Origin of the sequence: Microcoleus sp. w1-18aA5 (assembly GCF_036701705.1) — a bacterium.
GTDB lineage: Bacteria > Cyanobacteriota > Cyanobacteriia > Cyanobacteriales > Microcoleaceae > Microcoleus.
Window position 1 is genome coordinate 1 of record NZ_JAUPTE010000041.1, and the last position, 57,671, is coordinate 57,671.

The 57,671-nt window shown below is 46.4% G+C and carries 39 protein-coding genes and 3 pseudogenes; 18 read left to right on the top strand and 24 right to left on the bottom strand.

Going from position 1 to position 57,671, the window contains the following annotated elements; translation table 11 throughout:
- Nucleotides 1–118: 118 nt before the first annotated feature.
- The 7 genes and pseudogenes from Q5691_RS16190 to Q5691_RS16220 form a co-directional block, all read right to left on the bottom strand.
- Nucleotides 119–313 (bottom strand): annotated as a pseudogene (locus Q5691_RS16190) (IS5/IS1182 family transposase); the annotation flags it as partial.
- A gap of 204 nt (nt 314–517) precedes the next feature.
- Nucleotides 518–2,725, bottom strand: a complete 2,208-nt coding sequence (locus Q5691_RS16195; RefSeq protein ID WP_333215997.1) for a S8 family serine peptidase — start codon at nt 2,723–2,725, stop codon at nt 518–520.
- Nucleotides 2,726–3,507: 782 nt separating this feature from the next.
- Nucleotides 3,508–4,894 (bottom strand): annotated as a pseudogene (locus tag Q5691_RS16200) (IS4 family transposase).
- Between the two features lie 133 nt (nt 4,895–5,027).
- Nucleotides 5,028–6,755, bottom strand: coding sequence for a phosphatase PAP2 family protein (locus tag Q5691_RS16205; RefSeq protein WP_333345618.1), 1,728 nt, complete (start codon nt 6,753–6,755; stop codon nt 5,028–5,030).
- 319 nt (nt 6,756–7,074) lie between these two features.
- Nucleotides 7,075–8,295: an ABC transporter permease gene (locus tag Q5691_RS16210; RefSeq protein ID WP_333215685.1), complete on the bottom strand. Its 1,221-nt coding sequence runs from the start codon at nt 8,293–8,295 to the stop codon at nt 7,075–7,077.
- Nucleotides 8,296–8,410: 115 nt separating this feature from the next.
- Entirely contained in the window at nt 8,411–9,628 is a 1,218-nt protein-coding gene (locus Q5691_RS16215; RefSeq protein WP_333345621.1) for an ABC transporter permease, read from the bottom strand.
- A 361-nt stretch (nt 9,629–9,989) separates the two neighbouring features.
- The gene (locus Q5691_RS16220) at nt 9,990–11,858 is read right to left on the bottom strand and encodes an efflux RND transporter periplasmic adaptor subunit (protein ID WP_333345624.1); all 1,869 of its coding nucleotides are present in this window, start codon (nt 11,856–11,858) and stop codon (nt 9,990–9,992) included.
- A 252-nt stretch (nt 11,859–12,110) separates the two neighbouring features.
- Here Q5691_RS16220 and Q5691_RS16225 point away from each other — a divergent pair, with 252 nt between their 5' ends.
- Nucleotides 12,111–12,260 (top strand): hypothetical protein, encoded by a 150-nt coding sequence (locus Q5691_RS16225; RefSeq protein WP_333215679.1) that lies wholly within the window; start codon nt 12,111–12,113, stop codon nt 12,258–12,260.
- 116 nt (nt 12,261–12,376) lie between these two features.
- On the top strand, nt 12,377–12,787 hold the full coding sequence (locus Q5691_RS16230) for a hypothetical protein (protein ID WP_333215677.1): 411 nt from the start codon (nt 12,377–12,379) through the stop codon (nt 12,785–12,787).
- A gap of 11 nt (nt 12,788–12,798) precedes the next feature.
- On the opposite strand, the gene Q5691_RS16235 is transcribed toward Q5691_RS16230, so the two are convergent.
- The 4 genes from Q5691_RS16235 to Q5691_RS16250 form a co-directional block, all read right to left on the bottom strand.
- The gene (locus Q5691_RS16235; RefSeq protein ID WP_333215675.1) at nt 12,799–13,809 is read right to left on the bottom strand and encodes an ABC transporter permease; all 1,011 of its coding nucleotides are present in this window, start codon (nt 13,807–13,809) and stop codon (nt 12,799–12,801) included.
- Nucleotides 13,810–13,818: 9 nt separating this feature from the next.
- Nucleotides 13,819–14,370, bottom strand: a complete 552-nt coding sequence (locus tag Q5691_RS16240; protein ID WP_333215673.1) for an AAA family ATPase — start codon at nt 14,368–14,370, stop codon at nt 13,819–13,821.
- Nucleotides 14,371–14,435: 65 nt separating this feature from the next.
- Nucleotides 14,436–16,094: an ABC transporter substrate-binding protein gene (locus Q5691_RS16245; RefSeq protein WP_333345628.1), complete on the bottom strand. Its 1,659-nt coding sequence runs from the start codon at nt 16,092–16,094 to the stop codon at nt 14,436–14,438.
- 489 nt (nt 16,095–16,583) lie between these two features.
- Nucleotides 16,584–17,198: a hypothetical protein gene (locus Q5691_RS16250; RefSeq protein ID WP_333215669.1), complete on the bottom strand. Its 615-nt coding sequence runs from the start codon at nt 17,196–17,198 to the stop codon at nt 16,584–16,586.
- An 846-nt stretch (nt 17,199–18,044) separates the two neighbouring features.
- Here Q5691_RS16250 and Q5691_RS16255 point away from each other — a divergent pair.
- From Q5691_RS16255 to Q5691_RS16280, 6 genes are all read left to right on the top strand, one after another.
- Nucleotides 18,045–19,616 (top strand): protein kinase domain-containing protein, encoded by a 1,572-nt coding sequence (locus tag Q5691_RS16255; protein ID WP_333215667.1) that lies wholly within the window; start codon nt 18,045–18,047, stop codon nt 19,614–19,616.
- A 520-nt stretch (nt 19,617–20,136) separates the two neighbouring features.
- Nucleotides 20,137–20,469 carry a DUF6825 family protein gene (locus tag Q5691_RS16260; protein ID WP_333345631.1) on the top strand — a complete coding sequence of 111 codons (333 nt, stop codon included), beginning with the start codon at nt 20,137–20,139 and terminating at the stop codon, nt 20,467–20,469.
- 111 nt (nt 20,470–20,580) lie between these two features.
- Nucleotides 20,581–22,347 carry an AarF/ABC1/UbiB kinase family protein gene (locus Q5691_RS16265; RefSeq protein ID WP_333311833.1) on the top strand — a complete coding sequence of 589 codons (1,767 nt, stop codon included), beginning with the start codon at nt 20,581–20,583 and terminating at the stop codon, nt 22,345–22,347.
- Between the two features lie 415 nt (nt 22,348–22,762).
- Complete coding sequence (locus tag Q5691_RS16270) at nt 22,763–23,494, top strand: PP2C family serine/threonine-protein phosphatase (protein ID WP_333064224.1); 732 nt, start codon at nt 22,763–22,765, stop codon at nt 23,492–23,494.
- A 107-nt stretch (nt 23,495–23,601) separates the two neighbouring features.
- Entirely contained in the window at nt 23,602–24,804 is a 1,203-nt protein-coding gene (locus tag Q5691_RS16275) for an anhydro-N-acetylmuramic acid kinase (protein WP_333215664.1), read from the top strand.
- Between the two features lie 80 nt (nt 24,805–24,884).
- Entirely contained in the window at nt 24,885–25,334 is a 450-nt protein-coding gene (locus Q5691_RS16280) for a hypothetical protein (protein WP_333042233.1), read from the top strand.
- 436 nt (nt 25,335–25,770) lie between these two features.
- Here the strand turns inward: Q5691_RS16280 and Q5691_RS16285 are convergent, their stop codons facing one another.
- The 8 genes from Q5691_RS16285 to grpE all read right to left on the bottom strand — a co-directional run bounded on the left by Q5691_RS16285 (nt 25,771) and on the right by grpE (nt 34,598).
- Complete coding sequence (locus tag Q5691_RS16285; protein WP_006635253.1) at nt 25,771–25,968, bottom strand: NblA/ycf18 family protein; 198 nt, start codon at nt 25,966–25,968, stop codon at nt 25,771–25,773.
- Between the two features lie 557 nt (nt 25,969–26,525).
- Nucleotides 26,526–27,254: a biopolymer transporter ExbD gene (locus Q5691_RS16290; protein WP_333311834.1), complete on the bottom strand. Its 729-nt coding sequence runs from the start codon at nt 27,252–27,254 to the stop codon at nt 26,526–26,528.
- Nucleotides 27,255–27,269: 15 nt separating this feature from the next.
- Nucleotides 27,270–28,055, bottom strand: coding sequence for a MotA/TolQ/ExbB proton channel family protein (locus tag Q5691_RS16295; protein WP_333213869.1), 786 nt, complete (start codon nt 28,053–28,055; stop codon nt 27,270–27,272).
- A 241-nt stretch (nt 28,056–28,296) separates the two neighbouring features.
- Nucleotides 28,297–29,547 carry a ribosome small subunit-dependent GTPase A gene (rsgA, locus tag Q5691_RS16300; protein WP_333311835.1) on the bottom strand — a complete coding sequence of 417 codons (1,251 nt, stop codon included), beginning with the start codon at nt 29,545–29,547 and terminating at the stop codon, nt 28,297–28,299.
- Nucleotides 29,544–29,834, bottom strand: coding sequence for a sulfurtransferase TusA family protein (locus Q5691_RS16305; protein ID WP_333213873.1), 291 nt, complete (start codon nt 29,832–29,834; stop codon nt 29,544–29,546). Before Q5691_RS16305 ends, rsgA begins: the two co-directional genes overlap by 4 nt.
- Before the next feature lie 295 nt (nt 29,835–30,129).
- Nucleotides 30,130–31,257: a molecular chaperone DnaJ gene (gene dnaJ, locus Q5691_RS16310; protein WP_333085115.1), complete on the bottom strand. Its 1,128-nt coding sequence runs from the start codon at nt 31,255–31,257 to the stop codon at nt 30,130–30,132.
- A gap of 132 nt (nt 31,258–31,389) precedes the next feature.
- A complete protein-coding gene (gene dnaK / locus Q5691_RS16315) occupies nt 31,390–33,507 on the bottom strand; it encodes a molecular chaperone DnaK (RefSeq protein ID WP_333213875.1) in 2,118 nt (705 codons plus the stop codon).
- Between the two features lie 296 nt (nt 33,508–33,803).
- A complete protein-coding gene (gene grpE, locus Q5691_RS16320; protein ID WP_333213876.1) occupies nt 33,804–34,598 on the bottom strand; it encodes a nucleotide exchange factor GrpE in 795 nt (264 codons plus the stop codon).
- A 1,294-nt stretch (nt 34,599–35,892) separates the two neighbouring features.
- Here grpE and Q5691_RS16325 point away from each other — a divergent pair.
- From Q5691_RS16325 to Q5691_RS16335, 3 genes are all read left to right on the top strand, one after another.
- On the top strand, nt 35,893–37,899 hold the full coding sequence (locus tag Q5691_RS16325) for a GspE/PulE family protein (RefSeq protein WP_333345634.1): 2,007 nt from the start codon (nt 35,893–35,895) through the stop codon (nt 37,897–37,899).
- Between the two features lie 92 nt (nt 37,900–37,991).
- Complete coding sequence (locus Q5691_RS16330) at nt 37,992–39,089, top strand: type IV pilus twitching motility protein PilT (RefSeq protein WP_333085111.1); 1,098 nt, start codon at nt 37,992–37,994, stop codon at nt 39,087–39,089.
- 210 nt (nt 39,090–39,299) lie between these two features.
- Nucleotides 39,300–40,427 carry a type II secretion system F family protein gene (locus Q5691_RS16335; protein WP_333311836.1) on the top strand — a complete coding sequence of 376 codons (1,128 nt, stop codon included), beginning with the start codon at nt 39,300–39,302 and terminating at the stop codon, nt 40,425–40,427.
- Nucleotides 40,428–41,133: 706 nt separating this feature from the next.
- On the opposite strand, the gene Q5691_RS16340 is transcribed toward Q5691_RS16335, so the two are convergent.
- The gene (locus Q5691_RS16340; protein ID WP_333311837.1) at nt 41,134–41,325 is read right to left on the bottom strand and encodes a hypothetical protein; all 192 of its coding nucleotides are present in this window, start codon (nt 41,323–41,325) and stop codon (nt 41,134–41,136) included.
- Nucleotides 41,326–41,462: 137 nt separating this feature from the next.
- On the opposite strand from Q5691_RS16340, the gene Q5691_RS16345 reads away from it, so the two are divergent.
- Together Q5691_RS16345 and Q5691_RS16350 are read left to right on the top strand one after the other, a co-directional pair.
- The gene (locus tag Q5691_RS16345; RefSeq protein WP_333213882.1) at nt 41,463–42,584 is read left to right on the top strand and encodes a glycosyltransferase family 4 protein; all 1,122 of its coding nucleotides are present in this window, start codon (nt 41,463–41,465) and stop codon (nt 42,582–42,584) included.
- 11 nt (nt 42,585–42,595) lie between these two features.
- Complete coding sequence (locus Q5691_RS16350; RefSeq protein ID WP_333213883.1) at nt 42,596–42,829, top strand: hypothetical protein; 234 nt, start codon at nt 42,596–42,598, stop codon at nt 42,827–42,829.
- A 123-nt stretch (nt 42,830–42,952) separates the two neighbouring features.
- Here Q5691_RS16350 and Q5691_RS16355 read toward each other — a convergent pair whose 3' ends face one another.
- Nucleotides 42,953–43,888, bottom strand: a complete 936-nt coding sequence (locus Q5691_RS16355; RefSeq protein WP_333213885.1) for an exopolyphosphatase — start codon at nt 43,886–43,888, stop codon at nt 42,953–42,955.
- Nucleotides 43,889–43,954: 66 nt separating this feature from the next.
- Here Q5691_RS16355 and bioF point away from each other — a divergent pair, with 66 nt between their 5' ends.
- Together bioF and pirA are read left to right on the top strand one after the other, a co-directional pair.
- Entirely contained in the window at nt 43,955–45,127 is a 1,173-nt protein-coding gene (gene bioF, locus Q5691_RS16360) for an 8-amino-7-oxononanoate synthase (RefSeq protein ID WP_333345638.1), read from the top strand.
- A 284-nt stretch (nt 45,128–45,411) separates the two neighbouring features.
- The gene (gene pirA / locus Q5691_RS16365; protein WP_172185012.1) at nt 45,412–45,561 is read left to right on the top strand and encodes an arginine synthesis PII-interacting regulator PirA; all 150 of its coding nucleotides are present in this window, start codon (nt 45,412–45,414) and stop codon (nt 45,559–45,561) included.
- 193 nt (nt 45,562–45,754) lie between these two features.
- Here pirA and Q5691_RS16370 read toward each other — a convergent pair whose 3' ends face one another.
- Both Q5691_RS16370 and Q5691_RS16375 read right to left on the bottom strand, forming a co-directional pair.
- On the bottom strand, nt 45,755–45,913 hold the full coding sequence (locus Q5691_RS16370; RefSeq protein ID WP_333213888.1) for a hypothetical protein: 159 nt from the start codon (nt 45,911–45,913) through the stop codon (nt 45,755–45,757).
- 554 nt (nt 45,914–46,467) lie between these two features.
- Nucleotides 46,468–47,835, bottom strand: a complete 1,368-nt coding sequence (locus Q5691_RS16375) for a TldD/PmbA family protein (RefSeq protein ID WP_333345641.1) — start codon at nt 47,833–47,835, stop codon at nt 46,468–46,470.
- Between the two features lie 520 nt (nt 47,836–48,355).
- Between Q5691_RS16375 and Q5691_RS16380 the strand changes: the two genes are divergently transcribed.
- From Q5691_RS16380 to Q5691_RS16390, 3 genes are all read left to right on the top strand, one after another.
- Nucleotides 48,356–52,636, top strand: a complete 4,281-nt coding sequence (locus Q5691_RS16380; RefSeq protein ID WP_333345644.1) for a PAS domain S-box protein — start codon at nt 48,356–48,358, stop codon at nt 52,634–52,636.
- A gap of 253 nt (nt 52,637–52,889) precedes the next feature.
- Nucleotides 52,890–53,747 (top strand): DUF1361 domain-containing protein, encoded by an 858-nt coding sequence (locus tag Q5691_RS16385; protein ID WP_333312238.1) that lies wholly within the window; start codon nt 52,890–52,892, stop codon nt 53,745–53,747.
- A 207-nt stretch (nt 53,748–53,954) separates the two neighbouring features.
- Entirely contained in the window at nt 53,955–55,919 is a 1,965-nt protein-coding gene (locus tag Q5691_RS16390; protein WP_333345647.1) for an ABC transporter ATP-binding protein/permease, read from the top strand.
- Between the two features lie 398 nt (nt 55,920–56,317).
- Here Q5691_RS16390 and Q5691_RS16395 read toward each other — a convergent pair.
- A pseudogene (locus tag Q5691_RS16395) lies at nt 56,318–57,428 on the bottom strand (IS630 family transposase).
- Nucleotides 57,429–57,671 lie beyond the last annotated feature (243 nt).

The window sequence follows — 57,671 nt, forward strand, 5'->3', positions numbered from 1 at the left end:
CTTACCTTGATGACTTAGCTTTGAGGCATTATAGAACCGTTAATGACGAGGGGGATCCCTGTGTATTTTGTTTTTTTTGTCAAGTACAATTTATACCAAATTAGATGAGCTTACCCTGCCCCAATGCCATCCTAAAGGATTTAGCAGGGGCCCCCCTTTCTGTGGGGAAGTTTTTAGCATATTCTGTTTCAAATTCTGACCACGGGATTAGTTCGGCCATTTTTACCCAACGGTTAAGGAGTGACAATTTCCCACATGAGGGGAGTTCAAAGTCGGAAGGTGAGGGGTGAGCAAGCTCAGCTTTTTTGTACACGATCGCAGGTGGTGATGCACGGGTTTTGACCTATTTTACCTGTTAATCTTGCACTTTTTTCTCGATCGCGCGATCGAAAACCCAGACCACGCAATATGCGAGCGATTATTCAGCAAACCCTAAGTAGTTGCATAAAAATAATGTACATCTTCAAAACCCCAGTTTCTTGGAGAAACCGGGGTTCAATAAATTACCCAGTAGTTGTTAATTAGTCTCACGAACTTCCGGGGTAATTCCTTCAGGTTTTGCTGTTGTAGTCAGAAATTCCAAAATTTCGTCAGGAGTTAGGTTTGGATTCGCCTGAAGCATTAGAGCAACTACACCTGCAACATAGGGAGCAGCCATAGACGTTCCCGGCAGAAAGCCATAACCTACGTTTCCCAGCGTAATCGGAATTGTAGATAAGACTTCACGGCCCGGAGCAACCACAAAATTTGTTGGTATCGAACCAGCAGGATTGGAAAAAACTGTTACCTGTTTGCCTGGAAAACTTGTTACTGCTCCGACAGCTATTCCCAAATTATCGAAAGCATAAAATGCTGGAAAATTTGGTTCGCTAGGGTTGAACTTGTCCCTGTCATTTCCCGCTGACATCACCACAAAAACTCCTTTTTCCTTAGCATCTTCTAAGGCTTTCCGTAGATTTGGATCGAGGAACTTTGCTCCGGCCAAACTCATATTAATCACATCGGCGCCATTGTTTACCGCATAGCGAATGCCGTCAATAAGATTTGGACCAGATACATCACCTCCAACACTTCCCACCCTAATCGGCATAATCTGAGCATCATAAGCGACCCCATTCATTTCCAGTGTAGGATTGGGAGAATTGATGTCAATTCCATTTCTTTTAGCCCCAATGATTCCTGCTACGTGAGTTCCGTGAAACCCAAGCTGATCGTTTGAATCTGGGGAGACAGTAGCATCGCCATCTACAAAATCCCACCCATTTACATCATCAGTTTTTTCGTTGAGATCGTCATCAATACCATTCCCCGGAATTTCTTTAGGATTCCGCCAGATATTGCTCTGTAAATCGGGATGACTCAAGTCAACGCCACTATCCAGTACCGCAACCACCACACCTTTACCCGTGTATCCTGCTTTCCAGGCTGGGGCAACATTGAGGAGGTTTAAGTCTCCTATGTTATTCAATTTAGCAGCACTGGTGAGCGGGTTAGCAGCATCCAACTGCGGTTTACCAGTGGCAGCCGCAACTGCCGCTGCTGCATCCACCAGTCCGTAGCCAAACAAGCTGTTGAACTTATCTGTTGCCGGTGCAGCTAAGATGCTGAGGTTGTAGGGTGTGCTGCCTACAAAAGGGTTGACGCCGAGATAATAAGTACCTGCTGATAAACCCCTAAAGAAAATTTCCTCTGAATTGTTGCCTTGCTGTTGAGGAACGCCAAGAATTTCACCAAAATCAACCTTGTTGTTATTGTTGACATCTTGAAACAGCATTAAATCCGCATCTGTACCTGTCCACATTCCCCGCAAGTTGACTTGAAGGTTGCTGGGCTGTGGGAGATCAAATTTGTAGAGTTTCGCAGGTTGGTTCTCATCAACAAAGCCATCCCCCGAACCCTTGACTCCGCTGCTGAATGTACCAAGAGAAGTAACTTGATTCAGCAAAACCTGAATTGGCTTGAAAGTTATATTCAGGTTGTAGCTGGTGTTAGCTCCCCGTACACCTTGTCGAACTAAGACAGAGTATGTACTTGGTAAAGAAAACCTACTTATCATTACTTCTGGCTCAATTCCCAAATTCTGGGAGTCATAGATTTCCTCTGGACTCAGGCTACCATCTTGATTAGCATCTCTCGCAAACCGTAAATCAGCGTCCGCACTTAAACCATTGAGTTCTAATGTGATACTACTGGGTGTGTCAGTGGTGAAAGTGTAAATATCTTGGAAGTTGTTTTCACCTACGAAGCCATTCAGCCTAATTGAATTTTTCAGAGTACCCAGGTCTGTTAATCCTACTGCTGCTTTTCGTTCGGTTTGGGGTACAAAAGAGTCATTGCCACTACCACCAATTAGCGTGTCTCCACCCACATTGCTAACCGAACTATCTTGGTCATCAGAACCTGTAAGTATGTCGCTGCCTTGACTACCGTGCAGCGAGTCTGTTCCTTGACCTCCAACGAGGGTATTGTTCCCAAAGTTGCCAGAGATGAAGTCATCAAAGTTCCCGCCCAATAGAGAATCGTTACCGCTACCTCCTAACAGGAAATTCTGACCGCCACCGCCATCGCTCGATTCTGGAGATACCGAACCAATCACAGTATCATTACCTTGTAAAGCCCGCAGTCCTCCGCTGATGGGATTTAAAAGTCCTGGGGTTAGCCTGAAGTAATCAGAATTGGGAGTTAGATCTAAAAAATTACCGTCACTGCTGGAACTACTCATCATCAGATGCTCCTGGTCAGCTCAATAGGTATATCTTATCTATGGAAAAAGTTTCAACCCTGAAATCGCAAAGTTTTTTAATAATACTCAAAGAAAATTCTTAGGACTCAGGCAACAATCCTATAGATAGGTTTAACCCCACATCTTGCACCATTCTCAAGAACAGGCAAGATGCCCGTTCCACAAGGAGTAGATTTTCTTGTAAAACAGGCATCTTGCCTGTTCCTAAAACGCTAATTGAGAATGGTGCAAGATATAAGTTTAACCCCACATTCCGCAGGTCTTAACATTAATTGGGGATTTATTGGTAAGAGATGGCTGTAATTCTTTCTCTACAAGCCGAACGCTGATATGTAGAAATATGAGTTTTTATTAAGGAGTGTTTCTGGTTGCTCCATAGTCATTAATTATCGAGAATATGTTGGGAATTAAGTTACTAGGATGATGTTTGATCGTCAACATATTTTTGACTATGTTAAGAACTGCCGAATGTGGGTTTAACGACGGGTAATTGCCCTACAAAACGCTATATAACGCAAGTTCGAAGCGGACGAGTGCAACGGTCAACATAGAGTGTTTCTGAAGGTGAGTTCGACGGCGGAAATCCGAATTAATTAAAAGTGGAAATAGGAGCCTCTATGTCATACATAGATAACTTTTGAGCTTGGTATGTATACGCAATTAGACTTGCTACTAAATTCACCATAAAATTAGCAACGTTGCGAGGGTAGTAAGGAGTTTTTTCATAAAAAACTAAAAACTATAGTGAGGACTGAAGTCCAATGTCACTGAAAAAGTCTCGCTCGCCTAGCCTGTTTACCTTTTAAGATAGAGCGAGGTTCCTGCATTCGAGGATAGGGCTTCGGTCTGTGTTTCAACACCCTAGGTTCGGAACGATCGGGTCGCATCGTAAGTAAATTAGTTGCCACCTGCTCCAACAGCAATTGATGCCATTGTCGCTGTTGGTGTTTTCCTGTAGTTGCCAACAACGTCAATAACTGATTAAACTGCTGTCGAGTTGATTGGAAGGAGAGTTGAAAAGCTGTATGTTCTGACGAAGATACGGCCTGCCACATAATGGTACGTAATAAAGTGTAAGCCAATAAGTGTGCCCAGATATCCTTTCTGACCATTGCCGGAGTTTTAGCTGTTAACATCTCCATTTTCAAAGTTGTTTTAAGATGCCGGAGACTAACCTCAGCAGCAGACCAGCGCCGTCCATATAACTGAGTTAATTTTTGAACAGTGTAGCGCTGGGCATCCAGTAACGTTGTGACTACAATAATACGCTCAGCTCGAAAGCCACGGCGTTGAATTCGCAAGCAGACTTCCCGAACAATGAAATTAGATGGTAATTCCTCAAATTCCTCATTACTCATGTGTTTGGGACACTGTTGGGGCTTATTCCAGACTACTTGATGGTCACCAATTCCCAACTTCTTACCCCGCCCTTAAGTCGGTCTTACGGAGATGATTTTTCCGAAAAACAGCGTCTGCTCCCTGCTGTTTTACCAAAACTAAATCGACATAATTGCCGTAAGCTCTATCGGCTAATATCACATCGGAGGGAACTAAATTCGCATACAGCAGGCGACTCATCACAATCTCACTCGTCGCCAATGAAGCAATACCAGCCGATACCACTGCACCTGTGAGCAATGAAAAGAGTACTACCATTTTTGCAATCGGAAATCCACACCCAGTTTTTTGATTGCTGTGTTGCGGATACTCGGCTTGATTAGTAGCAGTATCACTCATGAGCACAGTTGTTCCGTCTAGAACCCGTACCGAGCGCCCACACCATTGTTGTTCTGTTGAAACTTGCTTTTCTAATGCCTCTGCCACTATGGGTACTAACTGTTGGACAAATCTTTCAGGTAGTCGTTGACGAGCTTTACTGTATGCCCCCGTGTCTGAAGAAGGAGGCTTGACTCCAGCTACACTCAGCCAGGTACTCATCCGCTTCACCGCTTGACTCAAACTTTTGTCTGGATCTAGTACCTGAGATACCATCGCCCATAAGATGACTATCGGTGTATAGACGCTGTTGTAGTATCTGAGATCCTCCTTCGCCAGAAGCTCTTTGACTTTAGAGTCTGGTAGCAATTCTTTCCAGGGTAAGGCGACGCTCTGTAAAAATTGTTGCTTGAGAATAGACGCACGATTGGGCATACTAGAGAGAGATATTTTGGTTTGTAAGGCAATTATCTACGCAGATAGTGCCTTACAGATTTTTTTTTGCTCACTTTTTCAGTGCCATTGGACTTCAGTCCTCACTACAAAACTATCGGGAACTGCTACTTTCCTACACTAAGAAATTCTGGACAACATAGTTCCCCACATTTCTACCCGCACTCAAGCCATTTACGTTAGCACTCATGAAATGGATGCCTCCGTAAATGCGACTCATGCCCGATTCGTCGGCCGCTTCGCTGAAGTTCTGATAGGTTCGCAAACTGTTGACAGATTGATCTCCCCGATCGGCAAAGCCGTAATCCGAACCAAATATATAACTCATAACGGCATCGGCTGCACCGCTAAAGGTACTGTGACCAGACGTGTACTCAGGGAACGGCGGAGTAGTTATCAGCGGAGTCCATAGGGGGTCGGCTGTCGTGTTGGGATTGTTGTCTGTGTCTGCTTGGCGAATAGCTGTCACCGGCCGCCACAAGTTGTACTCATACTTGGTATCCCAGCAACTAATAGCTGCATCGGCGAGAGCAATATTCAGCATGGCAAACAAGCGGGCGCTATCTTCCAGGGATGTGGCGGTGAGAGTTGCTGTTTCTTCGGCGATTTGATTCCAGTGGCCCGGAGGCGTAAACGTCCCAGCGCCGTTAGCCCAGAATTTGGCGATCGCAGTTTGGTCTGGGGTGCGGGTGAGGCTGTCACTTTTACCGATTTCTTTGACGTAGTTCACTTCCTCTGCGTACTTGGCGCTGTCAAGGGCGGGCGGGCCTGCCGGGCGGAACTGAGAACCGCTAGTCATGGCAAAGGGAGTAACTTCTCCCCACTGTGGCGCCAGCGCGGCGGCAAGGGCAGGGGGAGTCGGCACCCAACTACCGGGGTCGGTTTTGGGGGTGTACTGCACTACTTGCGTGATGCCGTCTGTACTCCGCGAACTGATAATTTGGTCAGCAACTTGCTGTCCGAGGGCAATCCCGTCTTCTTTAGCTTTGCCATCGGTAATTTTAGCTAAAGACGATGCGTATACTTCGTTGAATGTGGCTGCTTGCGCTGGGTAGAGGCTGACTAGGGTGCGGTGGGCTGCGGCTGCTGTGGCGGCTTCTGCTGATGTGCCTGCTGGTGCATCTATGTTGACCTGGTAATGGCTGTATTTTTTGCTGATCGAGTTAACAGCATCGTGAATGGCTGCGTGAACCATTGCCATGTTGCGGGAGGCGAGGGGAGGCGCGGTGTTGCCTGTCCGCACTGCATTCAGCATGACTCCGTTCCACTCAATGACAGGGTTTCCCGATAGCTGACTTGTGAATTGGTCGCGGTTGATTGTGTTGCTGTTGACTCCCGCCAATACTACTAAATACTCGCCCGTGAGTTTGTCTTGAATTATAGTGCTGTTGCTGTTGACGCCGGTGCCTTGCTGGATGTTTAAATCTTCAAAGCTGAGGCCGTCTAGCAATCGAATTTTGTCATTGCCGTTGCCGAAGTCGGCGATGTAGTCGGCGGCAGCTACAGTTGGGCCGCCACTGCCTTTAGCAATGGCAAATATATCATCGCCTGTGCCACCGCTGATGGTATCGCTACCTACGCCTGCGTAGATGATATCGTTGCCGGAATCGCCACCAATTAGGTCGCTGCCTTTGCCTCCCCAGAGGATGTCATTGTCTGCACCAGCAAGAATCGTATCGTTACCTTGGTCGCCGCAGATTTTGTCTTTGCCTACATCGCCTTCTAGATAGTCGTCTCCGTTGTTGGCATAAATTATGTCGTTGCCATCCAATCCGTTAAATCTGTCTGGTTGGGTGGTTCCTTCAAGATAGTCAAATTTAGGACTAGGGGTGAGGGATGCCATGTTTCTTTATTGGATATTTTGATTAAAGCCCAAAGGTTAGTACCGTCTGTAGATGCTTAGGTGTGTTTACCCCTGATTTAATAATATTAAACTTTCTGGTTGATAAGTAAACGCCACAACCAAGCTTTATTTAATATTTAACGGGCTTTTTATGAAGTTGGGCGCTTTGAATTTGCGTAAAAATACAGATATTGAAACTGCATTAGATACTGCAACGTTGTTAATTTTTTATAAAAAAACGTTTTTTTTATCTTTAGAGCAAGATAATTTTTACCAGCATAAAAGGTGCGGATTGTGTAACTGAATAAGTATATGTTGATTAAGCACTTCTCAAAGCTGCGATCGGGTCGAGTTTGGCGGCTTGGCGGGCGGGGACAACGCCGAAGAAGAGGCCAACTGCACCGGATACACTGACCGCAAGGGCGATCGCCACGGGTGATATTCCAGCTTGCAATGGGGTGAAATTACCTACAAGCAAGATACCACCAACACCTACGCAAGTACCGACTATCCCTCCGGCAGCGGATAAAATCACAGCTTCGACAATAAATTGAAATAAGATATCTTGGTGGGAGGCGCCGATCGCCTTTCTGAGCCCGATTTCCTGAGTGCGTTCGCTGACGGACACCAGCATAATGTTCATAATCCCAATGCCACCGACTAATAGGGAAATGCTGGCAACAGCAGTTAACATCAGAGTCAAAGCGCCGGAAATTGCCCCCATTCTTGCCATTAAATCTTTCTGATTTCTGACAGTAAAGTCATCTTCGGTAGTAATTTTGTGCCGCAATCTCAGCAAGTTTTCCACCTGAAATTGCGCCGCGTCCATTTGCAATTCATCTTTAATCGAAATAAATATCGACGTGACAGCTAAACCATAGGGAGATTTGCGCCCGACTATGCGATTGGCCATTGTGGTGATCGGCACAGCGGCGGAATTATCAAAATTCGTACCAAAAGATGTGCCTTTGGGCGCCAATACTCCAATTACTTTGACGCTGACATTTTGGATACGCACCTGTTCGCCCAAGGGATTTGTATTGCCAAAAAGTTTCTCTGCTAATTCTGAACCGAGAACCACAACTTGGTTACTTTGCTTAACATCTAGTTCGCTCAAAAACCGCCCTTTGGCCATTTCAAAGCTTCTGACTTCTAGAAATTCGGGAATCGTGCCAAAAATTAGAGACGAAACATTTTTGTTGCTGTAGCGAACTATTTCGGAACTGTTAAGTTCTGCTGACACGCCTTGAACGGATGGGACTTGAGTTGCGATCGCCTTTGCGTCTGGCAGTACGAGAGTTTGAGGCGCACTTGAGATGGTACTTCGCCTAGCGTTGGGAACTCCCGGCCTCACGATTAATACGTTTGTACCCAGGGATTGAACTTGTCCTGCTACAAATTTTTGAGCTCCTTCTCCAATTCCAATCATGGCAATTACTGAAGCGTTGCCGACAATCATGCCAATCATTGTTAAACTGCTGCGAGTTTTGTTGGCTAGTAGTGTTTGACCGGCCATTTTGACGCTTTCAATAAAATTCATAATTTGGGAATTGGGAATTGGGAATTGGGCATCGGGCATCGGGAATTGGTAATTGAAACCAACAAATAACCAATGACTAATGACTAATGACTAATGACTAATAACTAATGACTTCTTAAGCACTTCTCAATGCCACAATCGGGTCTAATTTAGCAGCTTGTTTTGCAGGTACGATGCCGAAAAATAAGCCGATACTGCCGGAAACACCGACTGCAAGTGCGATCGCCATTGGCGAAACACTAGCTTGCAGGGGAGTAACAGCAGCTACTAAAAGCACGCCACCGATACCGAATCCAGTGCCGATCACCCCGCCTGCTGCTGACAAAATCACAGACTCTATCATAAACTGAATCAGGATATCCTGCTGAGAAGCTCCGATCGCCTTTCTCAATCCAATTTCCTTCGTGCGTTCCGTAACAGAAACCAGCATGATATTCATAATCCCGATGCCGCCGACAAACAGCGAGATTGCCGCCACGAAAGCTAACATCAACGTCAAAGCACCAGTAATACTGCCCAAAGTATTCATTAAATCTTTCTGGTTACGAACAGTAAAATCGTCTTCTTTAGTAATTTTGTGCCGCAATCTGAGCAAGTTTTCTATTTGAAATTGAGCTGCTTGCATCATAGTTTCATCTTTGATAGCAACCGAAATAAATGTTACTTTTGTACCGTAGGGAGACGATCGACCAACAATTCTATTTGCCATTGTTGTCAGCGGCAAATAAACATTCATATCTTGATTGTCTCCAAAACTTGAGCCTTTAGCCTGCATGACACCAATCACTTGAAAACTCGAGTTTTTTATGCGAATGTATTGACCAATTGGCTGTGTATTGCCAAACAATTGTTCGGCAGCTTCCGATCCTAAAGCAACCACATTTTCTTGTCTTTCTAAATCTAATTTGTTTAAAAATCGACCTTGACCAACATCAAAGCTTCTGACTGTCAGAAATTCTGGGGTAGTTCCGACAATGGAAGATGAGACATTTTTGTTGCGGTAGGTAACGAGTTGACTGTCATTGAGAGTGGGTGCGACTTCTTGGACAGAAGGAACTTGAGATGCGATCGCCTCTGCATCCTCCACTACTAAAGTCTGAGGTGGAATCACCGGGCGGCTTTGCGCTTCAGGACTTCCGGGAATAATAAATAGCAAGTTTGAACCCAGAGAGTTAACCTGTCCTTCGATAAATGTTTGAGCTCCTTCTCCGATACCGATCATCGAAATGACAGAAGCATTGCCTATGATAATTCCTAACATCGTCAAGGTGCTGCGAAGCTTGTTTGCCATCAAAGTTGTGACGGCCATTTTGACGCTTTCAACAATATCCATAATTCGATTTTAGATTTTGGATTTTAGATTTTAGATTTGGGAATTGGGATTATTCGATTTTAGATTTTAGATTTGGGATTTGGGATTGGATTATTCGATTTTAGATTTTAGATTTTAGATTTGGGATTTGGGATTTGGGATTGGGATTATTGGTGTCAACTTAATATTTAAACCCATAATAAACTCGCTTGTAGCCGAGTCTATATCCCCCTAAATCCCCCTTATTAAGAGGGACTTCGACTGCTCTTGTCCCCCCCTTGTTAAGGGGGGTTAGGGGGGATCTCCGGGTGGGAAAACACCGTAGAGCGATCGAGATAAATAAGGCCCCATGCCCTATGCCCCATGCCCCATGCCCTATGCCCTATTTCTGATTCTTGATAATATCCTCTAATTTTTTACCTTGAGGAAGTTCCGTAAAAACGCGATCGCCCGCTGCGGCACCCTCTAAAATCTGAATCTTATTGCCAATAGTCGAGCCAACCGTAACAGGCTTAAACTTCGGCTGTTGTTTCTCATCAGGAACTAGCACACCCGTTTGACCTTTATTAGTCACAATTGCTACCGTCGGCACAACTAAAGCATTGCTCAGCTTTTGACCGACAAATCTCAAATCTACATTCATCCCCGATTGCAGCGACTCTTTGCCCGTATCAATGGCAACTCGCACTTGAAATAGGGTCACATCCCGTTCCTTAACAGCTTCCGGTGCAATTAATTTAACGCGACCTTTAAAGACTTTATCTGGATAAGCATCGGCGACTATTTCAACTTCTTGACCCGGTTTAATTTGACTGATATCAGCCTCCGGGACTTTCGCCAAAACTTCCACATCTCTAGCTAGAGCAACAATCGATGTCGAAGTTGCCGAAGTAGCTTCTGATGCCGAAGTTGCCGGAGTTACAAAAGCTCCTTGAATGGCGTATCTTTGGGTAATAATTCCAGCAAAGGGAGCGCGAACTTTCGTATCTTCTAACTGCACTTCTTGAAAGCGGACTTGAGCTTGAGCTTCGGCTAATTCAGCTTGAGCTTGAGCTATTTCTTCCGGGCGAGAACCATTTTCTTGTGCGGCCAATTGGCTTTTTGCTTCAGCAACTGCTGCTTCGGCTTTGGCGATTTCTTCGGGACGGTTGCCGTTCTCTACTTGCGCTAATTTGCTTTTAGCTTCGGCAACTTCTGCTTCAGCTTTGGCAATTTCTTCCCATCGCGTGCCGTTTTGCAATTGGTTCAACGCTTGCTGCTCGACTTGCACAGCAGCTTGCAGTTGCTGAATTTGCGACAGCCGATTTTCTTGTAGTTGTTGCAGGCGTCTTTGAGATTCTATTAATTTAGCTTGGGCTGTACGATTTTCTTTAATTAATTCATCGAGTTTATCTTTAGCTAAAGCACCTTCTTCCACTAACGGCCGATTCCGTTCCACCCGTTGAGCTGTTAGTTCGGCTTGGGCTTTACTCGAGTCAATTTGCGTTTGTGCTTGGGCAATTTCTTGTTTGACACTACCAGTTTGAGCGTCTGCTAAACGAGCTTGAGCTTGGGCTAAACGAGCTCGCCCTTGGCTGACTTCTTCAACGCGGCTGCCGGCTCGCAGTCGCTGTAAGCCAGCTTGAGTTTGCTGCAAGCGGGCTCTGGCTCCTGCAACTTCTTCAACGCGGCTGCCGGCTTGGGCTTGCGCCAGACTGGCTTCGGCTTGATCTAAGCGCGCTCGGGCGCTGGCGATGTCTTCCGATCTATTCCCGGCTTCAATTTTGGCGAGTTTTGCTCGCGCGCTAGCTTCGCGGGCTTTAGCTTGAGCTAGTTGAGCTTCTACATCGCGGCTTTCCATGCGGGCCACGATTTGTCCTGCTTCAACTTTATCGCCCTGTTCGACAAACAATTCTGCGATCCTGCCGGAGCCTTTAGGGCTGAGATTCACGCGCTGTACGGGCTGCACCGTCCCGCTGGATGTGATCCGCACCGTGAGGTTTTGCGCTTCCACCGGCACTGTCATAGTGGCGATCGCATCTACTTTCGGCTGCGATCGACTTTTTGCTATATATATGGTGGTCGGTACAGCTAGCAACCCGGCTGCAACCAACCCAATCGCCCACCGCTGCGGTTTGCGCGCGGGTTTCTTCGGAGACTGCTTTTGGGCGGTTTTGTTATCTGCAATTTTAGTCTCTGCGGCCTTGGTGTCTACAGTCTGAGTATCTTCCACCTTGACCTGAGCAGTTTCCTTTTTAGGGCTAACGATCATACCGACTCACCTAATTTAATCTCAGGATTACCTTAAAGGTAAAATTTTTGCTGATGCTTGGCATCGTCTTTCAGACTCATCCGATCGGGTGATTTATAAAAAGTTCCCCAACCAGCACCTGTAAACAATTATAGCTAATCTTTGCAAGTTATTACAAAATGTTAAGTTTTTTCAGCCAAAAGAGGTGGATCTAAACAAAATCGCTCCTGGATGCTGGCAAATAAAAATATATTTTAATAAATAATATCATTTTTGCTGCTGAGAAGCGCGCTCCTCAGCAGCAAAAAAGGCGGATCGGGCAGCGGGCGATCGACTACAGTAGGTCATTGCGGACTCGTGTTAGCGATCGCAGCGCGATCGGTCAGTGAATCGCTCGTAACGACACAGTATGGACACACTTAATTCTCATAAACCCGGTTTCACGGGTAGCGGTGCGTAAGTCCTGAATACATATCCACCCTGTGCCCACAACAGGTTAAAATATTTTTCAAATCCGTTAAAAATGGGAAATAAAAACAATGAATCGTCCTCAAAGCGTTACAGTTCTGGCAATCTTGCAGCTAATTAGCGGCGTATTCAGCCTCCTTGACGGCTTGTTCATCTTACTTTTTGCTGGCATTTTTGGCGGTATCGGTGCGGCTGTCGGCGGGGCAAAAGTTGGCACTGTAATCGGCGGCTTCATTGCCATTTTTGCTGGAATTAGTTTTATTTTAGGCCTCCTCTCTTTACTCTTAACTTGGGGTTTGTTTCACCTCAAAAATTGGGCTTGGACGGGAACGTTAATTGTCCACATCATCGCCACCCTCGCGCAAATTGCCAAAATGTTGGGCAGCGGCGGTACAGCAGTCAATTTTTTAACTCTGGGTTTTGCAGTGGCGAGCATTTACTACTTGCTGCGACCGGATGTTAAACAAGCATTTCGTGTCTGATTTCCTTTTCATTAACGGTACTGAATTCTCGGATCGAAAAAAGCATAGGAAATATCAACCGCCAAATTAATCAGTACAAAAGTTACAGCCACAAAAATAACTCCTCCTTGGACAATGGGGTAATCCCGCGTCAGAATACCGCTATAAATCCAAGAACCAATTCCCGGCCACGAGAAAATCGTTTCAGTCAGAATAGCGCCGCCTAAAAGAGTGCCGAACTGCAAACCAATAGTTGTGACGATCGGCAAAAACGCATTTTTCAAAGCGTGTTTCAAAATCACCCAATATTCCGGCAAGCCCTTAGCCCTCGCAGTGCGGATGTAATCTTGAGAAAGCACTTCCAGCATCGCAGAACGAGTGATGCGAGCTATAATAGCCAGAGGAATAGTTCCTAAAGTCAAAGCTGGAAGGATTAAATGGGCGATCGCATCCCGCAAAGCCGCCACATCCCATCTCAGCAACGCATCCAAAACATAAATACCCGTAATCGACTTAAAACCAAACCCCAAATCTACACTAATGCGCCCGCTAGGAGGCAGCCATTTCAGATAAACAGCAAACAAATAAATCAAAATCAATCCCAACCAATACACCGGCAAAGATACGCCAATTAACGAACCGCTCATCGCGAGATTGTCCAGCCAGCTATTTTTCCGAACCGCCGCCACAATTCCCGCCGGAATTCCGATAACCAGTGCCACCAACATCGCCACCACAGACAGTTCAAAAGTAGCAGGCCAGCGACTTGTAATTTCATCAATTATGGGAATACCGCTAATAATACTATTTCCCAAATCGAAGCAGATCAAACTCCATAAAAAAGCAAAATATTGCAAAGGCAAAGGCTGATTCAGACCCAACCTTGCTCTCAAAATTTCCACTTGTTCGGGAGTTCCACGTTCTCCCAAAAGCACTGTAGCTGGGTCTCCCGGTATCAAATGCAAAAATATAAATACTAGCAGAGTGATTCCGAAAAGGACTGGCAAGAGTCCCAGCAAACGTTTAACAATATATTGAAACATCAGTTGATCTCATTCACCTTGCAAATTTGCCAAAATCTGATCGACCGTTTCTTCTACCGTTAGATTGGTTGAATCCAGCCAGTAGCCAAGGCGAGGAGTTTCGGTACGGAGAATGCGATCGAAGGCATAAACCATTGTTTCGTTGGCATATCCGGTTTTCGTTCTTGCTGCATCCCGTGCAGCTACAACTTCTGCATTCGGACACAGAACGATCGCGGACAACGGCACATCGTGGAAAGTGGCAAGTACCTCAGCCAGCGCCGAACCAATGATGATGTCTTGATAAACGACCGTAAAACCAGCCTGGAGATAGTGTCGCGCTGCCATTGCTGCCAGGTGATACCGCAGTTGAAGCTGCTGATATGCCTCTGCTGACAAATTTAACGCCATTTCCGCCTGTCCATTGACAATCATGCGACGAAAGATATCGCCGCGAAGGTGGACACTTTTGGGCAACCGTTCGGCAAGGGATTGGGCCACACTTGACTTTCCGGCAGCCATGTTCCCGGTAATCAAAATAATTTGTGGCCGATGATTTGCAGGTTGCTGGTTGCTCTCCATACCGTTTGTTAAGGTAAATTCATGTAAAGTATGATAACCGAGGAGAGGTTTCTCGATCTAAACTCTCAATTTTTGCTCACTTCCTCAAAAGACTCAGACCCCAAAGGACTCGGAACCCAACCTTGAATATTCTTGCGTTTCCCTAAAAGTGGCTGCGAATGTACGATCGGCAAACGCACAGCTTCCCCATGCAAAATCTCGCTAACTTCCGCATAAATTTTCGCCCTAGCTGCTTTATCCCCACTCGCCCTCCCCCGATCCAAAAGTTCCAGAACTTTCGGATTTTTCCAATTTCCCAAATCCGCCGTCGAACCCGGCCCGAAGTGAGGATAATAAAAATTGTCTGGATCGCCATAATCTCCAGTCCAACCCATCATAAAAGCTTGAAAGCCCGGTGGTTTGAGGCGATCGGCTAAATAAGCAGACCAATCCTTTGTCAGCAATTTTACCCGAATCCCGATCGCGCTCAAATCCGCCGCCAAAGCCTCAGCAATCGGCTTCGGCGTGGGAAAATAGGGACGGCTGACAGGCATATACCACAAATCCAAATCAAAACCGTTCGGATAATCGGCTTTCGCGAGCATTGCTTTAGCTTGCTGTGGGTTAAATTCATAATCTTTAACTCGATCGGACGCCGCCCAATTCAGCGCAGGCGGGATAAATTGCGAATCATGTTTTCCGAGTTCTCCCCAGAAAGCTTTGACTATTGCTGGCTTGTTAATTGTTTGGGCGATCGCCTGCCTGACTTCTGGTTTTGACAAAGGTTCGTAAGTCGGATTTAAGGCTAAATAACCGACATTAAAAGAAGGTCGCACAACAGCTTCTAAATTAGGATCTCCCTGAACCTCTTTCAGTTGATCCGGCGTTAAATCCACAGTAAAATCAAGTTGTCCAGCTCGCAACTGAGCCAGTCTCGCCGCCGGGTCGTCAACAAAGCGAAATACCAATTGATTGACTTTTGGCGTGCCAGTTTTCCAATAATTCGGATTTTTCTCCAAAACAATGCGATCGCCCGATCGCCATTCCTGAAACATAAAAGGCCCAGTACCCACCGCTACCGACCCCGGAGTGCCGTATTTAGCACCCGCTTTTTTCACCGCCGCCGGACTCGCCATCCCGAAATAACCCGACCCAATCGCCGAGGGAAAAGCAGCAAAAGGTTGATTTAAAACAAACTTAATCGTAGACTTATCAACAACTGCCACATCTTTTACCAAGGAATTTTTATCTCCCTTGAAACTACCAAAAAAATTCTTCCAAATTGGATAAGTTTTGCCAGATTCTCGAAAACCGTTAGGATTTTTGGCATCCCACCAGCGATCCACATTAAACTTAACAGCTTCCGCGTCAAAATCCGTACCGTCGTGAAACTTTACCCCGGAACGCAACTTAAAAGTCCAAGTTTTGCCATCTTTAGAACTTGACCATTCAGTAGCGAGACTCGGCTCAAGTTCCACAGTTCCCGGTTTGAAATCAGTCAAGCGATTGTAAATTTGGTCGATAACAATCACCGAATTGCCATCAGTAATATTTCCCGGTTCCAGATTAACCGGCGGCCCGCCCGCACCGTAAACTAAAGCCCCAGCCGGAACCGCAGCAGGAGTTGGCCCAGTTGGAGAATTATTGCTAACCGTGTTTGAGGGCGTGCCGCAATTTGATAAAATTACAGCCATCCCAAAAACTATACTTAATAAAACTAAACGCCAAGCTTTTAACAATCTCATTTCAATAGCTCCGGTTTAATAGGAAATTTTACTCATATCAATAAATTCTAATTTGCTCTTTCTCTCCCCTCTGTGGTCTCTGCGTTCTCTGCGGTTCATTTAGTAAATTCTATATTAACAACCCATCTAAATTAACAAACCAAATAGAGCAGCCTGATGATATCATGCTGGATAACAAAATCTCAACCCACACATTTACATTAGGTGACGCAACCAGCATGAAAGCCAACGTTTTCGCCCCAGCTAGAGGGGTCATTCGATTGTAGATTTTAGATTGTAGATTTTAGATTTCCTCCATGAATTTGGGGGGAGCATAAACATTCCTTTTCACACCCAAAATATTTTTGAATATCTGCATATAACAACCCGATTCAGAATTCGCCAACATCAATATTTTTCTCTTTCTCTGCGCCAAGAGCGCCCTCTACGGTTCGTTGAAAAAAATTTACACTTCAAGCAATACGATGGCTATATGCGATCGCACCCACCCTACAAATCCAAACTTTCTTCACCAATAGTTCCCAGTTCCCCGCTACCCAGCAACTCTTCCTCCTCTACCTCCTCACTCCCAGAGTCGAAACTTTCCACCACAAACGGTAAACCAGCCGCCATCAAACCCCGTTGAATCAGTTCCGGCGTTTCCTCAAACAAAACAAATAGCGGATGAACCGCTTCAGCTTCATCACTGTAAATATGCCTGTAGCGGTATGGCATCACCCATTCGTAACCTTTGTCCAGCCAAACCTGAGACTGCCGCCAGCGGCCAAGCAACTCAGAAAACTCTTCGCCCGGACGATGAATGAAAATCAAAATTTCCACTCCAATTTTAACTTTCCATTCAGGATCGCACATCAAAATCGCCAAATCGCAGGGCAAACAAACTGCCTGTCCGGGCGATATGCTAGTGCCGCTGCTTCCGGCATAAGAAACCCCGTCTCGCAAGCGCGCAATGGGCAAAGGAATTGTGATTAAACTCTCATGGGCGCGGCGGATACTCGGAATCATTTCCATGTAAACCCGATATTTTTTCAGCAGGGCGATCGCGGCCGAAGATTCGCTGTACTCTGCTAGTAAAGTCTCGTAATGTGATTGTTTAACAGACATTTTCAAACCAAAGAATAAGTAATTACTAATTGCTGCTAATTGCTAATCGATCGCTTCTCGTTACCAGCAAGACCCCATTTGTGACAACCTAAGCTCAAGTTCCCCAAAGGGGGGAACTTGAGCTTGCCTACAGGCCTTAGTGTGTAACGCGAACAGCGATTTAAGCATTGATTTCTCTGGGCTACCAATGCCTGGAGAATGCTTACAGCCTTTTTATTTACAAGGTTTGAGCCATTGACCGTCTCAAGATTAAGCCCGATACAATGCCTCTTTCTCATTTTATGCCGCTCGCCTGAACTTGATCTGAGCCAAAAAGGTAATCTGGTCTGTAAGGTCTGACTCTGCGAGCAACATGGGAAAACGACGTACTATAAATCCAGATCGTATTCGCCATCGGAATGTACCAGTTCGCCTCAACTGAAGTGATCGCAGCCAGAGTGCAAGAATTGCTGTCAATTCTCCAAGCTCAAGATCGCCACGCAGCAATCTGATAAATCATAAGATTGCTCATAAGTCAACCTAAAACCTAAATTTTTACAAAAATCGGCTAATTTTAAAGACTTGTTAAAGTAATGAGGGGTTGTACCCCCCATAAGTTAGAGTCAGATATTATAGATGCACCCTGATGGCTTTCCCGTTCCACAAGAGCGGGATTTTTATTATTGGAAAGCCGGAGCGTTAAGTTTCACAATACCTACTACAGATAAAATGACGTGGGGATGCCAAGATTAAAGATATAGCAGAGCTAAAGCTCAAACTAGGGAGCCGATCGATCAAACCTCACCCCTAACTCTGCGAAATAACCCAAAGGCGGTAGCATAGTTTGGGAAACGGCATCAACTGAAGATGAACTTAGCGCCAGCAACAGTCCTGCAACAGGGCAAATACACAATTAACGCGACTTTAGGGATAGGAGGGTTCGGCATCACTTACCGAGCTATCCACACCCATTTAAACCAAACCGTCGTACTCAAAACCCTCAACGAAAGTCTGCGCCAACACCCAGAATCTGCCCAATTTCAGCAGCAGTTTATTGCCGAAGCCCAACGCCTGTCGCGGTGTCAGCATTCCAACATAGTCAGGGTAATCGACTTTTTTGAAGAAGCCGGACAGTCTTTTATTGCAATGGACTACATTCCGGGCCAAACTCTCGCCCAAATAGTCGAAACCGATCAGCCGCTGCCAGAAGCCCAGGCCGTGCACTATATTCGGCAAATAGCCTCAGCCGTAAGTACAGTTCATCACAGCGGATTGCTGCACGGAGATATCAAGCCAGAAAATATTATCCGGCGAGCTGATTCTCACGTAGTAATGTTAATAGATTTCGGAATTCCCCGTGGCTTTACCGCCGGCACCAAACAAACCCACACTAACTTGCTCTCCCCCGGATACGCGCCGATCGAACAATACCTCTATGACGGTAAATGTACACCGGCCACTGACATCTACGCGATCGCAGCCACCCTCTACTACTTACTCTCCGGCGTGGCCCCCGTAGCAGCACCCCTGCGCGATCGCATCCCCTTGACTGAGTTACGGCAATTTCAGCCCAACCTCAGCCCAAGAATCGAGCGAGCCATCCTTCAGGGACTCGAAATCGACCCCCACAACCGCCCTCAGACAGTGGAAAATTGGCTCACCATGCTGCAAGAAACAGAGCGAGTATCAGTAAAAAGAAAAGGCAAGCAAAGCCTAAGATTGCCCGCACCTCCCCCGCCACAGTTGACTTTTGTGGCATTTGTCGTAACGGCTGCAATTGCAGGCTGGATGGGTTTTGACCTAGCATCGCACTACAACAGCACCAGTCTCAGTAATAGTCCCAAAATTGAATCCTTCCCATCTCTCGAAGATTTGCTCAAATCCCGCGATTTGTCAGAGCCGATGTTCGGACAGCCGTCTGTCGAAAGCACCCCTCTCTACCCCATCGAACTCAACAAGCGTCCCAAACCCCCCTTAGACAGCAGCAACATTCCCGAACAGATCGACGAACCCTCAGAAACTAGCGCCGAACCTTCTGAGTCCCCAAGCCAGGAAACTGGCGCTCCAGATCCCGAAGCGGAACCTGAGCCATCGCCGACGCCCGATCCCGCAGAGGAGCCTTCTGAGTCTCCCATTCCAGAGCCTCAAACCGAAATCAAGCCATATCCCCAACCAGAAGCCGCACCAGTACCTGAAGTTGCGCCCCTGCCGCCAGAACCGCCCGCCGCACCCGCCCCGCCTGCCCCTGAGAGTGCTAGCGCTGAAACCTTGCCGCCGTCGGAATCCCCGTCGCCAGTAATAGCCTCGCCGATCGAGCGATCGCCTGAGCCTGCGATACCAAGCAGCAGTGACAACAATTCAGATAGTTCGATCGCACCTAATTCACCACCCCCTGTGGCAGATCCCACGATGCCTTTTCCCGAACCTGCGACAAATTAGTATGGTTTTTGTTGGTTAAAAGTGCGGACAAATACTTGGTTTTATGAGTCAGGAAATATCCGCTCAGTAGTTGAGATAATAAGGCCCTACCTAGCCAACGACTATCTTCCAAAAACTTCCGTCGAATCTGAAAATCCCAACAGTCGCCGTCTGAGTTTATCGAATATTTCCTATTCCCTCTGCAATCCAAATGCCCGCAAAAAAATGCAGGACTATGTTCTATTTTGATTTAAATTATGTTAGAATATGTGCGCGGCGCTGAGGTGGTGTGATGTCGCGTATCAATACTGCCCTCGCTGCAAACATTTTGGTACAAAGCAACCCCAACCTCGAATTTGAGCCAGTGTCAGCGAGGCTTTTGGGCTAAGCTGTGGCGCGTTAGACTGTTCTAACTCTCAACAATCCCATCCCCGACAATGGGGTGGGATTGTCAATTCCCCCAAACTTCCTTCCTTTGGGAGCAAGCATCATTGGGGACAAGCAAGTTATAATTTGTTGCGGAAGCGCACAGAGATTTTTTATGAGTAAACCCCCAGTTCATGCTTTTTTTGTAGGCAGAGCACTTGCCGAAGCACTGTACGAGCAATTAGAAAGCGCAGCAACCAACGCTTTCTCTGAACTCGGCAAATTTGACGCAGAACAAAGAGAACGCCTGCGGCAGTTCACAGATCGAGTTGTGGAACGGGCAAATCGTGCTTCGGATGAGGCGATGCAGACCAGAACTGGCACTGCAAGCACCACCACTATTCAAGACATCCATCCTGGAGAGTTGCAAGCGACGATTGACGAGCTGCGCGCCGAAGTGGCTCTGGTGCGATCGGAATTGCAGCGTTACCGCAGCAGTTTGCCCTAGCGCTCGATTCGACCACAACTATTATTTACTACGTGAGCGCATTGCTTTGCGCTCCTGCGCTCCTACTTCCAATCAAAGCAACAACATAAAATAAGCAAGTTGGGAACCCAAGTGTCTGCTCTCCTTGATGACTCTGTTAATCGCCACCGCTCCCCCAAGCACACTGGCGAAGCCGATGAGCCAAAAACTGCTAGTAAATCCTACAAAAGTAAAGCTTATCGCTGGAATCGCGAAAAATACTCCCGGCAGCGGCGCTTCTTCGACATTTGGGCCTTTGTCTTGCTCTGGCTGGCTTCCCTCTGGCTCGACAGCAAAAATTGGAGCTACTGGGGAGGCGTGACTGAAGAAAAGAAAGTTGCCAGACGCCGCTTTCAAGCTATCTGGGTTCGAGAAACACTCTTGGATTTGGGGCCAACTTTCATTAAAGTTGGGCAGTTATTTTCCACCCGCGCCGACTTGTTCCCAGCAGAGTTTGTGGAGGAACTTTCTAAGCTGCAAGATAAAGTCCCTGCTTTCAGCTACGAGCAGTTAGAAGTAATTGTCGAGCAAGATTTAGGCAAGACAGTTCAAGAACTCTACCGCAGCTTTGACCCGGTGCCTTTGGCCGCTGCAAGTCTGGGTCAGGTACACAAAGCTCAACTGCATTCGGGCCCGGAAGTGGTGGTCAAGGTGCAGCGACCGGGACTGCGGAAGCTGTTCGAGATCGATTTGCAAATTCTTAAGGGAATTGCCCGCTACTTTCAAAACCATCCTAAGTGGGGCCGCGGCCGCGATTGGATGGGGATTTATGAAGAATGCTGTCGCATTCTGTGGCTGGAAATTGACTATCTCCATGAAGGTCGCAATGCTGATACTTTTCGTCGCAATTTTAGCAACTGTGACTGGGTGCGGGTGCCGAGGGTTTATTGGCGGTACGCGGCTCCGCGAGTGCTGACTTTGGAATACCTGCCAGGGATTAAAATCAGCCACTACGAAGCTTTGGAAGCGGCCGGTATCGATCGTAAATTAATCGCTCAGTTGGGCGCAAAAGCTTATTTGCGCCAGTTGCTCAACGACGGCTTTTTCCACGCTGACCCACACCCCGGCAACATCGCTGTTAGTGCTGACGGTTGTCTGATTTTCTACGATTTTGGCATGATGGGGCAAATCCAGTCGAACGTCCGCGAAGGACTGATGGAGACGCTCTACGGCATTGCTTCCAAGGATGGACAGCGGATTATGGATTCTCTGATCAATTTGGGAGCGTTGGTGCCTACGGGTGATATGAGTCCGGTGCGCCGCAGCATCCAGTATATGCTGGATAACTTCATGGACAAGCCTTTTGAAAATCAGTCTGTGAGCGCGATTACCGACGACCTTTACGATATTGCCTACAACCAACCTTTTCGGTTCCCAGCTACTTTTACTTTTGTAATGCGAGCTTTTTCCACCATCGAAGGGGTGGGCCGAGGCTTAGATCCCGAGTTCAACTTTATGGAGGTGGCACAACCTTTTGCCATGCAGCTTATGACTAATGGAAATGGCCATGATACAAGTAGCAGCATTTTTAACGAAATCGGCCGTCAGGCGGCTCAGGTGAGTTCGAGTGCTTTGGGTTTGCCTCGCCGGATTGAGGAGACTATTGACAAACTCGAACAGGGAGATTTGCGGATTCGCGTCCGTTCGGCCGAAACAGAGCGCTTGCTCCGCCGCATGAGCAGCGCTCAAATGGGCACGAATTATGCTTTGCTGATGAGTGCTTTTACTTTGTCGGCGACAATTTTGTTTGTCAGCAATCAAGTCTGGCCGGCTGTCGCTGTTGCCGTGCTGGCGGCGGGTGCAGGGTTTGCTATGCTGCGTTTGTTCAAGCGGATCGATCGCTTAGACAGGATGTCATAATGGGGCAATTTGGGATTTGAAATTTCAGGTTTGAGATTTCTCGCCAGCCAAAATTTGACCTCGAATGTTAAGTTTTGGCTGCAATACCACAAATTGCTAAAATTTACAACACTTACGCGCTTTGAGGCTAAAAACCCGGTTGCTGCCTAAGTTTTTCGCCAGATAAACCTCTGATTTTGGGTATAAATCCTGTTTTTTTTGCAGGTGCTGCTTAATTTACTGGGTTTACCGAAATTTTAAGACGGGATTACCATCATATCGATCTACAATATGAGGTCAAGGAACTGCAATTTTTCCAAAACTCGCGATCGCGGGCTGCAGAATTTCAAGTCCGTTCGGGATTTAAGTTTTGGAATAAAAAATTGCACCCCATTAAATCAAGCTTTTAAGTTCGATGAGTCCAATCACCCAATCTATGAAACGCTCTTTCGCAGGTAAGACAGACACAGGGCTAGTTCGTTCCGTAAATCAGGATTCGTACTACATAGACTCTGACGGGCGATTTTTCATAGTGGCCGACGGAATGGGAGGACACGCCGGAGGTCAAGAAGCCAGCCGGATTGCGACTCAGGCGATTCAATCTTATTTGCTCGAACATTGGGAAGGGCCAGAGGATTCTCCGCTGTTGTTGGAAAAGGCTTTTTTAATTGCCAATCAAGCAATTTTGACGGATCAGCTCGACCACCCGGAGCGTGCTGATATGGGTACTACGGCTGTGGTTCTAATGTTTAGGGATGAGGGCCGACCCTGGTGCGCTAATATCGGTGACTCTCGCTTGTATCGGCTACACGGCTCTCGCTTGGAACAGATTACTGAAGACCAGACTTGGGTGGCTCAGGCTGTGAAAAGAAAGGCCCTAACTCCTGACCAGGCTCGCACTCATCCTTGGCGTCACGTTTTGTCCCAGTGTTTGGGCCGCGATGATTTGCGGGAGATAGATATTTTGCCGGTGGACGTGCAGCCTGGGGATCGCTTGCTGCTCTGCAGCGATGGCTTGACTGAAGAACTTTCCGATCCTTTGATTGCTTCGCCTCTGAAGTCGATTCGCGCCTGCGAGGGCGCCGCAAATGCTTTAATTCAAGCTGCTAAGGATAAAGGTGGACGCGATAATATTACTGTGGTGATCGTAACGATCGACCTCAAATAATATTCGATTGCCCGATCGCACCCGACCATCTAAAATCGAAAAATCGAAAAATCGAAAAATCGAAAAATTGAACAATCTAAAATCTAAAATCTAAAATCTAAAATAGAATGACCCGCGTTATCGGTTTGATCAGCGGCACGTCGGTGGATGGCATTGATGCTGCTTTGGTGGATGTGGTCGGTTCTCAAACAGACTTGAAAGTGCAATTGGTGGCCGGCAAGACTTTCCCTTATCCTGCTAATTTGCGATCGCAAATTCTCTCGGTTTGCAGTGGCTCAGCTTTGTCAATGGCTGAACTAGCAGAATTAGATGATGCCATCGCCCAAGAATTTGCGACGGCGGCATTGACAATTCAAGCAGAATATGATAAAGCCGAATTAATCGGCTCTCACGGTCAAACCGTCTACCACCGACCTGCTGGGAAAGCCCAGAAAGACAGCGCCGGTGGGTTAATGGGTTACAGCTTGCAACTCGGGCGGGGCGCGCTAATTGCGGAATTGACAGGAATTACTACTGTCAGTAACTTTCGATCGGCAGACATTGCTGCAGGGGGTCAAGGAGCACCCTTAGTGTCAATAGTTGATGCCTGCCTGCTGGCGGAACCCAACATCAGCCTCTGCATCCAAAATCTGGGGGGGATTGGCAATGTTACCTATCTTCCGGCCAGAGGAAAAGGGGGAAACAATGACGAGTCTGAGATTTTCAGTTTTGGGGATGGCATATCGGGCTGGGATACAGGCCCGGCGAATTCCCTGTTAGATTTGGCAGTACAGCACTTCTCAGGCGGAACTAAGACGATCGACGAAGGTGGAGCTTGGGCGGCATCGGGCACTCCCTGTCAAGCTTTAGTTGAGGAGTGGCTCGCATCAGACTTCTTCCGCCAAGCACCGCCGAAATCAACGGGGCGAGAGCTATTTGGTGTAGACTATTTTGACAGGTGTTTGGTCGAGGCCCAAGGTTACAACCTCAGTCCTGCTGACGTGCTGGCCACTCTGACAGAACTGACTGTTGTCTCGATCGTTCACAGTTACCAAACTTTTTTACCGGCTATGCCCGATCGAGTTTTACTATGCGGGGGCGGCAGCCACAACCTCTACTTAAAACGCCGATTGCAATCTCAATTGCATCCAGTGCAAGTGTTGACTACTTCTGAGGCAGGCTTGAATGTAGATTTTAAAGAGGCGATCGCTTTCGCGGTTTTAGCCGCATGGCGGGTTCGGGGCATTCCCGGCAATCTGCCTCAAGTTACTGGTGCCCGGACATCGGTACTTTTAGGAGAAATTAACTCTTGTTGGCACAGTTGGGCGTGATAGCATAGAGTCTGAGGGACAACGGCTGTGCGTTGTTGCACCAGCATTGTAGCCAGCAGGAAAAGCATAGGAACAGCACTGTGGCTCACACGTTTTTAATGGAATCTGGCCAATGGACGCTCGAAGGAAGCTGGATTGAGCGCAATGGCGTGCCAATTACGGTTAAGGGCAAAACTTTAGTGAGCTGGAACCGAACAGATTGGTTCAGTATGGTGACAAAGCTCGTATTTCCTGGAGGCGATCGCGAAGAGATTATTTTGCAGTACCGAGGACACCTCAACAGCGATGAACGGCAGTATACTTTTGTACTCCAACACAGCGAACTCGCCCGCGTCGAGGGGGAAGGTTGGATTGCTCCCCAGTCGATCGTCCAGCGTTACTGGGTATTGGGAGACGAACGCCAGCGGCGGACGGGTTTTGATACCCTTCACCGGGTTGATGACAACCGCTACTACCAATCTAGCGGCATCATGTCTGGTCATTACTTGACGAGTACAATGGAGGCGACTCTGGAACGTCAGCCGGAATAACTCTTTCTAGAGTCCACAGTTGCCAGTTCTAGGGATTGATGTGAAAACTGAAGGTTTTGCTAGTCGGGGGTCGCGCTCAGATGTCCGACTAGCGCCATTGTTGTCAAACCTCATCCGCTGCAAATAAACACAAATATATTGAATTGTTAAAAATTTTAAGTGGTTAAAAAATTAACACTTACTTATTATTAATAGTTGTCCAATTTTCGAGTTGAGGCGCGATAAATTATCTTTGCACTCTCCAGTGGTGTCGATCGACAAACTGCTTACCTCGACTTCCACATTCAGTGAAATCCACAAAGGAATTGTCAAGTTTTCCTCACGTCTGTACAGATGCTTTCTACCTTGTGCCTTCGAGTGACGCCCCATCACCCCCAACTCCTTTCCGCATGAGGGAACAGAGTAAGAGACGGAGGTCGCCGACTGCGACTCTTGGTTACTCAACGCCTGGGTTAGGTTCTAAACCCCAGTGGTGTTTCAGAAAATGGCGGTACATGGTTTCTCGTAGCATCATTTGCTCGTAAAGCTTGACCAAAAACTCCTGAGCTTGTTCGCGGCTCATGTCACTTACCTGTGTTTTGAAGGAACACAGGCTAAATTGCTGTTCCAAAGACAATTCTGCTGGTTGGCTCATGACTTTGACTCCTCTGTAAGTAAAGGTGACTTAAAAGTGAACACCTGGATTAACCAGATTTGTAAGTTGTTTCAGCGATCGACAGTTGGTTTCGGGATGCCCGATGGCCCATCTGGCTTTAGTCTATATTACAAAAGGTAACAATTATTTGACAAAATTACCATCTGTCCTAGGAAATAACTTACTTAGCGATAGAGATGGCGAGATGTCTGCAAAAGTTCCTTCCGCAGGCATATACAAGTCTATCTACTTGTCAAGAGAAAAAAGGCTCAGTACGAACCAAAAGAATTGAAGCCCTTTATACCAAATTCGGCGGAGATTCTCTCAGCGAGGGGGAGATGGGGAGAGGAGAAGAGGGGGAGATGGAGAGATGGGAAAAGGGGAGATTGAAAGATGAGGAGATGACGAGAGGGGGAGATGAGGAGAGCGGAAGAGCGGGAGATTGGGAAAATTTCTATTTCTCTGTTCTCCCCTCTTCCTTCTCCCTTCTTCCGACGGACATCGGACTGAAATCTTTTACATCCGTTACACAACCCGTTGCCGAACCTTCTTCCTAACTAATTCGAGGACCCGCCATCCTGCGGTGGAGTGGCGACTCCAGGACTGAAATTGGAACCAGCGGGTGCAGGCGAAACAGGAGGAATGCCCTGAGTTGCCCCAGAGTTGCTAGGCTGCCCAGGAGCCGGGAGAGGGGATTGAAACTGATTCGGATTGAACTGCTGCTGCCCAGGAGTGGGGAGAGGGGATTGAAACTGATTGGGGTTGAACTGTTGCTGCCCCGGAGGCACAGGAGACGGCAGGGGTTGACCGGAATTGCCGATCGCAGGTGCTGCAGGAATGCCAGAATTGGGAAGCGAGGTATTGGGCAATGGGGAGGGAGCCGAACTAGGAAGAGTTGCCAGGGCAACTCTATCGCCCCCTACCTCTCTCAATTTGTCTAAAACCTCGACTACTTTGGCATATCTCGCATTTTGAGGAGCGTACAGCACCATCAACCCCGTAGGATTCTGGCTTTGGAAACTCTTTAAAACTCGATCGAGCTGTTGGTAATTAACAGGCAATTGGTCGATATAAGTTTGCCCGAAATCGTCAATGCTGACAATCAGCATCTCTCGCATCTGTGTTTGTCCAGTCTTCGCTTTAGGCAAATCGACATTAATGGCTTGCTGGCGAGTCAGTTGCAAAGCAGCCAGGAGAAAAAACGTCAGAATGCAAAAGATCACGTCAATTAAAGGCACCAGCTCAATCCGAGCCTCTTCAGCAGGAGTATCTAGATTAATCTTCATCAGTTCTCAGTAGTTTTAATTATTAGAAGGTGAATCTTCAGCCGGATCGGAACCTTTCAATTTCGGCTCCCGATTCCGTTCTCCCGATTCTTGAGAATTGAGAGAACGCCTGTTCAAACCATCTGCACCAAAAGAAGAATTGCTGTATTCTGCACCGGGTGATCGACCCTTAGCATTAGCTGCAGGCCAGTATTGCCTGTAAAGCAATTCCAATTCATTTCCAGCTTTGCGAAATATTTTTGCCTGGTTGAACAAAAAAGCTTGAAATATCCGATAAAACGCCAAGGTAAAAATTGCTACTACCATCCCAGATGCAGTAGTGATCAGCGCCTCGCCAATCCCCAAAGTTACGCCAGTTGTTGCCGCCGTGCCGATGTCGCCCAGACGGATCGAACTCAGCGAGTTAATCAAGCCCAAAACAGTTCCCAGCAAGCCCAGCAAAGGGGCGAGAGCGATCGTAGCTTCTAAGATTTTGTCACCGCGACGCATCGAAGCCAACTCTTCATCGGCTGCAGCTTCAAGTGCGAGTCGAAATAAATCTGGTTCGGGATTGTAGAGCCGCAGGGGTGCAGAAAGAAATCGCCCGATCGGCTGTCGGTTAGCTTGTCTGGCAATCTCGTTAGCCGCCCCCCAATCGCTGCGAGCCGCTTCCAGAATCCGGTTAACAATCTGCTTTTCTTTGCTCAGAAGGCTTGCCCAAAACCACAAGCGCTCGATAATGGTACTCAAAGATAGAATCGATAACACCAACAGGGGCCACATGGCGGGGCCGCCTTTTTGAAACAGTTCTTGAATATTCACAATATTTTTGCTCCTGCAGTACCCGCTAACTTTTGCTTCTGTTCTACTTTTTTTAACAAATCTAAGGCCATTTAATTTTAGCTATTAATGTACTCAGGACTTACGCCCTCGCCACTAAAGAAAGACGGTTTTGTGAAGGGGGCATCGGGGTGCAACGAAGTATTTTCGTGGAGGAAACCCGGTTTCTGGGTAAGTCTTGGTACTGTTGTCTAGTGCTTACGGGCGATGGGCGGCGACTTCCTCACAATTCCTCTAAGTCTTGACACATATCTTGGAGGGACTGGTGTTGAAGGCGGCGGGAAGAGCGGCGATATTTTTTAGTTTGCAGCTTCGGTTCGTAATGCTGGGTACCATCCGACTTGGTTTGCTGCTTCAAACTCGATTCGGCGCTGCTGGAGTTTTGCAGAGCTTGTTGGCGGACGATCGCCTCTTCGAGAAACTGCAAGTAATACTCGTAGCGCTCCCAACCGCCCCGCACTACACAGTTAGGCTCGTCTCGGTGCGAACAGTCGCTAAACTGGCAGCTACCCAAAGCCAGCCTCTGGCGCGCTTCTGGGAAATATTCCGCTAATTCTGAGGGATCGCATTCGAGAGCCGGCTGATTAAAGCCCGGAGTATCGGCCAAGAGTCCGCCGCCGGGGAGTTCAAATAGTTCGACGTGGCGAGTCGTATGGCGCCCGCGGCCGAGTTTGCCAGAAACAGCGTTCACTCGGAGGTTCAGGGCCGGGATCAGTTGGTTGATCAAGCTGGACTTGCCAACCCCAGAAGGGCCACAAATTACCGTTATTTTTCCTTGCAGGTGGTCTAGAAGCAAGTTCGGCAACGCGCTATGTACGGGGTTTAACGGATGTAACGGCTTGACCGAATTTGGAACTTGGGGGTTGTCCTCAGAACTCAGCAGAGATGGCTCTATTTTTTCCACTAAGTCATGGAAAGCTGGTTCCGATTTAGAAACTTCATTTTGACCATTAGCGGGGGGGTCCTGAACTCCTGCACCGCTGCGGACACTAATAAACATTGGTTCGTAGCCCCAGCCTGAAAGCCGATCGCGCCACTGTTCCAACTCCTGGGGCGTGACCAAATCGCATTTGTTCAGGCACAAACTCACTTCTAAACCTGTAGATTCGGCTTTGACTAAAAACCGAGTTAATGATGCGGGATCTAAGTCTGGTTCAGCAAGGGCAAAAACGAGGAGAATGCGATCGGCATTAGCGACAGGCGGGCGGTTGAGTTCTGTTTGGCGCGGGAAGACTTCAGAAATTGCACCTCGGCGGTCAGTCCAGTCCGGTTCGTCTACCACCACGCGATCGCCCACCATCACCTGTTGGCCAATTTTTTTCAGTCGAGTGCGACGAGTGCACAGGAGAGTCGGAGAATCCGCGAGGGGAGCATTTTTCCCGTCAATGGAGACTTCGGGATCTAACCTCACTTGGTAGAAGTTAGCCTGAACAGCAATTACAGTACCCACAATCGAGGGTGAATTCAGGCTCATCCGGCTTCCTTGTCTTCTGGGCGCTGCACTTTCATCGAAAAAAATCCAGAATCCGGCTCATCCGCGACAAATTGCGTTTCGAGAATCTGGTAGCCTTCCATTTTTAGACTATCGGGTACTTGTTCGATCGGCTCCCCAGCATCCAGCCACACCTCCAACACTGCTCCCGGTGCCATTTGCTCCAAGCGCAGTTTAGTGCGGACAAAATTCAGAGGACACGGAGTACCCCGCAGATCGATTTTGGCATCTGGGGATTTGGGATTTTCAATTTTCGATGTTGAATTCATAATGCTTTTTGCAATCTCAAATCCTGAAAGCCTTACTTACTTTTTTAAACAAGTTGCCTGGAAACTGGAGAATCTAAAATTTTCTTTCCAATTGGACACAGACTATTATTCTTTCTGAAAAAAGTGAGCGCAATTGCGCTCACTTTTTTCAGCGCTGCTGAAACGCAATGCCCAGGAAGCGTCCCACCTGAGATTTTTGTGAGCAATTGCCCACATTTTTTTGACAGATACTAAAACAAATGGCTGGGGAATCCTGAAACCGGAAAATTTGACACCAATTGGTGTCAAAAATTGCTTATTTCTGAAACAAATTGCCCAGAAATCCTTCCAAGCCGCCTTTACCGGTACGATCGCCCTTCAGCTTAGCAAGCTGCATCAGCAATTCCCGTTCCTCAGCCGTCACCTTAGTCGGAATGTCAATAGACACCGTAATCAAATGATCGCCACGACTGACGGGATTTCCTAACCGAGGCACCCCTTTTTTCTCAAGAGTAAGAACAGTATTCGCCTGAGTTCCGCTAGGAATCAACAATTCCGTCGGCCCGTCTACGGTTTCCACTTCCAACCGGCACCCCAAAATTGCTTGCAAATAACTAATCTTAACTTCCGAGCTAACGTTAGTGCCGTCCCGCTTAAATAGCGGGTCTTCATTCACCGCCAAGAACACGTAAAGATCTCCGGGCGGCCCGCCCAGTTTGCCGGCATCCCCTTCATTGGAAACCCGTAAGCGAGTACCGTTGTCAACCCCAGCCGGAATTGTGATTTTCAGCTTTTTCATCACTTCTTTCTGGCCCCGGCCACCGCAAGTTTCGCACTTATCCTCAATCACTTGCCCGGTGCCGTTGCAAGTGGGGCAAACTGAAACTTGAGTAAAGCTGCCGAAAGGAGTGCGGGTAGCACGTCGGACTTGACCACTGCCGGTACAAGTCGAGCAGGTTTGTGGTCGGGTTCCCGGTTTCGCGCCAGTCCCGGTGCAAGTTTCGCAGGTTTCTAGATGCTTGATGCGGAGTTCTTTTTCCCCACCAAACACTGCTTCCCGAAAATCCAGCCGCAAATCTAGGCGCAAATCGTCTCCGCGCACCGGCCCACTGCGCCTGCGACCTTGCTGTTGTTGGCCGACACCTCCCTGAAAGCCCTGAAAGAAGCTTTCAAAAATATCGGCAAAGCTGTCACCAAAGTCTTGGAACCCAGGTGCCCCTGCACCGCTGACGCCTGCTTCACCGAAACGGTCGAAACGAGCACGGGTTTCGGGTTCTGAGAGGACCTCGTAGGCGCGGTTAATTTCTTTAAACCGCTCCTCGGCACCGGGTTCTTTGTTGACATCTGGATGGTATTTGCGAGCTAGGCGGCGGTAAGCACGCTTAATTTCTTCTTTGTCTGCGCTGCGAGAAACGCCTAATATTTCATAGTAATCACCGGCCATAGAGCTGCTTGCCTGGAGGTAAATAACAAAAAGTGTACGAAAAAGAAACGGGCGACCTTTCCTGAAATTACATATTAAAAATCAAAAATTCTCATTGTCAATTTTTAACTTTTAATTTTTAGCTTTTCAGTTTTAAAGGAAAGGATTCATATCATCAACTTCTGGTTCGGGAACCTTCTGTTTTTGTTTTGACTGTGGACTTGGCTGTGGCCTTGGCTGTGGACTTGGCTGTGGATTTGACTGTCGTTTTGACTGTCGCTCCGGCTTTGGTTCCGGCTTTGGTTCCGGCTTTGATTCCGGCTTTGATTCCGGCGCCACCAGCAGCTCTTCTTTCAGCAAAATGCTGTCGTCGTCCGCTTTAACATCTTCTGGTTCTGATGATTCTACTTCTGACATCATCTCGCTTTCAACAACAGCTCCTGACGGGGCTACCCCGCTGCGGGCTTGGTCGTAGACTGCTGTCCCCAGCGAGTATAGCAGTTGCTTGAAAGATTCGATTGCGGGCGTGAGTTCCTCGACTGTGATGTCGGGGTTAGTCATCGCTGCCCGCAAGGCTGCTGCGGCTGTTTCCGCTTCGGCCTTGAGCTCGTCACTCAGCAGTTGCGCGTTGGTTTTTAAAGTTACACCACAATTATAGACGAGGGAGTCAGCTTGATTTTTGAGTTCGACGAGTAGAGCGCGCTTGATGTCCTCATCGGCGTAAAGTTCGGCTTCTTGTCGCATCCGCTCGACTTCGGTTTCGCTCAATCCCCCTGTATTGGAAATTTGGATGCTTTGTTCTTTTCCGGTTCCTTTGTCTTCAGCAGCCACTTTGAGAATCCCGTTGGCATCGATTTCAAAGGTAACTTCGATTTGAGGTACGCCGCGGGGGGCTGGGGGAATGCCTTTGAGCAGGAACTTGCCGAGACTTTTATTGTCTTTAACTAATGCCCGCTCGCCTTGGAGTACGTGAATTTCTACCGAGGTTTGTCCGTCTGCCGCCGTGCTGTACATTTGCGATCGGCTGGTGGGAATAGTTGTATTGCGCTCGATTACTTTGGTGAACACCCCGCCCAAGGTTTCGAGTCCCAGGGAGAGCGGCGTCACATCTAGCAGCAGCAAGTCTTTGACTTCACCACCCAACACCCCGGCTTGAATTGCCGCGCCTACGGCTACAGCTTCGTCGGGATTGACGGATTTATCGGGAGAAACACCCCCAAAATACTTGCTAATTGCCTTTTGAACTGCCGGAATCCGGGTTGAGCCTCCGACTAAAATAATCCTGTCTATGTCTTTGGGGGTCAAACTTGCGTCTTTGAGGGCTTGAGTCACCGGATCGATCGTTGCTTGCACCAAATGAGCCACCAGTTTTTCAAACTGAGCTTTGGAGAGTTCCATTTCCAAATGCTTCGGCCCTTTCTCGTCAGAAGAGATGAAGGGCAGATTGATTGAGGTAGATTCCCGGTTGGAGAGTTCGATTTTCGCTTTTTCCGCAGCTTCTCGGAGGCGCTGCAAAGCCATTTTATCTTGTGAAAGGTCACTGCCTTCTTGAGTGCGGAAAGCTTCTACCAGCCACTGTACAATGCAGTCGTCAAAGTCATCTCCTCCGAGATGGTTGTTACCGGAGGTAGCGTTGACTTCAAAAATTCCGTCTCCCAGTTGCAGGATCGAAACGTCGAAAGTACCGCCGCCTAGGTCAAAGACCAAGATTTTCTGTTCTATATTTTGCTTGTCCAGCCCGTAGGAAAGGGCTGCCGCTGTCGGTTCGTTGACGATCCGCAGGACTTCTAGGCCTGCGATCGTACCGGCGTCTTTAGTAGCTTGCCGTTGGGCATCTGTGAAGTAGGCTGGCACTGTAATCACGGCTTGGGTAACAGTTTGTCCCAAATAAGCTTCAGCATCTTGCTTGAGCTTTTGGAGTACCATTGCCGAGATTTCTTGGGGAGTGTGAACCTTGTTCCGAATTTGGACGTTAACGGTATCGTCTTTGCCTCTTATGCAGGTATAGGGAGTCCGCGCTCGTTCTTCTTCCGTGTCGTCCCACCGCCGTCCGATAAATCGTTTGATACTGTAGACAGTATTTACAGCATTAGTTACAGCTTGTCGCTTGGCTAGTTGACCTACTAAGCGATCGCCCGCCTTGCCGAATCCTACTATACTCGGAGTTGTGCGGCCGCCCTCGGAATTGGCGATCACGACGGGTTTACCGCCCTCTAACACAGCTACGCAACTGTTAGTTGTGCCTAAGTCAATTCCAATAATTTTTCCCATAGCGCCTCATAAAACTTTGTGGGATGTTTGGAAATCTCCAACTACAGGTTGGGAGATGAAAAACGACTCAGCTTGTTTAAACAAGCATTCCCAGACTAGATTTGTAGGAAATAAACTTGATGTCCTAAAGCAGTATCAAAGACTGGTAAAAACATTTTTCAGAATTTTTGGATAAACCGCTGACCTGCTTTTAGTCATCTTTAATTAAAAAGAAGTTGGTGAGTCGGCCACCTTGGACCCCCCGAATTCTATTCGGGGGTCAGTGACTTTAAGGAATGCAGTAGCTTGTCTCCCGATTAACCTTCTGAACTATCGGGATTTTCATCTGAGGCTACCACAGATAGCCCAGCCGCTGCAACTTTCACTTTGGCGTGCCGCAAGACGCGATCGCCCAGAATGTAGCCGCGTTCTAGTTCTTGGATAATTGTTCCTTCCTCGTGTTCGTCAGTTGGCTCGCTCAGCAGAGCTTCGTGGAGGTTGGGATCAAACTGTTCGCCTTCGGGGCGCATCGGAGAAACCCCGATTTGCTTGAGGCTATCTACCATTTGCTTGTAAACGCTTTGGTAGCTTTTGTGAATGTTCATTTCGCCGTCGGTTTGCGGCTTGATGTGCGATCGAGCGCGCTCGAAATTGTCAATTACCGGCAACAGGGGTTTGATCGTGAGACACCTTGCCTGTAAATCTAGCTCTTCTTTTTCCTTTTGGGTACGCCTGCGGAAGTTATCAAAATCTGCTGCTAGGCGGAGATTTTGATTTTTCAGTTCTTCTAGTTGAGCGGAGGCGACTTGCAACTGAGTTTTTAAAGCCTCTTTTTCCTCGGTTACCTGTGCCAGTTCCTTCTTCCAAGGCTCCGCCGCATCTGCAGTCGGACTGTTGGTTGAACTGCCGGTGACGGTAGGCCCCGATGCGTTTGCTGGGGTGCGATCGCCCTGAGCACTTTGATAAGCTCGAGCAAGTTCGAGCTCCCAATCCGCCGATTCATTCGAGTTTCCCGATGCCGCCGGATTTTCGCTTGCCATTGGCGAACCCTCTGGGGTGGTTTCCCCAGTTGAGCTAGGATCTTGATCTTGCTGTTTTTCCTCGTCAATCATAAAAGCTGCGCGACAGAACCCTATCAATTCTAGCAGATACAGTTAACCCGGTAAATCTAGAGGACTCAAATTTACTGTGTATGGCACAATGTGAAAAGAGGAAATCTCGCCATCTCTGGAGACATTGCTTAAAGCTTTCCATAAAATATTCAAAGGCCAGTTTAGATATTTACGTATAAAATCGTTGCCACCATGGGGGCAACCCAACGTTTGTTGGTTCCTCATTTTTAATTAATCCAATCACCTTTACAACATTTTTTTAAGTATATTTTGCTTTCAAGTCAACTACCTGATTTCCGACTTAGGAGGCTTGATGTTTCAAGGTTGACTTAAAACGATCGTGACTTTAAGCTATCATCGCTCAGGCTGTTTTAGTCGCAACCTAAAGGTAGATTTTTTTACCATTTGCTGAGTTTCCCAAGTCGGGAGAAAGAGGAATTTGTATTGAGTGACTAAGTAGTTAGCTGTGTGCTTTTGTGACTCAGATACTAGGTTGTTAATCTGGATGCGAATTGAGGCTGTGGTTTTTCTGATTTACTAACGCCGAAGTAGCTTGAAGGATCGAATTTTTGCCAGCCAAATGAGAGAGATTAGTTGGTTTTGATCCGATGCTCATCTGTAAATACAATTGATATCTAATTTGCCTCTTTCCAAGATTTTTGAACCGTCCAGCTTACGTCATAAAGGTTCGGACACCAGGGTAGAATCAAAGTAATATTTACTGACCCAAAACTAGAGTAGCTCCAAATTTGCCCTGGGAATTCATGCAGCCGACGATCGGGCAGTGACCGATCGCAGATAATTAATCAAAATATATTTCACAAGGGTGATCGAGGCTTTCGTAAAAGCTATCATCACAGAACATAGCTCATCTTTAATTTAGTACAGCTAACCGCGCCACCACGGATGGTGTAATTTGAGCAAACAATTTGGGAAAATAGAATTAGCCTGGGAAGGGGGCACACCCCGCCCCGCTTTTCTCTCCCGGTACGGGGAATCCCCAAGTGATGTACCCTGACGCTATAACGAGAGTATCCCGCAAGTTAATCAAATAAGTAAGCAACTTAGCACTCAACGAACAAGATTTGATGGCAAGCATCGGCAAACCCCTCCAATGTCTCGTCAATTTGTGGACGAAGCTTAGAGGTGACTACGAGCTTACACTTGAGAGATAGGGATTGAGCAAGAACATGATAGCTGATCCATAAGCAAAGAATACGGGGGTTAAAACCCCGCGTTGGTTTTCCTCTCAGCACTCTTTGTGACTGAGTTTCCCACCTATTGAGTGTTTTTTATGACTAGCACATCCGCGCCTCGATCCACATCGATAGTTGCTCTAAGCGTTTTTACTCCGGCTCTCACCAAGATGATTCAGTCGGGTTACGTCAACGGCGAGCAAGTCAAGCAAGCTCAAATTGAAAGCCAGAAGTCGGGCAAGCGTTTGACGGAGGTATTAGAAGCACTTACCGGGCAGCCGTTACCCCCAGAATTGCTGCGACTTTACAAGAAGCAGCAGATGTTTGAACGGAAGATAGTCTACGGCGTTGAAGCATTTGACCCGGAGATGAGCGAAATGTCTAACGAGCAACTCGGAGTTATGCTCGACGCATTGAAGATTTCGATCGACATTTGTCACCAAGGTCGGTTTTTACCCGTAGCGAAGACTGAAACTGAGCCTGCGGCGGTTTTAGTGGCAATGGTAGATCCCGACAACCTCAACGCCATAGAAGATTTGCGGCGGATTTTACAGCCTCATGGCTTGGCTTTGCAGCGACGAGTGATTACGCCGGACGACTACCAGGACATTACTTCTGCTTATCAAGACGAACAAGTTAAGAGGGAAGCTAAAAAAGCTGAAATCGAAAAACAGAGAAAGATGGATTTAGGGGAGGGAGATTTTGGCGAGCTCTCGCTAGAAGAGGAGAGTAGCGACCAAGAAGACCTCGCTAACACCTTGGACGATGCTGAGGCTGCTCCCGTAATTAAGGCCGTCAATATCATTTTGGCTAAAGCTTTGTCGGAAAAGGTGTCTGACATCCACGTAGAACCTCAAGAAGAGTTCATGCGGATTCGGATGCGGAAAGACGGGGTGCTGCAAGAGTATTTCCGGTTTCCCAAGCAGGTAGTCGCATCGATTACCGCTCGTTTCAAGATTATTGCCAACCTGGATATTGCCGAACGCCGACAAGCTCAAGACGGCCGCATCCGCCGGGTGTTTGAGGGACGCACGGTGGATTTCCGGGTGAACAGCTTGCCTTCCCGGTACGGCGAAAAAATCGTGCTGCGGATTTTGGACAGTTCCAGCACTCAGTTGGGTTTGGGTTTGTTAATCTCCGACGAAGAAACTTTGGCTTTAGTGCGAGAAAGTGCTAGCCGTCCGTTCGGACTGATTTTGGTGACGGGGCCGACGGGTTCGGGCAAGTCAACTACTCTGTATTCGATTCTGGCGGAACGGAACGATCCGGGGGTTAATATCAGTACGGCGGAAGACCCGATCGAATATGCTTTGCCAGGAATTACGCAATGTCAAGTAATTCGGGAAAAAGACTTGACTTTTTCCAACATTCTGCGGGCATTTTTGCGGCAAGACCCTGACGTGATGCTGGTGGGGGAAACGCGGGACAAGGAAACGGCAAAAACTGCTCTGGAAGCTGCTTTGACGGGACACTTGGTGCTGACGACGCTGCACACGAACGACGCGGCTGGGGCAGTCGCGCGTTTGGCCGAAATGGGCGTAGAACCCTTCATGGTTTCGGCCGCTCTGTTGGGCGTGTTGGCTCAGCGTCTGATGCGGCGCGTTTGCGACAAATGCTGCATTCCTTACCAGCCTACTGCCGCAGAACTCGGCAAGTACGGTTTGTCGGCTTCTCAAGAAATTGATCTGACTATTTACAAAGCCAACACCATACCGGTGGAGGAAAGGAAGGAACTGGCAGAACGCGAGCAACTTTGTCGGAAGTGCGGCGGCCTAGGCTACAAAGGACGGGTAGGGGTTTACGAGTTCCTGAAAAATACTGAGCGGCTTCAAACTCTGATCACTCAAGGAGCTCCCACAGAGCAAATTAAGGAAGCAGCAGTAGAAGAAGGGATGAAAACGCTGTTGGCTTACAGCTTGCAATTGGTGCGAGAAGGCGCGACTACCTTTGAAGAAGTCGAGCGGGTGACGTTTACAGACTCTGGCCTGGAGGCTGAAATGAAAGCCAAACGCAAGCAGGGACTTACCTGCAAAACTTGTCAGGCGGAATTGAAGCCGGAGATGCTGGATTGTCCGTACTGCTTGACGCCACGCTTTTTGGATTGATTCAGCAGCAGTTAACTGTTGACTATTAACTGTTGACTGTTAACTGAGCTAGATTGGTCAATAACTATCAATTTGATCGAGGAGAGGTATCTATGGGTCTGATGATTGAAGACGTACTGGAGTCCCTGGTAGAGCAAGGGGGTTCGGACATACACATCCAAGCGGGCGCGCCTATATTCTTCCGAGTCAGCGGTAAACTAACTCCTCAGACGCAATACGGGGACATTCTGTCTGCTGAGGAAGTGCAGATCCTGATTTTCCAAATGCTCAACAATATGCAGCGCAAGCAGTTGGAAATGGAGTGGGAACTCGACTGCGCTTACGGCGTTCGGGGATTGGCTCGGTTTCGCGTCAATGTCTACCGGGAGCGGGGTGCTTGGGCTGCTTGTATGCGGGCTCTGGCTTCTAAGATTCCTAACGCCGATGCTTTAGGCGTGCCGCAGATTTTGCGGGATCTGACTGAAAGACCCAGGGGTATGCTGTTGGTGACGGGACAAACGGGTTCCGGGAAAACTACTACGATGGCGGCGTTGTTGGATCTGGTCAACCGGACGCGGGCGGAACATATTCTAACAGTTGAAGACCCGATCGAATATGTGTTTCCTAATATCAAGAGTTTGTTTCACCAGCGCCAAAAGGGCGAAGATACTAAGAGCTTTGCTAATGCACTGAAAGCTGCTTTGCGCGAAGATCCTGATGTAATTCTGGTGGGGGAAATGCGGGATTTGGAAACGATCGGTCTGGCAATTTCGGCGGCAGAAACGGGTCACATGGTGATGGGAACGTTGCACACTAATTCGGCCGCTGCAACGATCGATCGGATTTTGGACGTGTTCCCGCCCATTCAACAACCTCAAGTTCGCGCCCAAGTGTCTAACTCTTTGGTGGGAATTTGCAGCCAAAATTTGGTAATAAAAGTTGGGGGCGGCCGCTGCTGCGCTATGGAAATCATGGTAAATACTCCAGCTATGGCTAACTTGATCCGGGAGGGCAAAACTCCCATGATTTACTCCCAAATCCAAATGGGGGCCAAATTGGGTATGAGGACGATGGAAATGGCCCTCGCTGAACTTTACAAGAGCGGTAAAGTCACTTGGGAATCCGCAATGGCCAAGGCTTCTAAGGCTGACGAACTCGAACGCTTGATCGGCCCGGCACCTGTTGGTAGCGCCCCGGTAAAAGCTCATTAATTCCGTCAGCAGTCATTAGTCATTAGTTATTAGTCATTGGTCATAAGTCAGTTAGCCGTTGACCGTTGTTATTAATTATGGGTAACAACTAACAACTGACAACTGACAACTGACAACTAACAACTAACAACTGACAACTAACAACTAACAACTAACAACTGACAACTGACAACTGACAACTAAGTTTTAATAAATTTTCAGAGGTGAGCTGTGGCTACCAACGTTATCCGCCAAAAACCGAAAGGTGGCTTTGATTTCAGTAAGATTCAGGAGCAAATTGAATATAACCTTACCAGTCTTACTGTTAAGGATATGGCTATTTTTGCTCGTCAGTTTGCGGCTATGTTTAATGCAGGGGTGGCGATCGTTAGATGCCTTTCCGTGCTGCACGAGCAGTGTTCTAATGCTAAGTTGAAGCGAGCGCTCAGGAGCATGAATGCTGACGTGCAGGAGGGGATAAACTTGGCAGAGGCGATGGCTAAGTTTCCTGATGTTTTTGACCAACTGTTTATCAGTATGGTGGCGGCGGGAGAAGTCGGGGGGGTGCTAGATGAAACCCTAGACCGTCTGGCTGTGATGATGGAAAAAAACCACAAGACGGAGGCTGAAATTAATTCGGCGATGTCTTATCCGAAGACTGTGTTCTTTATTGCGATCGTGATTTTTTTCGCAATGACCATATTCTTGCTACCAACTTTCGCTAAAATCTTTAAGGATATTGGTGCAGATTTGCCAGCTTTTACGGTGTTTATGCTGGCAATTAGTGCATTTTGTACGGCTTGGCCTCCCATCCAACAGATAACAGTTATTGGGGTGATTATAGCGCTAAAAATTGCCTTCGATCTGTACTACAAAACTCCAATAGGTCGCCTACAAATTGATAGGATTGCCATGAAATTACCTATTTTTGGCGATTTGATCGAAAAATCTGCTGTGGCTCGGTTTTGCGTAATATTTGGGTCGCTGACGCGATCGGGCGTGCCAATTCTCAATTCTTTGGAAATTGTGCGAGATGTGGCGGGGAATCAGGCGATATCTAATGCGATCGAATATGCGAGACAGGAAATTCAAAGCGGTGGCATGATCAGTATTGCTTTGCAAGAACAAGCTGTTTTTCCGTCTTTGGCCATTCAAATGATGGCAATTGGCGAGGAGACAGGGGAACTTGACAAGATGCTGATGAAAGTTGGCGCTTTCTATGAAACGGAAGTGGAAGAAGCAGTAAAAGGACTTACCAGTATGCTAGAACCTCTGATGATTGTCGTCGTCGGTGGCATCGTAGGTTCGATTTTGCTCTCGATGTATCTGCCGATGTTCGCAGTGTTCCAGAAGCTGTAAAAAAGGGCTAATGAGTTATTAGTTATTAGTTAGTAGCAATTAACGCCTGACCAATGACTATTTCAATCGTCCCCAGGCTCTGCCTGGCCAGACTTTTGGAGGAGGCACATCCTCGATTAAAAGGAGAAAACAATTTGGAGGCTCTGCCTCCAAATCTTCCTTACCAGGGTCTTTCCATTGGTGACAAGTTACGAAAATGTCACAAAAGTCAAGTAGGATAAGCAGACAGATTTAAATGCTGCCTAATCCTGGCTTTACGCTTCAGGGTAAACGCATCTTAATTTGAACCCAAAATATACTACAGTTAAATCCGAATCAATTTCAAAGTAGTTATTGTAGTTTATGGGTGCTATCAATGGAGAAAGGTTTGACTCAAACTTTAAATCACCAACAAAACAAACAGATTCATTGCCTGGGGCGAATATGTTAAATGCCAGTTTTTTAGAAGAAAATTTTGCCAATTTGAACGATCCCAGAATATAAAGAATAAAAAATATTCAGAGATTTTACAGGGTAATCGCATCTTAATTAATCTATAATGATCAGGGAAATTTTTAAAATATTTGACAGCATCATTCAAGCGCAGCTCGTAAACTAAGGAATGAAAGTTGAGTGTGATGCTGATAGCCAGCTAAGCACGCTCGCTGGGGTTCCACCTCGTTGATTTATCTCCATCACGTGCTTTTGTCTAGGGCGTGTTTTCAAACTATAACCACAACACAATCCAGGCGATCGTAATCATGGCTGTATAATTGGCAGTCAGCTTCTTATATCGAATAGCGTCCGACTCCATTGCTTGAGTCGCTTGATAGCACGTTCCACAATGTTTCGTTGGCGCTAGATTTGACGGCAGCCTTTTTCCATCTGCCTGAGTGAGGGATACCTGCCGGGAGTCCATTCCCCGTTTAACTGCTTGTTGGTCGCCGATCGCGTCTCCACCGCAGCCCTACATCTGGCAGGTGCATTTTCTGTCATTTGTCAAGTACAATTTATACCAAATCAAATGTGATTACCCTGCACTCATAACCAATAAATATGGTTCACTTTAACGTTGCCTTTCAACACTTTAATTCCTTCACCGACATTACCCTATCCCTGGCGAAAACTTTACACCAAATGGGAATTCCTATTTCGGTCGCACCTTCAACAATAGCCTCTCACCTCAGCCGCAATTCGACAGCAGAAGAAAATGACCTGCTAGCGAAGTGGATGAACACCACACCCTCAGATTTATTTCAGATCAAATGGTCTCATTATTGGAAACCTTATTTTTTAAAAGAACTCAACGGACATCTCAACTTAGAACTTTTTGCTATCAATTACGAATTCGCCCAAAACCATGATGATTATGATTACTGGATTTACGATGCTGTTAACACTTCATCCCACAAACTAGCCGTCAGCCAATACTCTAAAAACGTTTTAATCAAAGCTGGATGTCCGGCTGCTAACGTATCAGTCATGCCTCTAGGTTTCAACCCTTTAATCTCGCAACTCTATTTTCCCCGATCTCCAAAAAAACAAAAAGATGTAACACATATTCTGCACATGACCAATTCTTTTGATTTCTATAGATTTGGCACGGATCTGGCTATTCAAGCTTTTTGTGAAGAGTTTAAAGATGATTCTAAGGTAGAGTTAATAATCAAAGATGGAGGGAAAAATCCCGATGTTATAGTGGAACATCTCGCCAATATCGAAAAGCAGCTCGGCAAGTTAAAGGCAAAAATTCTGATCATCCCTAAATTTTATAATAAAGCAGAACTAGCTGATTTATACTTGTCAGCCGATGCTTTTTTAGCTCCGTTTCGCGGGGAGGGTTTTGCGATTAAAATTTTAGATGCCTTTGCAGCAGGTTTGCCCGTTGCTATGACTATGTATGGTGGCCCGACTGAGTACGCCAATGTTGAAAACTGCTATCCCATTGCTTACGATCTAACTCCCGTAGGAAACTGTTACGATACTCAGTATCTACAAATCAGAAATTCTCCTCAGTGGGCAGAACCAAATGTTCAGTCTGTTCGCGAACAGTTGCGAAAAATTGTTGAAGACCCGATGCGTTTTCACGTAGCTCAAAAAGCTAGAGAGACGGCGGATTTATTTAATTGGGAAACTGCCGCTCAAAAATTGCTAAAATTAATGCGACAATTGTTTTAGGAGCCGAAATTATGGGACTCGAACGCAAAATGTTTAGGGGAATGTTTTCTCCGGGGGAGGTGGTACGATTGAAACAGCCTTGTTTTACTCCCGGGCGATTGTTTGAGCCAGGAAAATATAACGCTGATGAGTTGCCGGATATCGCTTTTGATATGGGTTTGGTAGACCATTTGCCACGAGTAAAAGGCAACAGTTCCGAAAATCTCAATGCCCAGAACCCGCCAGAGCAAAACCTTGAGGACTAAACTCCCTTTGGCAGTAAGGACTTCAGTCCTAAAAATCCCTGTTTGTAGTAAGGACTTTAGTGCTGAGAATTAAAATAAATAATCAAAGACTCAAGTCCTGACTGCAAAAAAGATAAAGCCAGTTTAACCATTTTGCTCTATCTGGGAAATTAACTCTTTCAAAACTTGACTAGCTTGATCGTTCTCAATCTGACAAGTTCCGGCATTCTGGTGTCCACCGCCACCATACCTTAACATTAACTCCCCAATATTAGTTTTAGAAGTTTTGTTAAAGATTGACTTGCCAACTGCGAAAACAGTATTTTGTTGTTTCAGTCCCCAAAGTACGTGAATCGATATATTGCACTGAGGGAACAAAGCATAAATTACAAAACGATTCCCCGCGTAAATGACCTCTTCGTTACGCAAATCCAAAACAACTAAATTATTATAAACTTTGGCGCATCGCTGTATTTGCTCTTTAAATTTTTCTTCTTGCTCGAAGTAGAGGTCTACTCTTTCTTTTACATCAGGAAGCTGCAAAATCTCATCGATGGTATGATTTTTGCAGTAATCGATTAACTGCATCATTAACTGATAATTGGAAACCGTAAATTCTTTAAACCTTCCCAAGCCAGTTCGGGCGTCCATGATGAAGTTTAACAACACCCATTCTTGTGGATGCAGAACCTCTTCTTGGGCAAATTGAGCGGAATCTGATTTGTCAACGGCTGCCATCATCGCCTCAGAAATATCAGGAAACTTTGCTTTGCCTCCATAATATTTGTACAGTACCCTAGCTGCTGAAGCTGCATAGGGATCGATGATGTGGTTAATTTTGATTTTCTCGTGTCTAAGAGTTTCGCTGAAATGGTGATCGAAAGCTAGATGAACTCCATCAACATAGGGTAAATTGGTGCTAATATCGTTATTTGTTATTTCGATTTTCCCATCCTGCATATCTTTAGGATGCACGAATTTAATCTCGTCGATCATATCGAGTTCTTTGAGCAAAACGGCACAGACAAGACCGTCAAAATCGCTGCGGGTGACTAATCTGTATTTTTTAGTGAGTGGCATATGCTTCTGTGATAGGGAGGAACTGATCACCAGCTAATATAACGTATTACCCGATCGCTTTCCAATATGAACGCAGACCCTTACGCTTGGATAGAGAAGGCCCTAGACACAGTTCGCCGTGCCGATTGGTATCGATCGCCACAATCGATCGACAGTTCCCCTGGGCCTGTGGTAAAGTTATCGGGCCACAGCCTGATTAACTTTGCCAGCAACGATTATCTCGGACTTGCAGGGGATGACAGGTTAATTCAAGCTGCTATGACTGCAACTAAGGAATTTGGTACGGGTGCGACGGGTTCGAGGTTGGTCAGCGGACACCGCGATTTGCACCGACAGCTAGAACAAGCTATTGCTAATTTAAAACGAACTGAAGATGCTTTAGTATTCAGTTCGGGATATTTGGCGAATCTCGGGGCGATCGCATCCGTTGTCGGCAAGCGCGATTTGATATTATCTGACAAGTACAACCATTCGAGCCTGAAAAACGGAGCAACACTCAGCGGTGCAACTGCCATAGAGTACAGTCATTGCAATCTTGAGGATTTAACAGCAAAGTTAGAGCAAAATCGCGCGAGATACCGCAAGTGTTTAATTATTAGCGATAGCGTTTTTAGCATGGATGGGGATCTGTGTCCGCTGCCACAGTTGTTGGCTGTGGCCGAAACCTTTAACTGCATGGTATTAGTAGATGAAGCTCACGCTACAGGAGTTTTCGGTGCTAGCGGTGCCGGTTGTGCAGAACATTTCGGGTGTACGGGAACACCACTGATTCAAGTGGGTACACTCAGCAAAGCTTTGGGAAGTTTAGGTGGTTACGTTGCGGGTTCTGCTGCTTTAATTGATTTTCTGCGTAATCGAGCTGCGACTTGGATTTATACTACAGCACTGACGCCTGCTGATGCGGCGGCTGCTTTGGAAGCTGTGAGAATTGTACAGCAAGAACCAGAACGCCGAGTTCGGTTGCGACAAAATATCGAAACTTTCAAATATTGCGCGATTACCAATCACCAATTACCAATTACCAATTCCCTCTCCCCAATTTTCACTCTTCCGTTAAAAGATGCAGCCTCCGCTTTAACAGTCGGCAGCAAACTCAAGGAGATGGGTATTTTTGCTCCGGCGATTCGGCCTCCGACTGTAAGCGTGAGTCGAATTCGGATTTCGCTGATGGCAACTCACGAGCTCGCACACATTCAGCAGTTGGGAGAGGCGCTGAAGCAAGTTTTGAGTTTTGAGTAAATGTAGGGTGCGTACCGCGCACCGCTTGACTAAATGTAAATGTTGGGCATCGGGCATCGGGCATTGGGCATTGGGCATCGGGCATCGGGCATCGGGCATCGGGCATCGGCCTAATGACTTCTGATTGTCAAGATATCGCTATTGACTTATGACCAATCTTATACAGGAGTTTTGTCGATCGGTCAACAACTGTAAATTTTTTGTAAATTTAGATACTTTTTGGAATTTAGCGCTATATTAGAGAAGTAGCAGGTACACCAAATTTAATATAAGGAACGTCCACCATGAACACAAATCGTCAAAACGTAAAAAAAGTAGCAGAAACCCACCGGGCTAACATTCACAAGCAACTGATGCACCGCATAGAAGTAGCGAGATCCAGTGGCAATCAAGATTTGGTTCGGGTGCTTGAAGAGGAAATGAGACAGCTTTAAAGAAGCTGCAACTAGAATTTGCCCGTAGTTTGGTTTAGAGGGTTGTGCGAGAAATGCAGAATTCCGGCAACCGCTACCTGTGAAGTTTTGACTCCTCTCTTAGTTGGTAGGAAAAATCCCGGTTTCTTGAAGAAACCGGGATTTTTTATTGAGAAGGAAGAAGAAAGAGGAAACACTCCTGTACGCACAAACTCTATCTGTAGAGTGCGCCTCGTCCCAAAAAGATTTGCCAAAAATAGAATGTTATGTCGGTAAGTTGAATCAGATATTTATGAATTTGCTGAGCAATGCGATTCATGCCTTGAATTGCTATGACCAAAAACGCACCTCCGAGCAAATTAAAAATGACCATGGTACGATTACGATTTGTACTTCTATGCTGAATTAGGATGGGGTAAGAATCGGTGTGAAAGACAATGGGCTGGGAATAACAAGCTAGGTAAGAACCCATCGATTTAGTCCTTTCTTTACAACTGAACCTGCGGGTCAAGACACTGGTTTGGGATGATCTGATTACCTATCAGATTATGGTGGAGAAGCGCGGCGGAGATTTGAAGTGTTTATCACAGCCAACAGAACCGGGTGCATAATTTGTGATTGAGATTCCCATTAGGCTGAATAATCGGGTAGAGATGAAAGAAATTTAAGGGGAATTAAACAAAAAATTAGGGGAAAGCCTGGTAAAGTCTATAATCGCGATCGCACTTCCCCAATTTCTCTGTAATTTCTGAAGTCTCCCAAACACCGGACGACCTCGCTGAAGCCCTCAATAGTAGATTTTCAGTGGTTTGTCAACTTGTCAGTGTCCCGCACTGGTTAAGGTGAGGCGTGAGGGCGCGATCGCGCCCTCACCATGTGCCAATTGCGTAAGTTTTGAACTAATAATTAAGGACTAATGACTAATGATTATCTTCCTCCGACGACGACATTTTTAATCCGCAAATGGGGACCGCCGACGCTTACTGGCAAACCGCTCTGGCCATTTTTACCACAACCGCCGTAAGCATAAACCGAGTCGTTTCCTATAGACTCAATATCCTTTAAAGTCTGAAATACATTGCCACTTAAAGTGACATCGCTCACCGGTTCGGCTAATTTGCCGTCGCGAATCATGAACCCTTGAGCCGCCGCAAAGGTAAACATTTCGCCGTTGGTTTGTCCTCCCAACATCCGCACTGCATAAACTCCTTCGTCAATGTCCGCAACCATTTCGTCAAAAGAATGTTCGCCAGACTCGATCGCAGTATTAGTCATCCGCACCAAAGGCATAAAAGTAGCACTCAGAGCCCTGGCATTTCCCGTCGGACTTTCGCCCATTTTGCCCGCAGTCTCGCGATTGTGCATTCGAGCCGCTAAAACTCCATTTTTAATTAAATGCTTGCACTGAGCCGGCACACCTTCGTCGTCATATTTTAAAGTTCCCGGTAATCCCGGCACAGTGGCGTCGTCAATTACATTTAATTGTTCGATCGCCACAGGCTTGCCAAAAGTCAACAATTCCTGCATTTTTGGGTTTTCGTAAATGCCGTCTGCTTCCGACAAATGCCCGAAAGCTTCGTGAATAAAAACTCCCGACAAATAAGGGTCTAAAATCACCGGATACTGACCGCCTTTCACCGATTTTGCCTCTAGTTGGCCTACAGCTCGAACGGCAGCACTTTTAACACGATCTTCAATATTTGTCAAGACATTGTAATCCGATCGCGAGTGAATCGACTCAAACCCTTGGCGGACGACACCACCCTCGCCACGGGCGATCGCCCCGAAACGCCCGGTCACGTCCAAGCGCTCTTGAGCGATGCAAGTACCTTGAGAATTCACAAAATAAGTAATCCCAAATCTGTCGCTGTAACCTGCCATTGTCGTCTGAATTCGTGGGTCATAATCTAACAGCAACTGATTATAAGATTCGAGCAATTTCCGCTTTTCGGCTAGAGTAATAGAGCGCGGGTCGCGGCCCAATTCCACCGCTACATAATCTTGAATCGGGGTGACATCTGCTAGTAGAGTTTTTTCGCTGCCAACCAAACGAGACTGCACTACAGCTTCTTCAATGCGGTCTTTTAACTCATCTAAACCGTTAAAAGTTACAAAACTCCAGCCACCTTTGTGACAGGCGCGGATGCCGCCGGCGAGACTAAAACTGCGGTTGACAGCATCTAACTGAGGGCCGCGAAAACTAATCGCAGTTGACTCGCTTTGTTCGAGGCGAACTTCTAGATAATCTACGCGATCACGGTAAGGTGCGATCGCTTCCATCAACTGTTCTTGCATCAAATTGCCCCTATGAATGATTAGCCGTAGCGCTGAAAAAAATTATTGCTAATCCTATTTTAGCTAATAACTCCCCTCTTTCGGGTGCGCGTTCCCCCACCGCTGTGGTGGGGGATTATGGCGCGCCCTACCCGATAGAGGGCGAGTCAACCAATTTTAGATTTTAGATTTTAGATTTTAGATTGATCCCGTCCTCAGCCTGCGAAGGAATGAATCCGCGGGCTTTTTAGGAAAGATGCAAAGCTTTTTAAAGTCTCCGTCCTGAGTCTGCGAAAGAATGAATCCGGGGGCTTATGACCACATTACTTTCGGTCAGTCGATTGTAGATTTAAAACTTTTTCCATAGAATTAATGATGAGAGGCTTGGCGATCGCCCGCGTTCGACGGGCGTCCTCGAACACAAAAAACTCGCGCCCGCTTGCGAAAAGCCCGGTATGCCGAAAATTTTGGATTTGCCTAGAGAAATCAAACTAAACTAAATCTATCTAAAGACGTAAAAAAATACCTTAACCCCCCGCAGATGGAATACTTTAAGGTTAAAAAATTCCAAATTTCACCGTATTTAGCAGCTATTTCGGCATCAATAGCAATTTTGGTCGGAGTTGGCATTTTAGATCGATCGGAACAGCGGCGGTTTTTTCACTACAACCGCGCTACCACGCTCGATCGGCTCAGCACAGTCCGTTCTAAGCTGGAAGGATCTTTGAATTCCCGCCTGTTTTTGATGCGGGGTTTGGGGGCTTACCTTTCCAACAACCCAAACATCACCGAAGCCGAGTTTACAGCGACGGCGAGAATTCTGGTCGGACAGCAACCGGGCATTCGCGCGATAACTTTAGTTAAAGGCACAACGGTCGCTTACATTTACCCGCGGGAGGGAAATGAAGCGGTGATCGGGGTTGACTTGACGGCGCTACCCGAACAGCGGCAAATGGTCAAAGAGGTCATCCGAACCAGAAAAACTTTGCTTGCCGGGCCCGTGAAATTATTGGAGGGGGACGAGACTTTGATCAGCCGATCGCCGATTTTTCTCACACCCTCCGGCGCCGAGCCTGAAACAGGAGTTTACTGGGGCTTGACAGGTTTGATCATCGACAAAAATTCCCTGATTGAGGAAGCAGGACTCAACGACTCCTCAGCGAAGCTGCAATACGCTCTGCGGGGCAAAGACGGGACTGGAGCCTCCGGCCCAGTGTTTTTCGGTGACGAGTCAATTTTTCAACACCATCCCGTGCTGCTGGAAGTGACTTTGCCCAACGGTTCCTGGCAGTTGGCAGCAATTCCGGCAGGAGGATGGCTTGCGAATTCGCCGTTTCGGGGCTGGCTGCTTTTTGGAGGTGGCTTGCTGGCACTTTTGAGCGGGGCGGCGGTTTTTAACTGGGTGTACGGCCGTGCGAAACTGCGATCGAGCGAAGTTAAGTATCGGCAATTAGTTGAGAATGCTAACAGCATGATTGTGCAGTTAGACAGTGAAGGCAAGATTACTTTTTTTAACGAGTTTGCTGAAACTTTTTTCGGGTATTCAGAAGCAGAAATCATCGGCAAAAGTGCGATCGGCACAATTATACCGAAAACAGAGTTATTTGAAAGTGACCTCGCGACAAAGATTCGAGACTGTTTGGCACAGTCGCAAAAATACTTCCAAAACGAAAATGAAAACATCCGCAGCAATGGAGAAAGGGTGTGGATAGCGTGGACAAATAAACCTTTACTAGATGCGAAGGGAAATGTGGCAGGACTGCTTTGTATCGGGACGGATATTAGCGATCGCAAACAAGCTGAAATCGCTCTACAAGCTTCTGAATCGGAACTTCGAGCTTTGTTCGCTGCCATGAACGATGTAATTTTTGAACTCGATATTGAGGGACGGTTCCTGAAAGTTGCCCCGACCAATCCCCAATTATTATACCAGCCGACTGCAGAATTTGCAGGTCAAAAAATTAACGATTTATTCCCTCCAGAAAAGGGAGAATTTTTTCTGGAGCAAATTCGCAACGCCCTCGCTACAAATCAAACCTGTACTTTTGAATATCACCTGGAAATTGCCAGCGTACAAAAGTGGTTTGCCGGTACCATTTCACCACTGAAAGAAAAAACTGCTCTGTGGGTAGCCCGCGACATTACGGAGCGCAAGCAAGCTGAAAATTGGTTAACCGGTCAAAAACAAATTTTAGAAATGATTGCTAAGGGCGCTCCTCTTGGCGATACTTTAAATACCTTAGTTGAAATTATGGAGCTGCAATCTAGAGATATCATCGGTTCGATATTGCTTCTAGCTCCAGACGGCAAACATTTACTGCACGGAGCCGCGCCCAGTTTACCCGACAGTTACAATGCTGCTATTCATGGCAGACCCATCGGCCCGGAGGTAGGCTCCTGCGGCACTGCTGCGTTTACCCGCCAACAGGTGATCGTTACAGATATTGCCAGCGACCCTTTGTGGGAAAATTATCGAGATTTAGCCTTGAGTTTTGGACTGAGGGCTTGCTTGTCTACTCCTATTTTCTCATCTCAGGGTCAAGTTTTGGGAACTTTTGGAATGTATTATTCCCAACCGTGCCACCCCCCAATTGTTGATCTGCAATTGATAGAAGCCGCGATGAATTTAGCAGGAATTGCGATCGAACGCAACCAGGCAGAAGAAAGTCTGAAACAGCTCAATCAAGAACTAGAAAATAGAGTCAAAGATAGAACTGCTCAATTGATGCAAACTGAAGAACGCTGGCAGTTAGCACTCAAAGGCAACAATGACGGCATTTGGGACTGGAACTTGCAAACAGGGGAACTATTCCTGTCCGATAGATTTAAAGAAATAACTGGATACGAACACAGCGAAACTCTCGATTACTTTGACGAATTGAACAGGGGTACGCATCCCGACGATTTAGCCTTAGTAATGCAAGCTCTCCAAGACCATTTAAACAAGAAAACGCCGCATTACATCATCGAATACCGCTGCTGGTGCTACAACAGCGCCTACAAATGGATATTGAGTCGGGGACAAGCTTTGTGGGACGTATCTGGAAAAGCAGTCCGCATGGTTGGTTCAATTACTGACATTACGGAGCGCAAACAAGCAGAGGAAGCACTACGGGAAAGCGAGGCAAGATTCCAAAAGCTGTCGGGTAATGTGCCGGGAGTAATTTATCAATTTGTATTGCGTACAGATAGCTCTTTCAGTTTCCCTTACATGAGTCCGGCTTGCCGAGAAATGTTTGAGCGAGAAGCCGAAGCTGTTATGCAAAATGCGGCTTTGATTACAGATTTAATTCATTCCGATGACCGCCAAAATCATGACCAATCCGTTGCTATTTCAGCCCAAACTTTGCAACCTTGGCACTGGGAAGGACGATTCGTACTACCTTCCGGCAAAATTCGATGGTTTCAGATAATTTCGCGTCCTGAAGCTAAAGAAAACGGTGATATTATTTGGGACGCTATCGCGGTTGATGTTACGGATCGCAAACAAGCTGAGTTAGCTTTGCAAGAAAGTCAGCAGTTCATTCAAAAAGTAGCATCGGCTACTCCCGGTATTTTGTATCTCTACGACTTGGAAGAACAGCGAAATATCTACACTAATACTTCAATGATCGAGCTTTTGGGCTATACCAGCGACGACATTACAGCGATGGATTCGTCACTGATGCCTCAGTTAATACACCCGGAAGATTTGCCTAAAATCGTGAAACATCACGCCAGCTTTGCAGGAATGGAAGATGGCCAAACTAGAGAAATTGAGTACCGGGTGCAGGCAGTAGACGGTCAATTTTTGTGGCTGCAAAGTCGCGATACTATTTTTAGTAGGAATGGGGAGGGTCAGGCTAAGGTAATAATTGGAGTTTCCCAGGATATTACGACTCGCAAGCAAGCAGAGGAAGCACTGCGACAAAGCGAAGCGCGAGAAAGAGAAAAAGCTCGAGATTTAGAGTCGGCGCTCCTGGAATTGCGCTCTACTCAAACTCAGCTCATTCAAACTGAAAAAATGTCTTCTTTGGGGCAATTAGTTGCCGGGATTGCTCACGAAATTAATAATCCAGTTAACTTCATTTACGCTAATATTGATTATCTCAACCAGTATACAAAACAGTTGCTCGATCTGGTGAGTCTTTACGAACAGGAGTATCCCGAACCTAATTCACAAATTGTCGATCGCATTCAAGAGATTGATTTGGACTTCATGGCTGAGGATTTAAGAAAACTTGTGGGCTCGATGCAGGTAGGAACCGAGCGCATCCGGCAAATTGTTTTGTCCCTCCGAAATTTCTCGCGGCTGGACGAATCGGCAATGAAGCCGGTCGATATTCACGCGGGAATTGAAAGCACTTTGTTAATTTTGCAGCACCGCTTGAAGAGTCGGGAGAGTCGCCCGGAAATTGAAGTAGTTAAGGAGTTTGGAAAACTGCCACTGGTGGAGTGCTATGCGAGCCAACTGAATCAGGTGTTTATGAATATTATTGCTAATGGCATTGATGCTATTGAAGAACGATATCATCAGTTATCGGTTCCACAATCAGAGACAAAGAGTGGACGGATTGCTATTTCCACAGGTGTAACTCCCCAGAACACTGTTAGGGTAGAAATTTCGGACAACGGTACGGGAATTCCCGAGGGGATAGTCGATCGCATTTTTAACCCGTTTTTTACTACAAAAGCTGTGGGCAAAGGTACGGGTTTGGGAATGTCTATCGCGCACTCGATTGTGGTGGAAAAGCACCAGGGCAAGATTGACTGTATTTCGTCCATAGGATGGGGGACAACTTTTAAGATTGAGATTCCGATCCACAAAGTGGATAAATACTAGAGTGCGCCAGTCGATTTGAGATTTGAGATTTGAGATTTGAGATTTGAGATTTGAGAATTAACTCCACAGTGGTAGGGTTCGTCAGTCGATTTGAGATTTGAGATTGAGTCCACACTGCTAGTATGCGTCAGCAGTTATTGATTTTCAGGCGCGCCGCGATAAGCTGACGCACCCTACAAGTTAACGACTAAAATAGACTGAAGCTGCTAACGAAGCGGTGCTGCATCAAACCTTTAATTGTATAAAAATTGACATGATGGGATTAATCCTGGAAGCCCTGCAAGCAATGGGACACAATGTCCGCTGGATGTCTTGGAATTTGTTTTTGGGTTTAGTACCGCTGGGCCTGAGTTTTTGGCTGTTCCGCAAACCTCGATCGCGCTGGCTGCTGTGGGGTACGGGCATTCTCCTGGGCGCTACTTTTTTGCCCAGTATGCGCCATGTTTTAGGCTATCTGAAGCATATTGTGCAAGATGTGGGCAAAACTTACGTTTTGGGGGCGATCGTGATTACGCTGGCATTGATGGCTGTAGACATCTGGGTACTGCGGCAGCGCGGAGTTCGCTCTCTCCGGTGGTGGGGCGGCTTTTTCTGGTTTATCGCATTTTTGCCCAATGCGCCCTATGTTTTAACTGATATCATTCACCTGATCGAGCAGATTAAAGAGGGGAACTCGGTGTGGACTGTGACTCTAGCTTTGATCCCGCAGTATCTGGCGTTTATGCTGATCGGGTTTGGGGCTTACGTGCTGTCGGTGATGAATCTGGGTTACTATTTGAAGCAACAGGGTTGGAGTAAATTTATCCTGGGAACAGAGATAACTATACACGCACTTTCGGCGATCGGCATTTATTTAGGGCGATTTATCCGCTTCAACACTTGGGACATTCTTACTAACCCCGATGCGCTGGTTAACACAGTAATGAACGATTTGATAGGCAAGCGTCCGGTTTTAGTAATGGCTGTAACTTTTGTAGTGATTGCTGTTTTGTATTGGCTAATGAAACAAGTAATTTTAGGGATTAGCCAGCGATTTTACAGCAGCAAATTGCAGTCGGACTTTTCCGGCGAAAGCGCCACTCCTTCTGATCCCATCGATTTGAGATTTTAGATTTGAGATTAAACGATTGACTCCACAGATGAATCTAAGAGCTTGAACTAAGCTCCCAAAATTTTTCTCACCAGTTAACTAGGAAAACAAGTTTCCGTCTGTGGGTGAGACAATTTTTTTCGCTAAACTCCGAAATAAATTACTGCTGCAGTTTGTCACAAGACTTGATATGTTAGAACAGTCAAAGTAGTTTTGTAAACAGCAAAGATGAATCGATTTGACCGTCAGTTGTGGCAGAGATTTATTGCGATCGCTCAACCTTACTTTTATCCTTTAGAGCCTGGGGGAGGCAGGGTATTTTTGGGATTAGTGGCGCTGTTGTTGATATTTCTCTTCGCTGCGATGTTTGTGTTCGTCAGTGCTGTATGTTTGGGTACTCAAGTCTTATTTCCCGAGGCTTTTAATGGGGTTGCGGCTGGCTTAGCTACTTTGATCAAAGGAATTATCTACTCACCGACAATTGCGATCGTTGGTTTAATGCTAATCCTCCCGCTGGCTGCTTTTTTTTATTTCAAAAGCAAATTGATACCGCGCTGGAAACAGTGGATAATGTTAGCTCTGCTGCTATTCTTGTCACTGTCTGTTAGCGGAATTAACGTAGTCATTAGCTATATTAGTAATTTTTTTACGACCGCACTGTCTGAAAAAGATCATATTACTTTTTGGCGGTTTATGTGGGTTTATGCTGGAGTTTTTATTATCAGTACCCCGATAGTTGTTATTTACGGCTATACCCAAGATAAACTGGGATTGTACTGGCGAGAATGGATGACTGAGAGTTTCCTGGGTAGTTATTTTCAAAACCGCGCTTATTACGAAATTAACTCTCAGAAGGAAATCGACAATCCCGACCAGCGGATTGCTGAAGATATCAAATCTTTCACTAGCACAAGTTTAGAGTTTTTGCTGCTGATATTGGGAGCAGTTATCGATATTATTTCTTTTACAGGCATTCTGTGGTCTATTTCCAAAAGTCTTTCGATCGGACTAATTATTTATGCTGTCTTTGGCACGACAGTCATGGTATTTTTTGGCAAAAGGTTGATATTTTTGAACTTCAATCAGCTCTGCAAAGAGGCTGACTTTCGCTATGGATTGGTTCACATTCGGGACAATGCAGAATCAATTGCTTTTTACCGGGGAGAAGCACAGGAATCTGTTCAGGTGAAACACCGATTTTTAGAAGCAGTTCGGAACTTTAATTTCCTAATTGGTTGGCAGCGGAATCTGGGATATTTTAGAGTTGGCTATAGATATGCGACTTATATTATTCCCTCTTTATTCCTGGCTTCTATCTACTTTGCAGGTGAGATCAGATACGGCGATATTACTCAAGCTGAATTTGCTTTTCGTCAGGTTTCTGAGGCTTTTTCTTTCGTTGTATATAGCATTGAAAGCTTGAGTTTGTTTGCAGCCGGAATTAATCGTCTAGCCACGTTTAATGAGTCCTTAAGATGTGATAAAAGTCCTGTTCAACTCGACTTCAGAACAATCGATACAGTTATAAGTTCGCAATTGAAACTGGAACACGTTACTTTAGATACTCCGCACCATCAAAAGACTTTGATTAGGGATTTGTCGGTAGCCGTGCCGCCCGGTGAAGGACTGTTAATTGTCGGTCAAAGCGGTGCTGGGAAGAGTTCTTTGCTGCGGGCAATTGCGGGCTTGTGGGAATCGGGAACTGGCCGTTTGGCGCGGCCGGAATTGGAGAAAATGCTGTTTTTGCCACAGCGTCCTTATATGATTTTGGGTAGTTTGCGATCGCAACTTCTCTATCCCAACAGCAGGAGCGAGGTTGATGAGGAAAAATTGCGCCGCGTTTTGGCATCAGTAAATTTAGCAGATTTGCCGGACAGATTGGGCGGTTTTGATGCGGATTTAGATTGGGGTGAGATTTTGTCGCTGGGAGAACAGCAACGTTTAGGTTTTGCTAGATTGTTATTGACGGAACCGAAATACACTATTTTGGATGAGGCGACCAGTGCTTTGGATTTGAAGAACGAGCAACATTTATACGAGCAGTTGCAAGCCACTAAAACTACGTTTGTGAGTGTCGGTCACCGATTGAGTTTAGTGAAATATCACCAACAGGTTTTGGAACTTCTGGGCGATGGGAGTTGGCGGCTGCTTTCGGCGCAAGAATACCGCGCTAGTGCGACAAATTTTAGCTGATACAGCCCTGCTTTCAAGAATTGTGAATTTACCCGGTTGTTGGTTCGCGGTGGGTTGTGGTGCGGTTGGAGATTTATAGTTGGTTGCTATAAATTAAGCGTCGCGCCTCCACTCTACAATAGGTTTTAGGGGTAGGGAAATAGCAACAATTAATGCAGATTAACTCCCCCCTTTCTCAGAGAGCATTCCACTTTTGCAGTCAGTATAAATACTCAGACTATTGTCTGGCTAAGCTGATGGCATAATAGAAAGCAGATAAATTACCATAATCCAAGTTCGCATGACCCCAGAAGAACAGCAGAAGATCAAAATAAATCTCCAAGAAATAGCAGAGATCCTTTATAAGAATACCCCAGTAGACAATCTACAAAGCTTTGAATCCATAAGCTGTTGCACATTTAAACTGTGATACAAGCATTCCCCTTATTTTTAATTTTGCGACCCCATTTAATTATTAATTGCCCTTCATTTAAGAGGCGGTGCAATAAATACTCTAGCTCTTCAATAGATGTAAAAAGTCGATTGGTAATATATTCTTTTGCCGAATGCCATACTAATTCAATTAAGTTATAGTCGGGGCTGTATTCGGGGAGAAATTCTAAATGAAGGTTAGGCATTTCTGTTTCAATTATTTTCAGGTACTCTTGTTTCTTGTGAAAACTAGCATTATCAAGGATAATCACTATTTTGGTTCCTTTTTCCGCAAATTCTGAGGCTTGATTACCTGCTGATACCATTCATTAATTAGCTCTTCATGAAAGAGTTTTAGCACTTGATAAAAATTATATGAGTTGCCTTTTTTAAGGAACTCTACCCACCTTTTTTTATCCGAATTTATCACTCCTCCCATTACATTAACTCTGCCTTTTCTTCTGTCTCCTCGAACCTTGTTTCGGCTGCCTTTTTTACACCAGTTCTTTCTTCTGGTGACTCTTAAACTAAATCCACTCTCGTCCCAAAACCATACCTGTAATCGTTCTGGCGATTCTTTTTCTATTTTTAAATATTCGGCTATCTTTATTTTAAACGCTGTTCTTTTTTCAGTATTTCTCTTGGACTCTAGGCTATACTTAGCCCAGATGTAAACATACTTTTTTTTCTTTAAAATCCTCCGAACTTGTCCTCCACTTAATTTTATCCCTGTGGATTCCTCTAAGTATGTTGCTAATCTCTGCGCTGTCCATCGGCCAAAATCATATCCTAATTCTTGAGGGTCTTTTTCTTAGTCTCTAATAATATTTCTATATATTTATCTGTGGCTTTTTTGTGATTTCCCTTCATCCTCTCATCTATTAGACTTTCTAAATTGTCGGGATCTCCCTTTATACACCAATAAGATACTTTGTTTACTGAGCAGCCCAAAAAATCAGCAATTTTAGATTGTGTCTTGCCGTCATTGAGCAATAACAAAATTAGAATTCTTTCTCTAATATTTGCCTTTTCTTCCTCTCTTAAGGCTTTTTGTAGTTTCTCTATTTGTTGGGGATTGAGATGATTTTTAGCTGGCATTTTTGTATATTTTGATTAAACTCATTTTTTATTATACCCAATTTAAAGGCACAACAGCTTAATTGCTACTCTCTTGAGGGAGGTTCAAGAGGATAAACCCTCTACATATCAAGGTTTCCGTGGCGTTGTCACCCCGTCAATTCCCAGATTCAGTTTGGCACTGTTTGAGGACAGCAGGAGGAACCGCCGCAGTCAGCAAACATTTTCCCAGCCGTTGATTGAAGGTTCTCCGAGACGATCGAC

What these genes read in the sequence shown, in the direction of transcription:
- Q5691_RS16195 (WP_333215997.1), bottom strand. Translation starts at nt 2,725, where the DNA reads ATGATGAGTAGTTCCAGCAGTGACGGTAATTTTTTAGATCTAACTCCC.
- Q5691_RS16205 (WP_333345618.1), bottom strand. Translation starts at nt 6,755, where the DNA reads ATGGCATCCCTCACCCCTAGTCCTAAATTTGACTATCTTGAAGGAACC.
- Q5691_RS16210 (WP_333215685.1), bottom strand. Translation starts at nt 8,295, where the DNA reads ATGAATTTTATTGAAAGCGTCAAAATGGCCGGTCAAACACTACTAGCC.
- Q5691_RS16215 (WP_333345621.1), bottom strand. Translation starts at nt 9,628, where the DNA reads ATGGATATTGTTGAAAGCGTCAAAATGGCCGTCACAACTTTGATGGCA.
- Q5691_RS16220 (WP_333345624.1), bottom strand. Translation starts at nt 11,858, where the DNA reads ATGATCGTTAGCCCTAAAAAGGAAACTGCTCAGGTCAAGGTGGAAGAT.
- Q5691_RS16230 (WP_333215677.1), top strand. Translation starts at nt 12,377, where the DNA reads ATGAATCGTCCTCAAAGCGTTACAGTTCTGGCAATCTTGCAGCTAATT.
- Q5691_RS16235 (WP_333215675.1), bottom strand. Translation starts at nt 13,809, where the DNA reads ATGTTTCAATATATTGTTAAACGTTTGCTGGGACTCTTGCCAGTCCTT.
- Q5691_RS16240 (WP_333215673.1), bottom strand. Translation starts at nt 14,370, where the DNA reads ATGGAGAGCAACCAGCAACCTGCAAATCATCGGCCACAAATTATTTTG.
- Q5691_RS16245 (WP_333345628.1), bottom strand. Translation starts at nt 16,094, where the DNA reads ATGAGATTGTTAAAAGCTTGGCGTTTAGTTTTATTAAGTATAGTTTTT.
- Q5691_RS16250 (WP_333215669.1), bottom strand. Translation starts at nt 17,198, where the DNA reads ATGTCTGTTAAACAATCACATTACGAGACTTTACTAGCAGAGTACAGC.
- Q5691_RS16255 (WP_333215667.1), top strand. Translation starts at nt 18,045, where the DNA reads ATGAACTTAGCGCCAGCAACAGTCCTGCAACAGGGCAAATACACAATT.
- Q5691_RS16260 (WP_333345631.1), top strand. Translation starts at nt 20,137, where the DNA reads ATGAGTAAACCCCCAGTTCATGCTTTTTTTGTAGGCAGAGCACTTGCC.
- Q5691_RS16270 (WP_333064224.1), top strand. Translation starts at nt 22,763, where the DNA reads ATGAAACGCTCTTTCGCAGGTAAGACAGACACAGGGCTAGTTCGTTCC.
- Q5691_RS16275 (WP_333215664.1), top strand. Translation starts at nt 23,602, where the DNA reads ATGACCCGCGTTATCGGTTTGATCAGCGGCACGTCGGTGGATGGCATT.
- Q5691_RS16285 (WP_006635253.1), bottom strand. Translation starts at nt 25,968, where the DNA reads ATGAGCCAACCAGCAGAATTGTCTTTGGAACAGCAATTTAGCCTGTGT.
- Q5691_RS16290 (WP_333311834.1), bottom strand. Translation starts at nt 27,254, where the DNA reads ATGAAGATTAATCTAGATACTCCTGCTGAAGAGGCTCGGATTGAGCTG.
- rsgA (WP_333311835.1), bottom strand. Translation starts at nt 29,547, where the DNA reads ATGAGCCTGAATTCACCCTCGATTGTGGGTACTGTAATTGCTGTTCAG.
- Q5691_RS16305 (WP_333213873.1), bottom strand. Translation starts at nt 29,834, where the DNA reads ATGAATTCAACATCGAAAATTGAAAATCCCAAATCCCCAGATGCCAAA.
- dnaJ (WP_333085115.1), bottom strand. Translation starts at nt 31,257, where the DNA reads ATGGCCGGTGATTACTATGAAATATTAGGCGTTTCTCGCAGCGCAGAC.
- dnaK (WP_333213875.1), bottom strand. Translation starts at nt 33,507, where the DNA reads ATGGGAAAAATTATTGGAATTGACTTAGGCACAACTAACAGTTGCGTA.
- grpE (WP_333213876.1), bottom strand. Translation starts at nt 34,598, where the DNA reads ATGATTGACGAGGAAAAACAGCAAGATCAAGATCCTAGCTCAACTGGG.
- Q5691_RS16325 (WP_333345634.1), top strand. Translation starts at nt 35,893, where the DNA reads ATGACTAGCACATCCGCGCCTCGATCCACATCGATAGTTGCTCTAAGC.
- Q5691_RS16330 (WP_333085111.1), top strand. Translation starts at nt 37,992, where the DNA reads ATGGGTCTGATGATTGAAGACGTACTGGAGTCCCTGGTAGAGCAAGGG.
- Q5691_RS16340 (WP_333311837.1), bottom strand. Translation starts at nt 41,325, where the DNA reads ATGGACTCCCGGCAGGTATCCCTCACTCAGGCAGATGGAAAAAGGCTG.
- Q5691_RS16345 (WP_333213882.1), top strand. Translation starts at nt 41,463, where the DNA reads ATGGTTCACTTTAACGTTGCCTTTCAACACTTTAATTCCTTCACCGAC.
- Q5691_RS16350 (WP_333213883.1), top strand. Translation starts at nt 42,596, where the DNA reads ATGGGACTCGAACGCAAAATGTTTAGGGGAATGTTTTCTCCGGGGGAG.
- Q5691_RS16355 (WP_333213885.1), bottom strand. Translation starts at nt 43,888, where the DNA reads ATGCCACTCACTAAAAAATACAGATTAGTCACCCGCAGCGATTTTGAC.
- bioF (WP_333345638.1), top strand. Translation starts at nt 43,955, where the DNA reads ATGAACGCAGACCCTTACGCTTGGATAGAGAAGGCCCTAGACACAGTT.
- pirA (WP_172185012.1), top strand. Translation starts at nt 45,412, where the DNA reads ATGAACACAAATCGTCAAAACGTAAAAAAAGTAGCAGAAACCCACCGG.
- Q5691_RS16370 (WP_333213888.1), bottom strand. Translation starts at nt 45,913, where the DNA reads ATGGTCATTTTTAATTTGCTCGGAGGTGCGTTTTTGGTCATAGCAATT.
- Q5691_RS16375 (WP_333345641.1), bottom strand. Translation starts at nt 47,835, where the DNA reads ATGCAAGAACAGTTGATGGAAGCGATCGCACCTTACCGTGATCGCGTA.
- Q5691_RS16380 (WP_333345644.1), top strand. Translation starts at nt 48,356, where the DNA reads ATGGAATACTTTAAGGTTAAAAAATTCCAAATTTCACCGTATTTAGCA.
- Q5691_RS16385 (WP_333312238.1), top strand. Translation starts at nt 52,890, where the DNA reads ATGATGGGATTAATCCTGGAAGCCCTGCAAGCAATGGGACACAATGTC.
- Q5691_RS16390 (WP_333345647.1), top strand. Translation starts at nt 53,955, where the DNA reads ATGAATCGATTTGACCGTCAGTTGTGGCAGAGATTTATTGCGATCGCT.